The 57,671-nt window shown below is 72.0% G+C and carries 48 protein-coding genes and 1 pseudogene (1 of these 49 running past the window's edge); 9 read left to right on the forward strand and 40 right to left on the reverse strand.

Translation table 11 applies throughout. The features are described from left to right. The first annotated feature begins 200 nt into the window (after positions 1–200). Positions 201–1,736, forward strand: a complete 1,536-nt coding sequence (gene zwf / locus RIN46_RS13640) for a glucose-6-phosphate dehydrogenase (RefSeq protein WP_309081852.1) — start codon at positions 201–203, stop codon at positions 1,734–1,736. Further along, positions 1,733–2,674, forward strand: coding sequence for a glucose-6-phosphate dehydrogenase assembly protein OpcA (locus tag RIN46_RS13645; protein ID WP_309081853.1), 942 nt, complete (start codon positions 1,733–1,735; stop codon positions 2,672–2,674). The genes zwf and RIN46_RS13645 overlap by 4 nt, the downstream gene beginning before the upstream one ends. A gap of 92 nt (positions 2,675–2,766) precedes the next feature. Here the strand turns inward: RIN46_RS13645 and secG are convergent, their stop codons facing one another. The 12 genes from secG to RIN46_RS13705 all read right to left on the reverse strand — a co-directional run bounded on the left by secG (position 2,767) and on the right by RIN46_RS13705 (position 16,567). Then, positions 2,767–3,018 (reverse strand): preprotein translocase subunit SecG, encoded by a 252-nt coding sequence (gene secG / locus RIN46_RS13650; protein WP_309081854.1) that lies wholly within the window; start codon positions 3,016–3,018, stop codon positions 2,767–2,769. Between the two features lie 30 nt (positions 3,019–3,048). Then, on the reverse strand, positions 3,049–3,864 hold the full coding sequence (tpiA, locus tag RIN46_RS13655; RefSeq protein WP_309081855.1) for a triose-phosphate isomerase: 816 nt from the start codon (positions 3,862–3,864) through the stop codon (positions 3,049–3,051). Continuing rightward, positions 3,864–5,093, reverse strand: coding sequence for a phosphoglycerate kinase (locus tag RIN46_RS13660; protein WP_309081856.1), 1,230 nt, complete (start codon positions 5,091–5,093; stop codon positions 3,864–3,866). Before RIN46_RS13660 ends, tpiA begins: the two co-directional genes overlap by 1 nt. A 24-nt stretch (positions 5,094–5,117) precedes the next feature. Beyond that, on the reverse strand, positions 5,118–6,131 hold the full coding sequence (gene gap, locus RIN46_RS13665; protein ID WP_309081857.1) for a type I glyceraldehyde-3-phosphate dehydrogenase: 1,014 nt from the start codon (positions 6,129–6,131) through the stop codon (positions 5,118–5,120). Between the two features lie 456 nt (positions 6,132–6,587). Then, a complete protein-coding gene (gene whiA, locus RIN46_RS13670) occupies positions 6,588–7,568 on the reverse strand; it encodes a DNA-binding protein WhiA (RefSeq protein ID WP_309081858.1) in 981 nt (326 codons plus the stop codon). A 2-nt stretch (positions 7,569–7,570) separates the two neighbouring features. After that, positions 7,571–8,620, reverse strand: coding sequence for a uridine diphosphate-N-acetylglucosamine-binding protein YvcK (gene yvcK / locus RIN46_RS13675; protein WP_309081859.1), 1,050 nt, complete (start codon positions 8,618–8,620; stop codon positions 7,571–7,573). 3 nt (positions 8,621–8,623) lie between these two features. After that, positions 8,624–9,511: an RNase adapter RapZ gene (gene rapZ / locus RIN46_RS13680; protein WP_309081860.1), complete on the reverse strand. Its 888-nt coding sequence runs from the start codon at positions 9,509–9,511 to the stop codon at positions 8,624–8,626. A gap of 92 nt (positions 9,512–9,603) precedes the next feature. Continuing rightward, positions 9,604–11,631, reverse strand: a complete 2,028-nt coding sequence (gene uvrC / locus RIN46_RS13685) for an excinuclease ABC subunit UvrC (RefSeq protein ID WP_309081861.1) — start codon at positions 11,629–11,631, stop codon at positions 9,604–9,606. A 41-nt stretch (positions 11,632–11,672) separates the two neighbouring features. Then, entirely contained in the window at positions 11,673–12,341 is a 669-nt protein-coding gene (locus RIN46_RS13690; protein ID WP_309081862.1) for a lysophospholipid acyltransferase family protein, read from the reverse strand. Then, positions 12,341–13,117, reverse strand: a complete 777-nt coding sequence (locus RIN46_RS13695; RefSeq protein ID WP_309081982.1) for an HAD hydrolase-like protein — start codon at positions 13,115–13,117, stop codon at positions 12,341–12,343. The genes RIN46_RS13690 and RIN46_RS13695 overlap by 1 nt, the downstream gene beginning before the upstream one ends. 109 nt (positions 13,118–13,226) lie before the next feature. Continuing rightward, positions 13,227–16,121, reverse strand: coding sequence for an excinuclease ABC subunit UvrA (gene uvrA / locus RIN46_RS13700; RefSeq protein WP_309081863.1), 2,895 nt, complete (start codon positions 16,119–16,121; stop codon positions 13,227–13,229). Positions 16,122–16,198: 77 nt separating this feature from the next. Beyond that, complete coding sequence (locus RIN46_RS13705; protein WP_309081864.1) at positions 16,199–16,567, reverse strand: GntR family transcriptional regulator; 369 nt, start codon at positions 16,565–16,567, stop codon at positions 16,199–16,201. A gap of 25 nt (positions 16,568–16,592) precedes the next feature. On the opposite strand from RIN46_RS13705, the gene RIN46_RS13710 reads away from it, so the two are divergent. Beyond that, positions 16,593–17,789, forward strand: coding sequence for a PrsW family intramembrane metalloprotease (locus RIN46_RS13710; protein WP_309081865.1), 1,197 nt, complete (start codon positions 16,593–16,595; stop codon positions 17,787–17,789). A gap of 26 nt (positions 17,790–17,815) precedes the next feature. On the opposite strand, the gene RIN46_RS13715 is transcribed toward RIN46_RS13710, so the two are convergent. From RIN46_RS13715 to ftsY, 19 genes are all read right to left on the reverse strand, one after another. Continuing rightward, the gene (locus RIN46_RS13715) at positions 17,816–18,319 is read right to left on the reverse strand and encodes a DUF3145 domain-containing protein (protein WP_309081866.1); all 504 of its coding nucleotides are present in this window, start codon (positions 18,317–18,319) and stop codon (positions 17,816–17,818) included. A gap of 132 nt (positions 18,320–18,451) precedes the next feature. Then, positions 18,452–19,471 (reverse strand): tyrosine recombinase XerC, encoded by a 1,020-nt coding sequence (locus RIN46_RS13720; RefSeq protein ID WP_309081867.1) that lies wholly within the window; start codon positions 19,469–19,471, stop codon positions 18,452–18,454. Positions 19,472–19,578: 107 nt separating this feature from the next. Then, positions 19,579–20,826 carry a DNA-processing protein DprA gene (dprA, locus tag RIN46_RS13725; protein WP_309081868.1) on the reverse strand — a complete coding sequence of 416 codons (1,248 nt, stop codon included), beginning with the start codon at positions 20,824–20,826 and terminating at the stop codon, positions 19,579–19,581. Then, complete coding sequence (locus RIN46_RS13730; protein ID WP_309081869.1) at positions 20,823–22,427, reverse strand: YifB family Mg chelatase-like AAA ATPase; 1,605 nt, start codon at positions 22,425–22,427, stop codon at positions 20,823–20,825. Before RIN46_RS13730 ends, dprA begins: the two co-directional genes overlap by 4 nt. Beyond that, the gene (locus RIN46_RS13735; RefSeq protein WP_309081870.1) at positions 22,424–22,780 is read right to left on the reverse strand and encodes a YraN family protein; all 357 of its coding nucleotides are present in this window, start codon (positions 22,778–22,780) and stop codon (positions 22,424–22,426) included. Before RIN46_RS13735 ends, RIN46_RS13730 begins: the two co-directional genes overlap by 4 nt. A gap of 110 nt (positions 22,781–22,890) precedes the next feature. After that, positions 22,891–23,217, reverse strand: coding sequence for a DUF2469 domain-containing protein (locus RIN46_RS13740; protein ID WP_309081871.1), 327 nt, complete (start codon positions 23,215–23,217; stop codon positions 22,891–22,893). A gap of 72 nt (positions 23,218–23,289) precedes the next feature. Beyond that, positions 23,290–24,000, reverse strand: coding sequence for a ribonuclease HII (locus RIN46_RS13745; RefSeq protein ID WP_309081872.1), 711 nt, complete (start codon positions 23,998–24,000; stop codon positions 23,290–23,292). 1 nt (position 24,001) lies between these two features. Then, entirely contained in the window at positions 24,002–24,754 is a 753-nt protein-coding gene (gene lepB / locus RIN46_RS13750) for a signal peptidase I (RefSeq protein WP_309081873.1), read from the reverse strand. 55 nt (positions 24,755–24,809) lie between these two features. After that, a complete protein-coding gene (lepB, locus tag RIN46_RS13755; protein ID WP_309081874.1) occupies positions 24,810–25,484 on the reverse strand; it encodes a signal peptidase I in 675 nt (224 codons plus the stop codon). 13 nt (positions 25,485–25,497) lie between these two features. Continuing rightward, the gene (gene rplS, locus RIN46_RS13760) at positions 25,498–25,857 is read right to left on the reverse strand and encodes a 50S ribosomal protein L19 (protein WP_309081875.1); all 360 of its coding nucleotides are present in this window, start codon (positions 25,855–25,857) and stop codon (positions 25,498–25,500) included. A gap of 231 nt (positions 25,858–26,088) precedes the next feature. Beyond that, complete coding sequence (trmD, locus tag RIN46_RS13765) at positions 26,089–26,964, reverse strand: tRNA (guanosine(37)-N1)-methyltransferase TrmD (RefSeq protein WP_309081876.1); 876 nt, start codon at positions 26,962–26,964, stop codon at positions 26,089–26,091. A 1-nt stretch (position 26,965) separates the two neighbouring features. Beyond that, positions 26,966–27,499: a ribosome maturation factor RimM gene (rimM, locus tag RIN46_RS13770; protein ID WP_309081877.1), complete on the reverse strand. Its 534-nt coding sequence runs from the start codon at positions 27,497–27,499 to the stop codon at positions 26,966–26,968. A 180-nt stretch (positions 27,500–27,679) separates the two neighbouring features. Beyond that, positions 27,680–27,922, reverse strand: coding sequence for an RNA-binding protein (locus RIN46_RS13775; protein ID WP_309081983.1), 243 nt, complete (start codon positions 27,920–27,922; stop codon positions 27,680–27,682). Positions 27,923–27,924: 2 nt separating this feature from the next. After that, a complete protein-coding gene (rpsP, locus tag RIN46_RS13780) occupies positions 27,925–28,344 on the reverse strand; it encodes a 30S ribosomal protein S16 (protein WP_309081878.1) in 420 nt (139 codons plus the stop codon). A 184-nt stretch (positions 28,345–28,528) separates the two neighbouring features. Beyond that, complete coding sequence (gene ffh, locus RIN46_RS13785; RefSeq protein WP_309081879.1) at positions 28,529–30,082, reverse strand: signal recognition particle protein; 1,554 nt, start codon at positions 30,080–30,082, stop codon at positions 28,529–28,531. Positions 30,083–30,340: 258 nt separating this feature from the next. Then, positions 30,341–30,679, reverse strand: coding sequence for a P-II family nitrogen regulator (locus RIN46_RS13790; protein WP_309081880.1), 339 nt, complete (start codon positions 30,677–30,679; stop codon positions 30,341–30,343). A gap of 23 nt (positions 30,680–30,702) precedes the next feature. After that, the gene (locus RIN46_RS13795; protein WP_309081881.1) at positions 30,703–31,980 is read right to left on the reverse strand and encodes an ammonium transporter; all 1,278 of its coding nucleotides are present in this window, start codon (positions 31,978–31,980) and stop codon (positions 30,703–30,705) included. A gap of 213 nt (positions 31,981–32,193) precedes the next feature. Further along, positions 32,194–33,150 carry an SGNH/GDSL hydrolase family protein gene (locus tag RIN46_RS13800; protein WP_309081882.1) on the reverse strand — a complete coding sequence of 319 codons (957 nt, stop codon included), beginning with the start codon at positions 33,148–33,150 and terminating at the stop codon, positions 32,194–32,196. 9 nt (positions 33,151–33,159) lie between these two features. After that, positions 33,160–34,359, reverse strand: a complete 1,200-nt coding sequence (ftsY, locus tag RIN46_RS13805; protein ID WP_375141887.1) for a signal recognition particle-docking protein FtsY — start codon at positions 34,357–34,359, stop codon at positions 33,160–33,162. Positions 34,360–34,397: 38 nt separating this feature from the next. Between ftsY and RIN46_RS13810 the strand changes: the two are divergent. Beyond that, a pseudogene (locus tag RIN46_RS13810) lies at positions 34,398–35,636 on the forward strand (MFS transporter); the annotation flags it as partial. On the opposite strand, the gene smc reads toward RIN46_RS13810, so the two are convergent. After that, positions 35,593–39,321 carry a chromosome segregation protein SMC gene (smc, locus tag RIN46_RS13815; protein WP_309081883.1) on the reverse strand — a complete coding sequence of 1,243 codons (3,729 nt, stop codon included), beginning with the start codon at positions 39,319–39,321 and terminating at the stop codon, positions 35,593–35,595. The pseudogene RIN46_RS13810 and the gene smc overlap by 44 nt on opposite strands. Positions 39,322–39,572: 251 nt before the next feature. Between smc and RIN46_RS13820 the strand changes: the two genes are divergently transcribed. The 5 genes from RIN46_RS13820 to RIN46_RS13840 all read left to right on the forward strand — a co-directional run bounded on the left by RIN46_RS13820 (position 39,573) and on the right by RIN46_RS13840 (position 47,536). Further along, complete coding sequence (locus RIN46_RS13820; RefSeq protein WP_309081884.1) at positions 39,573–41,123, forward strand: peptidoglycan DD-metalloendopeptidase family protein; 1,551 nt, start codon at positions 39,573–39,575, stop codon at positions 41,121–41,123. A gap of 130 nt (positions 41,124–41,253) precedes the next feature. Beyond that, complete coding sequence (locus RIN46_RS13825) at positions 41,254–42,138, forward strand: ABC transporter permease (RefSeq protein WP_309081885.1); 885 nt, start codon at positions 41,254–41,256, stop codon at positions 42,136–42,138. A gap of 4 nt (positions 42,139–42,142) precedes the next feature. Then, a complete protein-coding gene (locus RIN46_RS13830; protein WP_309081886.1) occupies positions 42,143–43,036 on the forward strand; it encodes an ATP-binding cassette domain-containing protein in 894 nt (297 codons plus the stop codon). Next, positions 43,036–44,823, forward strand: coding sequence for a hypothetical protein (locus RIN46_RS13835; RefSeq protein WP_309081887.1), 1,788 nt, complete (start codon positions 43,036–43,038; stop codon positions 44,821–44,823). Before RIN46_RS13830 ends, RIN46_RS13835 begins: the two co-directional genes overlap by 1 nt. 85 nt (positions 44,824–44,908) lie before the next feature. Next, positions 44,909–47,536, forward strand: a complete 2,628-nt coding sequence (locus RIN46_RS13840; RefSeq protein ID WP_309081888.1) for a glycosyltransferase — start codon at positions 44,909–44,911, stop codon at positions 47,534–47,536. 44 nt (positions 47,537–47,580) lie between these two features. On the opposite strand, the gene RIN46_RS13845 is transcribed toward RIN46_RS13840, so the two are convergent. From RIN46_RS13845 to RIN46_RS13880, 8 genes are all read right to left on the reverse strand, one after another. Continuing rightward, positions 47,581–49,761, reverse strand: coding sequence for a hypothetical protein (locus tag RIN46_RS13845; RefSeq protein WP_309081889.1), 2,181 nt, complete (start codon positions 49,759–49,761; stop codon positions 47,581–47,583). Next, positions 49,758–51,380, reverse strand: coding sequence for a glycosyltransferase family 4 protein (locus tag RIN46_RS13850; RefSeq protein WP_309081890.1), 1,623 nt, complete (start codon positions 51,378–51,380; stop codon positions 49,758–49,760). Before RIN46_RS13850 ends, RIN46_RS13845 begins: the two co-directional genes overlap by 4 nt. After that, on the reverse strand, positions 51,377–52,375 hold the full coding sequence (locus tag RIN46_RS13855) for a Gfo/Idh/MocA family oxidoreductase (protein ID WP_309081891.1): 999 nt from the start codon (positions 52,373–52,375) through the stop codon (positions 51,377–51,379). Before RIN46_RS13855 ends, RIN46_RS13850 begins: the two co-directional genes overlap by 4 nt. Continuing rightward, on the reverse strand, positions 52,372–53,484 hold the full coding sequence (locus tag RIN46_RS13860; RefSeq protein WP_309081892.1) for a DegT/DnrJ/EryC1/StrS family aminotransferase: 1,113 nt from the start codon (positions 53,482–53,484) through the stop codon (positions 52,372–52,374). The genes RIN46_RS13855 and RIN46_RS13860 overlap by 4 nt, the downstream gene beginning before the upstream one ends. Then, positions 53,481–54,101: an acyltransferase gene (locus RIN46_RS13865; protein WP_309081893.1), complete on the reverse strand. Its 621-nt coding sequence runs from the start codon at positions 54,099–54,101 to the stop codon at positions 53,481–53,483. Before RIN46_RS13865 ends, RIN46_RS13860 begins: the two co-directional genes overlap by 4 nt. Before the next feature lie 5 nt (positions 54,102–54,106). After that, positions 54,107–55,408, reverse strand: coding sequence for a nucleotide sugar dehydrogenase (locus RIN46_RS13870; RefSeq protein ID WP_309081894.1), 1,302 nt, complete (start codon positions 55,406–55,408; stop codon positions 54,107–54,109). A 210-nt stretch (positions 55,409–55,618) separates the two neighbouring features. Further along, positions 55,619–57,175, reverse strand: a complete 1,557-nt coding sequence (locus RIN46_RS13875) for a glycosyltransferase family 4 protein (RefSeq protein WP_309081895.1) — start codon at positions 57,173–57,175, stop codon at positions 55,619–55,621. Between the two features lie 2 nt (positions 57,176–57,177). Continuing rightward, a protein-coding gene (locus RIN46_RS13880) for a glycosyltransferase (RefSeq protein ID WP_309081896.1) crosses the window boundary here: on the reverse strand, positions 57,178–57,671 show its 3' portion. Its footprint extends 1,741 nt past the window's final position; only the last 494 of its 2,235 coding nucleotides appear in the window; its start codon lies off the right edge, out of view; the stop codon is at positions 57,178–57,180.

Below are 57,671 nucleotides of genomic sequence, written 5' to 3' on the forward strand. Positions count from 1 at the left end.
AGCAGGGCCGGCCCGTCCTGCGGCTGCATCTGTCCGACCGGGCAGCGGCGCTGGAGCAGTTCCGCGACGCGGTCGCAGCACTGTCCTCGTGACCGGCCGGAGCCGGTCCGGTCACGCGCTGGCGCCCGCCGGCCGCACTCCGCTTCCGCCCACGGATTGCCGGGACTCGCTCCCCCGGGTCCCCTACAGGAAAGCCCTACATGCCACATTCCAGCCCCAACCCCCTGCGGGACCGCCGCGACCGGCGGCTCAGCCGGATCGCGAGCCCGTCCGCGCTGGTGTTCTTCGGCGTCACCGGCGATCTCGCCCGCAAGAAGCTCCTGCCCGCCGTCTACGACCTGGCCAACCGCGGCCTGCTGCCGCCGTCGTTCGCCGTGGTGGGCTTCGGCCGCCGCGACTGGAGCGACGAGCAGTTCGTCGCCGAGGTCCGCGGCTGGGTCGAGGCCAACGCGCGCACGGAATTCGACGAGACCGTCTGGCAGCAGCTCGCCGGCGGCTTCCGCTTCGTCACCGGCGGCTTCGATGACGACGACGCGTTCATCCAGCTGCGCGAGACCCTCGAGGAACTGGAGCGCTCCCGCGGCACCCGTGGGAACCACGCGTTCTACCTCTCCATCCCGCCGAACTCCTTCGAGCAGGTCTGCGAGCAGCTCTCGCGCCACGGCCTGGCCACCGCAGAGCAGGAGAAGGCCTGGCGCCGGGTGGTCATCGAGAAGCCGTTCGGCCACGATCTGCAGTCGGCCCGGGAGCTCAACGCGATCGTCGAGAACGTGTTCCCCGCCGACTCCGTCTTCCGCATCGACCACTACCTGGGCAAGGAGACGGTCCAGAACCTCCTGGCCCTCCGGTTCGCGAACCAGCTCTTCGAGCCGATCTGGAATGCGAACTACGTGGACCATGTGCAGATCACCATGGCCGAGGACATCGGCATCGGCGGTCGCGCGAGCTACTACGACGGCGTCGGCGCGGCCCGCGACGTCATCCAGAACCACCTGCTCCAGCTCCTCGCGCTGACCGCGATGGAGGAACCGATCAGCTTCGACGCTGCGCACCTCCGCACGGAGAAGGAGAAGGTGCTGGCGGCCGTTCGGCTCCCGGAGGACCTCTCGACCGCCTCGGCCCGGGGGCAGTACACCAGCGGCCTGCAGGGCGGCGAGGAGGTCGTGGGATTCCTCGACGAGGAGGGGTTCAATCCGGCGTCGAAGACGGAGACCTACGCGGCGCTGCGCCTGGACATCAACACGCGCCGCTGGGCCGGGGTCCCGTTCTACCTCCGGGCCGGCAAGCGCCTCGGTCGCCGCGTCACGGAGATCGCGGTGGTCTTCAAGCGGGCGCCCAACCTGCTCTTCCGCGACAACACCGAGGCCGACTTCGGGCAGAACGCCGTCGTCATCCGCGTCCAGCCGGACGAGGGCGCGACGATCCGCTTCGGCTCGAAGGTCCCGGGCACGCAGATGGAGGTCCGCGACGTCACGATGGACTTCGGCTACGGGCACTCCTTCACGGAGTCCAGCCCGGAGGCCTACGAGCGGCTCATCCTCGACGTGCTCCTGGGCGAGCCGCCCCTGTTCCCGCGGCACGAGGAGGTCGAGCTCTCCTGGAAGATCCTCGATCCCTTCGAGGAGTACTGGGCGTCGCTCGAGGAGCAGCCCGAACCCTACGCCCCGGGCAGCTGGGGCCCCGCCGGCGCCGACGAATTGCTGGCACGCGATGGAAGGAGCTGGCGGCGCCCATGATCGTCGACCTGCCGGAGACCACGACCTCGCTCGTGGCGAAGAAGATCCAGAAGCTCCGCGAGACGGGCGGCGTGGTCGCCCTCTCCCGGGTGCTGACGCTCGTCGTCATCACCCAGCACGGGCACGAGGAGGAGGCGATCGCCGCGGCGAATCTCGCCTCCCGCGAGCACCCGTGCCGCATCATCGTCGTCGTGCAGGGCTCCGCCGACGAGACCACGCGGCTCGACGCGCAGATCCGCGTGGGCGGCGACGCCGGTGCCTCCGAGGTGATCGTGCTGACGACGCACGGCGCTCTGGCCGAGCCGGACGAATCCCTCATCTCGGGTCTCCTGCTGCCGGACGCGCCGATCGTCGCCTGGTGGCCCCACACCATGCCGGAGCACGCGGGCGAGACGCCGATCGGCCGGATCGCGCACCGGCGCATCACCGACTCGCAGTCGGCGCCGGACCCCCGCGAGGCACTGTTCCGCCTCGCCCGGACCTACCGCGCCGGAGACACGGACCTGGCCTGGACCCGGCTGACGCTCTGGCGGGCCCAGCTCGCGTCGGTCCTGGACCAGGTGGACCCGTCGACCGTCACGGACGTGACGGTCAAGGGGGCCAAGGACTCCCCCAGCACCGACCTGCTCGCTGCCTGGCTGACGCTGGCGCTGGATGTGCCGGTCACCATCGGCTCGACGACGTCGGGCACGGGGGTTCGCAGCGTCCGGCTCTCGCGGGTCGACGGCGACGTGGTCCTCACGCGTCCGCACGGCCACGTGGCCGAGCTGTACCAGCAGGACCAGCAGGTGCAGCGGATCTCCATGCCGCGCCGGTCACTGTCGGACTGCCTGGCCGAGGAGCTGCGCCGGCTTGATCCGGACGAGGTCTTCGGAGAGGTCGTCCGTCAGGGGCTGCCCCGCACGAACCTGCAGAGCATCACCGCCAGCGAGCGTTGACCGCCGCAGATGCATGAAGGCCGGCCCCCGTCTCGGGGGCCGGCCTTCGTGCATCCGGACGAGGAGTGGTCCCGGAGCGCGGGACCGTGCCGTCAGGACTCGGCGCTGAAGCGCATGATGAGGCCGAGCGCGATGACGATCGCGCCCCACACCAGACCCATGCCGATCGTGAGCCGGTTGAGGTTGCGCTCGGCGACGCCCGACGCGTTCAGGTTGCTCGTCATGCCACCTCCGAACATGTCGGACATCCCGCCGCCGCGACCCTTGTGCAGGAGCACGAGCAGGATGAGCAGGAGGCTGGTGAGCCCGAGCAGGACCTGCAGGATGATCTTGAAGACGTCCACATCGGCCTTTCGGTAGTGGTCGCGTCGCGCCTAGTCGGTCACGAGGTGATGTTCGAACCGGACAATGTTAGCAAATTCACCGGCATCCAGGCTCGCACCGCCGACGAGCACGCCATCGACGTCGCGTTCGCGGAGGATGGAGGCGGCGTTGCTGGCCTTGACCGAGCCGCCGTAGAGCAACCGCACGCGGGAGGCGGTGTCCGCATCGTAGAGGTTCTCGATCTCGGCGCGGAGGGCGGCGCACATCTCCTGCGCGTCGCCCGGCCCTGCGACCTCGCCGGTGCCGATCGCCCAGACGGGCTCGTAGGCGACGACCAGGTCCGCGACCTTGTCGGCCTCCAACCCGTCGATGTCGGCGCGCAGCTGGGCCAGCGTGTGCTCGACGTGCGTGCCTGCCTGCCGGACCTCGAGGCCCTCGCCGACGCAGAGCACCGGGACCAGGCCGTGGCGGTAGGCGGCGTCGACCTTGCTGCGCAGCAGCTCGTCCGACTCCTGGTGCACGGTCCGGCGCTCCGAGTGGCCGACGAGCACGTAGGTGCAGCCCAGCCGGTCGAGGAACTGGCCGGAGACGTCGCCGGTGTAGGCCCCGGAGTCGTGCGGGGACAGGTCCTGCCCGCCGTAGACGACCTCCAGGTCGTCGCCGGCGATCAGCGTCTGCACGCCGCGGATATCGGTGAACGGCGGGAAGATCGCGACCTCGACCCGTTCGTAGTCATGCTTGTTGTCGTCCAGCGTCCACGCGAGTTTCTGGAGGAGCGTGATGCCCTGGACGTGGTCCATGTTCATCTTCCAGTTGCCCGCGATGAGCGGACGGCGGACATACTTTCCATTGGTGCTGACGGTCATCACTGGCCTTCCAGGGCCGTGAGGCCCGGCAGTTCTTTGCCCTCGAGGTACTCGAGGCTGGCGCCGCCACCGGTGGAGATGTGGCCGAAGTCGTCCTCGTCGAAGCCGAGGCTGCGCACGGCGGAGGCCGAGTCGCCGCCGCCCACCACGCTGAAGGCCTCGGAGTCGGCGAGGGCCTGGGCCACCGTGCGGGTTCCGCCGGCGAAGGCCTCGATCTCGAACACGCCCATCGGGCCGTTCCAGAACACGGTGTTGGCGCTGCGGATGTAGCTGGCGAAGCGCTCCGCCGAGTCCGGCCCGATGTCCAGGCCGAGGCCCGTGGAGCCGAAGCGTCCCGACTCGAGCCCGTCCGCCGGGAGGACCTCGTGCTCGGCGTCCGCGCCGAACTTGCTGGCCACCACGATGTCGGTGGGCAGCACGATCTCGCAGCCGAGCTCCTCGGCCTTCTTGAGGTACCCGCGGACGGCGTCCACCTGGTCCTCCTCGAGGAGGCTGGCCCCGACCGGGTGCCCGAGGGCCTTCAGGAACGTGAACACCATGCCGCCGCCGACCAGCAGGTGGTCGGCCCGGCCCAGCAGGTTCTCGATCACGGCGAGCTTGTCGGAGACCTTGGAGCCGCCGAGCACGACGACGTAGGGCCGCTTCGGCGCCTCGGTCAGGGTCTTCAGGACCTCGACCTCGGTGCGGACCAGCTCGCCCTGGTAGGCCGGGAGCAGCCCGGCGATGTCGTACACCGACGCATGCTTGCGGTGGACGGCGCCGAACGCGTCGTTCACGTAGGCACCGTTCTCGCCGGTCAGCGACGTCAGCTCGGCCGCGAAGGCCTGGCGCTCGGACTCGTCCTTGCTGGTCTCGCGTGCGTCGAAGCGGACGTTCTCGAGCACCAGCACCTCGCCGTCGGAGAGGGCCTCGGCCTGGGCCCGGGCGTCCTCGCCGACGGTGTCGGCGGCGGTCCGCACCGGGAAGCCCGCCAGCTCACGGAGGCGGTCGGCCGCCGGAGCGATCGAGTACTTCGGCTCGACGGCTCCCTTCGGTCGGCCCAGGTGGGCCATGACGATGACCCGAGCGCCGGCGTCGACCAGCTGCGTCAGGACGGGCAGGGAGGCGCGGATGCGGCCGTCGTCGGTCACGGTGGAACCGTCGAGCGGCACGTTCAGGTCGCTCCGGACCAGAACGTGCCGCCCGCGGACACCATCAGCGATGAGCTCGTTGAGAGTGTGAGAAGTCATAGTGTCAGGCTATCCGATCGCCGCTCAGCGACCGAGCTTGTCACCCACGAATTCGGTCAGGTCGACGAGGCGGTTCGAGTAGCCCCACTCGTTGTCGTACCAGGCGAGGACCTTGACGGTGTTGCCGATGACCTTGGTCAGCGGGGCGTCGAAGATCGCGGAGTGCGGGTCCGTGACGATGTCGGAGGAGACGATCGGCTCCTCGCTGTACTTCAGGTACCCCTGCAGCGAGCCCGACTCGGCGGCCTTGGCGAACGCCGCGTTGACCTCCTCGACGGACGTCTCGCGGGAGACCGTGACGGTCAGGTCGGTCAGCGAGCCGGTCGGGGTGGGGACGCGGACGGCGAAGCCGTCCAGCTTGCCTTTCAGCTCCGGCAGGACCAGGCCGATGGCCTTGGCGGCACCGGTGGACGTCGGCACCATGTTCAACGCGGCGGCACGGGCCCGGCGCGGGTCCTTGTGGGGGCCGTCCTGCAGGTTCTGGTCGGCCGTGTAGGCGTGGACCGTCGTCATCAGGCCCTCGACGATGCCGAACTCGTCGTTCAGCACCTTGGCCACCGGGCCGAGGCAGTTGGTGGTGCAGGAGGCGTTGGAGATGATGTTGTGCGCCTCGGCGTCGTACTTGTCCTGGTTGACGCCCATGACGATCGTGATGTCGTCGTCCGTGGCAGGAGCCGAGATGATGACCTTCTTGGCACCACCGGCGAGGTGCTTCTTGGCGCCCTCGGCCTTGGTGAAGAAGCCGGTGGACTCCACGACGATGTCGACGCCGAGCTCGCCCCACGGCAGATCCGAGGGCTCGCGCTCGGAGAGGACCTTGATGGTCTTGCCCGCGATCTTCAGGCTGTCGCCTTCGACGACGACCTCCCCGGGAAAGCGACCGAGGACCGAGTCCAGCTTCAGCAGGTTGGCGAGCGTCTCGATGTCGCCGAGGTCGTTGACGGCCACGATGTCGAAGTTGGCCTCCGCTGCGAAAGCGGCACGCAGGAAGTTGCGTCCGATGCGTCCAAAGCCATTGATGCCTACACGAGTAGTCACGTGATATCTCCTTGCCGGAATGTGCGGCCACCACGGACCCGCTCGGAAGCGGTAGGAGTGGCCTGCTGACAGATTGGACACTCCGTTGTGCCGCCAGCTGGGCTGGCTGGGCGGTCGACGTGCGACCGGTTCCCTTGGGTCACACTGTACGCCATGTCGGCGTCCTTGTGACCTACGCAACAGGTGCGGAGGGGCTCCGCAGCTGCCGGCGCATCGCTCTTGATGCCGCCGCCTGGCGTGGGACGTGAGGTGCTGGCGGTCCAGCGGTGAGCGGGGCTGGAGAGGCTCCCGCTATCCCCGAGCCTAGCGCATGGGCCGCCCGGACCGCAGTTGTACTACATCTCCGCGACGCGGCCGCCGCCGCGGCACGGGCGTCGCCGGTGTCGCGTCCCGGACGCGCACCGGCCCTGCGATCCGTCGAATCGCAGGGCCGTCGGGGGCCTCGGCCGTCCGGCTTCAGTTGTCCATGAACTCCGCGGCGACGCCCTCCTCGGTGCTGGCGATGCCCAGCTCGGAGGCGCGCTTGTCCGCCATGGCCAGCAGGCGCCGGATGCGCCCCGCGATGGCGTCCTTGGTCATCGGCGGCTCGGCGAGCCGGCCGAGCTCGTCGAGGCTGGCCTGCTTGTGGGCGACGCGCAGCATGCCCGCGTAGCGCAGGTGCTCGGGGACGTCGTCGCCGAGGATCTCCAGCGCCCGCTCCACGCGGGCGCCGGCGGCCACGGCGGCCTGTGCCGACCGGCGCAGGTTCGCGTCATCGAAGTTGGCCAGCCGGTTGGCGGTGGCGCGGACTTCCTTGCGCATGCGCCGCTCCTCCCACGCCAGCAGCGTCTCGTGCGCGCCCATCCGCGTGAGCAGCGCGGCGATGCTGTCCCCGTCGCGGATCACCACGCGGTCGACGCCGCGGACCTCGCGGGCCTTGGCGACGATCCCGAGGCGCCGCGCGGAGCCGACGAGCGCCAGGGCCGCCTCGGGGCCCGGGCAGGTGATCTCGAGGGCGGAGGAGCGACCGGGCTCGGTCAGCGAGCCGTGAGCGAGGAACGCGCCGCGCCAGACGGCCTCGGCGTCCGCCGTCGAGCCGTTGACGATGACCGAGGGCAGACCGCGCACCGGGCGGCCCCGTCCGTCGAGCAGTCCGGTCTGGCGGGCCAGGGCCTCGCCCTCGCGGACCACGCGCACCACGTAGCGGCTGCCGCGGCGCAGTCCGCCGCCGGAGACCACGATGATCTCGGCCTGGTGCCCGTAGACCTCGGCGATGTACTGGCGGATGCGGCGGGCGGAGGCCGCGAGATCGAGTTCGGCCTCGATGACGATCCGCCCGGAGATGATGTGCAGCCCACCGGCGAAGCGCAGGGTCGCGGAGACCTCCGCCTTGCGCTCGGACGACTTCTTGATGTCGAGCCGGGCGAGCTCATCTTTGACCGACGCGGTCAATGCCATGGCTAGGAAACCTCACTCGCTGATTCTGGGCTGCTGAACGTCGTGAACACGTCATGGTACGCGTTGGCGAGCCGCAGGGGGGAATGGACCGGGCGGCCCGGCGCCGCCCCCACCTTATCGAAGAAGACGACGGCGCCGAGCTCGCCGGCGGCCTCCCGGAAGGCATCCCGGTCCCCGACGGCGGAGGGGTCGGCGACGACGGCGTCGAAGCGCAGGTCGGGCGCGTGGCGGTGCAGCACCCGGAGGTGGTCCGGTGCCGAGAGGCCCGTGGTCTCGCGGGTGTGTGTGGTGAGATTCATGGTCAGCAGGCGCCGGGCCGGCGTCTTCTCCAGCGCCTGCCGCGTCTCCGGCAGGAGCAGGTGCGGCAGGACCGACGTGTACCAGGAGCCCGGGCCGAGGATCACCCAGTCCGCTAATTCGATGGCGTCGAGGGCCTCCGGGCAGCCGGGTGCGTCGGCAGGCTCCAGCTCGACCGACTGGATCATGCCGATGCGGCTGGCCTCGGCGAGATTTGCCTGCCCGGAGACGGTCCGCGCGACCAGCCGGCCGTCGTCGGACTGTGCCAGGACGGTGCCGCGGATGTGCAGCGGTGTCCCGCTCATGGGGAGCACGGTCCCGCGGGCGCCGAGGAGCGCACCGGCCCACCGCAGCCCGTCGACGGTGTTGCCGAGCAGTTCCCAGAGCGTGACGATGAGCAGGTTGCCCATGGCGTGGTTCTCGAGCGAGCTCGGGACGTCGCCGGGGGTCTTGAAGCGGTGCTGCATCACGTCGCGCCAGGTCCGGCCCCAGTCGGAGTCGTCGCACAAGGCCGCCAGCGCCATGCGCAGGTCCCCCGGGGGCAGCACGTCGTACTCGGCGCGGAGCCGGCCGGACGAGCCGCCGTCGTCGGCGACCGTCACGATCGCCGTCAGGTCGGTGGTGAGGCGGCGCAGCGCCGCGAGCGAGGCCGAGAGCCCGTGCCCCCCGCCGAGCGCCGCGACGCGCACGCGCGGGGTGTCGGAGGTGGTGGCGCGCGGCGGGACCAGCGGGATCTGCCCGGTGAACATCGTCATCTGCTACTCCCGGCCCAGGTCCCGGTGGTTGATGCGCACGGTGATGCTCGGGACCTGGCTCAGGCGGTGCGCCAGCTCCTCGACGACGGCGACCGACCGGTGCTTGCCCCCCGTGCAGCCCAGCGCGATGGTCGCGTAGTGCTTGTTCTCGCGGCGGTAGCCCTCGAGGACCGGCTTGAGCGCCTCGACGTAGTTCGCGACGAACTGCTCGGTGCCCTCCGCCTGGAAGACGTAGTCCCGGACGGGCGCCTCCTGGCCGGTGTGCGGACGCAGCTCCGGCACCCAGTGCGGGTTGGGGATGAACCGCACGTCCGCGACGAAGTTGGCGTCCGCCGGCAGGCCGTACTTGAAGCCGAAGCTCATCAGGTTCAGCCGGACCACGATCGGCCCGTCCTCGCTGAAGAGCTCCGTGATCTCCGTCGAGAGCGTATGGATGTTCCGGTCCGTGGTGTCCAGGACGATCTCGGCCTTGGTGCGCAGCGGCTCCAGCAGCTCGCGCTCGGCGCGGATCCCGTCGAGCAGGCTGCCCTCCCCCTGGAGCGGGTGGGGGCGGCGGCCCTGCTCGAAGCGGCGCACGAGCGCGTCGTCGTCCGCGTCGACGAACAGGAGCCGGTAGGCCACGCCGGCGGCGGTGAGCTCGCCGAGGGCATCGCTCAGGCGCGGGAAGAAGGAGTGGCTGCGCACGTCCAGGACCACGCCGAGCTTGTGCAGGGTGCCCCGCTCGCCGATGTCGGTGAGCATCCGCAGCATCTGCGGTGGGAGATTCTCCACGACGTACCAGCCGTGGTCCTCGAGGGCGTGCGCGACGGTCGTGCGGCCGGCGCCGGACATGCCGGTGATCACCAGCAGCTCGGTCTCCTCGGGTTTCACGGCTTCCAGCTCGGTAGTCATACCGTCAGTCTAGGGCCAGCCCGGGCCACGCCCGCGGACACTCGGCAGGGCGCCGTCTGTGGATCCGCTCCCAGTCCCCTGCCCGTCGGCCGTCAGTCCGCCGGGCTCCGCTCGCCCGGCTCCGGGAGGGCATCCGAGGACGGCACCGTCTCGGCCGCAGGAGCCGAGTCCGCCGACACCCCGGCCTCGGACGGAGTGTCCGCCACGGGCGCGGGAACGGTGGCGAGCGTGCGGGTCAGGGAATCCGCCAGGGAGGGCCCGATCCCGGGCACGGCCAGGAAGTCCTCGCGCGAGGCGGCCCGCATGCGCTTCAGGGACCCGAAGTGCTTGAGGACCGCGGCCCGCTTGGCCGGGCCGAGGCCCGGGACCTCGTCGAGGACGCTCGCCACCATGGACTGGGAGCGCTTCCTGCGGTGGAACGTGATCGCGAACCGGTGGGCCTCGTCGCGCACCCGCTGGAGCAGGTAGAGCGCCTGCGACGCCCGCGGGAGGATGACGGGGAACTCGTCGTCGGGGAGCCAGACCTCCTCCAGCCGCTTGGCGAGTCCGACGACGTACACGTCGTCGATGCCCAGGTCCCTCAGCGCGCGGCTCGCCGCGGCGACCTGCGGCGGACCTCCGTCGACCACCACGAGGGACGGCGGGTAGGCGAACTTCTTGACCTCTGCGTCGGCGGCGTCGTCCCCGATCTCCCCCGAGACCAGGGGCGTCGCATTGGTCTGCTCCTCGAGGTAGCGGCGGAAGCGCCGGGTGATGACGTCGTACATGGCGGACGTGTCGTCGCGCGCAGCCTCGCCGGTAATCGAGAACTTGCGGTAGTCCGACTTCTTCGGCAGCCCGTCCTCGACCACCACCATGGACGCGACCACGTTGGTGCCGCCCACGTGCGAGATGTCGTAGCACTCGATGCGCATCAGCGGGGTCGGGACGCCGAGGGTCTCCTGCAGCTCCTGCAGCGCGGCCGAGCGGGTGGTGATGTCGCCGGCGCGCCGGGACTTGTGCAGCCGCAGGGCCTGTTCCGCGTTCTCCCGCACCGTCTCCATGAGGGCGGCCTTCTCGCCACGCCGCGGCACGCGCAGGTTCACGGCCGCCCCGCGGAGCGATTTCAGCCACTCCCCGAGCTGGGTCGCGTCGTCCGGTTCGATGGGGACGAGGATCTCCCGCGGCAGGCGGTCCCCGCCGGCGTCCGACCCGTAGACCTGCTGCAGCAGATGGGTGACGAACTCCCCCGGCGTCGAGTCCTCGACCTTCTCGACGACCCAACCGCGCTGGCCGCGGATCCGGCCGTTGCGGACGTGGAAGACCTGGACGGCGGCCTCCAGCTCGTCCTCGGCGAGGGCGAAGATGTCCGCCTCGGTGTCCTCGGCGAGGACGACGGCGTTGCGCTCGAAGACCCGTTTGAGGGCCTCGACGTCGTCGCGCAGCCGGGCGGCCTTCTCGTATTCCATCGCGGCGGCGGCCTCGCCCATCTGCCGCTCGAGGGAGCGGATGAACTTGGTGCCCTCGCCGCCCATGAACTGGCAGAGCTCGGCGGCGAGCTCGCGGTGGTCCTCGGGGCTGATGCGGCCGACGCACGGCGCGGCGCACTTGTCGATGTAGCCCAGCAGACACGGCCGGCCGGTCTGCTCGGCCCGGCGGAAGACGCCGGCGCTGCACGTGCGCACCGGGAAGACCCGCAGGAGCGTGTCCAGCGTCTCGCGGATCGCGCGGGCCGGGTAGAACGGGCCGAAGTACTTCACGTCCTTGCGCCGGTCCCCGCGCATGACCTGGGCGCGCGGGTACTTCTCGCCCATCGTGACGGCGAGGTAGGGGTAGGACTTGTCGTCGCGGAAGACGATGTTGAACCGCGGCGTGAACTCCTTGATCCACGTGTACTCGAGCTGGAGCGCCTCGAGCTCGCTGCCGACGACGGTCCACTCGACGCTGGACGCGGTGTGGACCATGGCGTGGGTCTTGGGGCCGAGCTGTCCCGGATTCACGAAATAGGAGCTCAGGCGCGAGCGCAGGTTCTTGGCCTTGCCCACGTACACCACCCGACCGCTGGGGTCCCGGAACCGATAGACGCCGGGCCGGGTCGGGATGTCCTGGGTGCGCGGACGGTAGCTCCGCGGATCAGCCATGCAGTCGTCCTCCCCCTGGGATGTCGGTGGCGGCACCGCTCCTAGGTGCCGGTGGGTGCCTGATTGTACCGATCACTGCGCTCCTGACCGCTGAGCTCTGCGATGGCGTCGACGATCCGGTCGGTCGCCTGGCGGCGCGCGGGCAGCGGATGCTTGGCGCCGAGGTGCTCGAACCGCAGCGGCTCCCCGATCCGCATCGTGAAGTGCTGGGGGCGGACGCGGTTGGAGCCTGCCGGCTGCAGCTTCTCGGTGCCGATCAGTCCGACGGGCACGACCGGGGCCCCGGTGGTGAGGGCGAGCCACCCGACGCCGGTGCGCCCCCGGTAGAGCAATCCGTCACGGGACCGGGTGCCCTCGGGGTAGATGCCGATGGCGTCGCCGGCCTCGAGGATCTCGACCAGCTTGTCGAGAGCTGCCACGGAGGCGGCCTGCTCGCCGCGCTCGACCGGGATGGAGCCGACCGACTCGAAGAAGGCCTTCATGGCGCGGCCCTTGGCGCCGGGCGTCGTGAAGTACTCGGCCTTGGCGAAGAAGGCCACGGGGCGCGGCATGAGCGCCTGGATGATCACGCTGTCCAGGAAGGACAGGTGGTTGGAGGCCGCGATGAACGGCCCCTCGGCAGGGACGTTCTCCAGCCCGGTGACGGTAGGCCGACAGAGGGTCTTCACGCCTCCGCGGACGGTCGCCCGCACACCCTTGAAGACGTCCATCAGCGCGCCTCCTCGGAGCCGGTCCCGGCCACGGCCGGGGCGTCGCCGCTCTCCGCAGCGGAGGCGAGACCAACGGCGTCCGGCAGCAGGCGACCGAGTGCGGTCCGCAGCGCCTCGGCGTCGGACGCGATGGCGTCTGCGCCGGCTGCTGCCAGCTCGCCCTCGGGCGCGTAGCCCCACTCCACCCCGATGCACGGCAGGGCGTGGGCGTGCGCGCCCTCGACGTCGAAGTACCGGTCGCCGACCATGACGGCCCGGCGGCCGCGTTCCTCCGGGTCGATCTCGGCGAGGCCGAGGGCGGTGAGAGCCTCCCCCACGATGGCTGCCTTGCCAGCGTGTGGCTTGGCCTCGTCGGGGTCGGCGCCGTGGATGGTCTCGAAGAGTCCGACGATGCCCTGGATGCGCATCAGGCGGCGGGCCATGTCCACGGGCTTGGAGGTGGCGACGGCACGGGCGACGCCGCGCCGGCCGAGGTCCTCGAGCAAGTCGACGATCCCCGGGTACACGCGGCTGGCGGCCATGCCGTGGGCGAGATAGCCCGCCCGGTAGTGCTCGATGATGCTCTGGACGTCCTCGGGGCGGACGCCGGGGACCGCGGCGACGCTCGTCGCCAGCGGGGGGCCGATCATCGCGTCCAGGACCTGCTGCGTCGGGACGGGCACGCCGTGGGCGGCCAGCGCCTCGGCGAGGCCGGTGGTGATGGCGCCCGCGGGGTCGACGAGCGTGCCGTCGAGATCGAACACGACGGCGCTCCGGGCGGCGGGGGCGGGATTCATCACCGGGTTATTCTGCCATGCCGGGGCGGGGACCGGCGTCGTCCATTCCTGACACGGCATACGCGGGACGTGGTCCGCTGCGCGCCGGCCCCGGTCCCCGACCCGCCCGTCAGGAGCCGGCGCGGCCGTCGAGGATCTCGGCGAGGAAGCGACCGGTGTGGCTGGCCTGGACCCGGGCGACCTGCTCGGGCGTCCCCTCGGCGATGACCTGCCCGCCGCCGGAGCCGCCCTCGGGGCCCAGGTCGATGACCCAGTCCGCGCTCTTGATCACGTCGAGGTTGTGCTCGATCGTGATGACCGTGTTCCCCTTGTCGACGAGGCTCTGCAGCACCTTCAGGAGTTTGCGGATGTCCTCGAAGTGCAGTCCGGTGGTCGGCTCGTCGAGGACGTAGACCGCGCGCCCGTTGCTGCGCTTCTGCAGTTCCGCCGCCAGCTTGACGCGCTGCGCCTCGCCGCCGGAAAGCGTGGTCGCGGGCTGGCCGAGCCGGACGTAGCCGAGGCCGACGTCGACGAGGGTGTTCAGATAGCGGGCGATCGGCGGGAAGGCCTCGAAGAACCCCGCGGCCTCCTCGATCGGCATGTCGAGGACCTCTGCGATGTTCCTCCCCTTGTAGTGCACCTCGAGGGTCTCGCGGTTGTACCGGGCACCTTGGCAGACCTCGCAGGGGACGTAGACGTCCGGCAGGAAGTTCATCTCGATCTTCAGCGTGCCGTCGCCGGAGCAGGCCTCGCAGCGGCCGCCCTTGACGTTGAAGGAGAAGCGGCCCGGCCCGTAGCCGCGCACCTTGGCCTCGTTGGTCTCGGCGAACAGCTTGCGGATCCGGTCGAACACACCCGTGTAGGTGGCCGGGTTGGATCGGGGGGTACGGCCGATCGGGCTCTGGTCGACGTGGATGACCTTGTCGAGCTGGTCGAGGCCGTTGACCCTCCGGTGGCGTCCGGCCACCTGCTTGGATCCGTTGAGCTTGTTGGCCAGGACCTTGTAGAGGATGTCGTTCACGAGGGTCGACTTGCCGGACCCGGACACCCCGGTCACGGCGGTGAGGACGCCGAGCGGGAAGTCGACCGTGAGGTCCCGGAGGTTGTTCTCGCGCGCGCCGACGACGGTGATCTGGCGCTTCCGGTCGACCGGGCGCCGCTGGTCCGGCACGGCGAGTGCCTTCCGCCCGGAGAGGTAGTCGCCGGTCAAGGACTCGGTGTTCTCCAGGAGTCCCGCCAGGGGCCCGGAGTGGACGACCTGGCCGCCGTGCTCGCCCGCACCCGGGCCGATGTCGACGATCCAGTCGGCCTCGGCGATGGTGTCCTCGTCGTGCTCGACGACGATGAGGGTGTTCCCGAGGTCGCGGAGCCGGGCGAGCGTCTCGATGAGCCGCCGGTTGTCACGCTGGTGGAGGCCGATCGAGGGCTCGTCGAGGACGTAGAGCACGCCGACGAGGCCGGAGCCGATCTGCGTTGCGAGACGGATGCGCTGGGCCTCGCCCCCGGAGAGCGTCGCGGCGGGACGCTCCAGGTTCAGATAGTCCAGACCGACGTCGAGCAGGAACTGCAGCCGTGCGGCGATCTCGCGCAGGACCTGCTCGGCGATCTGCCGGTCGCGCTCGCTGAGGGTGAGCGTCTCCAGGAAGGCGGCCGCCTCCCGCATCGGCATCCGGCAGACGTCGGCGATCGAGTGCCCGTTGACGCGGACGGACAGGGAGGCCGGGTTGAGGCGGGCGCCGTCGCACTCGGGGCACGGCGTCTGGCGCATGTACTGCTCGTAGCGGTCGCGGGCGTGGTCGGACTCGGTCTCCTGGTGCTTGCGGTGGATGTACTGCACCACGCCCTCGAAGCCCGTGCTGTACTTGCGCTCGCGGCCGAACCGGTTGCGGTACTGGACGACGACCTTGTGGTCCTTGCCATGGAGCAGGGCGTTCTTGATCTTGGCCGGCAGCCGGTGCCACGGCTCGTCGAGGGAGAACTCGAGCTCGGCCGACAGGCCCTCGATGAGACGCTGCCAGTACTCGCTCGTCGCCTGCCCGAGAGACCAAGGGGCGATCGCGCCCTCGCGGAGGGTCTTGGCGTCGTCGGGCACGACCAGCTGCTCGTCGACCTCCAGGCGGCTGCCGATGCCCGAGCAGGCCGCGCACGCCCCGAAGGGGTTGTTGAACGAGAACGAGCGCGGCTCGATCTCGTCGATGGCCAGCGGGTGCTCGTTCGGGCAGGCGAGGTTCTCGGAGAAGTTCCGGCGCCGCTCCTCGGCGTCCTCGGCCAGGTCGACGAAGTCCGCGACGACGCGCCCGTCCGCGAGGTTCAGGGCGGTCTCCACGGAGTCCGTGAGCCGCTGGCGGATCCCGTCCTTGATGACGAGGCGGTCCACCACGACCTCGATCGTGTGCTTGACCTGCTTGGCCAGCTTGGGCGGGTCGTTGAGCTGGACGGCCTCGCCGTCGACGATCGCGCGGGCGTAGCCCTTGGCGGAGAGCTCCTGGAAGAGGTCGACGAACTCGCCCTTGCGGCCGCGGACCACCGGGGCCAGGATCTGGAAGCGCGTGCGCTCCTCGAGCTCGAGCAGCTGATCGACGATCTGCTGCGGCGTCTGCTTGATCACCGGCTCGTTGCAGACGGGGCAGAACATGACACCGACGCGCGCCCAGAGCAACCGCATGTAGTCGTAGATCTCGGTGATGGTGCCGACCGTGGACCTCGGGTTGCGGCTCGTCGACTTCTGGTCAATCGAGACGGCGGGCGAGAGGCCCTCGATGAAGTCGACGTCCGGCTTGTCCACCTGGCCGAGGAACATGCGCGCGTAGGAGGAGAGGGACTCGACGTAGCGCCGCTGGCCCTCGGCGAAGATCGTGTCGAACGCGAGGGAGGACTTGCCTGACCCGGAGAGACCGGTGAAGACGATGAGCGAGTCGCGGGGCAGGTCCACGCTCACATTGCGCAGGTTGTGCTCCCGGGCTCCCTCGACGACGAGGCGGGACTGGTCGTTGACCTTGGTCAGAGTGTTTGCGTCGCTAGCCACAGGCACATCCTAATCGAAGGTTCCTTCGAACCCGGCCGGGTCCGCTGTGCGTTCGCCCTCGGCGTGGGCCGCCCCGGTCACCTGCGGCGGGCGAGGGCGGCCCGGAGGTACTCCACCGCCGTGCCGTCGTCGAACCCGGACTGCACGACGGCGTCCGCGTACCGGTCCGCCGCCGCGGCGAGCCGGGCCCGCTGGTCCCCCACGCCGGCCTGGACGACCGTCCCGGCGCGTCCGCGCGTGGCGACGACCCCGGCCGCCTCGAGCTCCTTGTAGGCCCGGGCGACGGTGTTCACCGCGACGCCGAGATCCGCGGCGAGCGTCCGCACGGGCGGCAGGCGCGTGCCGACGGGCAGGCGGCCGTCGTCGACGGCGGCCGCGATCCGCCGTCGGATCTCCTCGAACGGGTGCTCGGGGCCGGTCAGGTTCAAGAATCCCAGGTCAGTCACGACCCTAGCCAACTAGGCTGGGCGCATGAGCGCAAGCGTCCCGCCCATCCCCCGCCCGGCCGACGTGTTCGGCACCCCGGCCGCCGTCTCGACGCCCGGTGGGATCGCCTTGGCCGGCGTGGCCGCGACGGGCGCCTCGGCCCGGAGGCACGAGGCTCGCGTGGCGGTCTTCCTGGCCGCGACGCTGGCGGTGCTGTTCCTCACGGTGCGCTGGGTCGCCGACGTGGTGACGCCCGGGAGCCTCTTCGTCGTGTCGCTGCTGGCCCTGGTGCCGCTGTCCATCTGCTGGTTCGGACTGCGCTGGGTGGATCGCTGGGACCCGGAGCCATGGCCCCCGCTGGCGGCCGCGCTGACGTGGGGCGCCGGCGCCTCGATCGCGGGGACGCTGCTGATCGGCGACCCGTTCGCGCGGATCGTGATGCCGCTGACGAGCATGAGCGATCCGGACCTCTTCGGGGCGGTCGTCCAGGCGCCGATCGTGGAGGAGCTCTGCAAGGGGCTGGGCATCGTGCTGATCTTCCTGCTCGCTCGCTGGCAGTTCGACGGCCCGGTGGACGGTGTGGTGTACGGGGGGCTCGTCGGGGCCGGCTTCGCCTTCACGGAGAACCTGCTCTATCTTGCATCCGCGCTGGCCGAGGCCCCGGGGGTCCTCGTCGAGACCTTCCTGCTGCGCGGGGTGTTCAGCCCCTTCGCCCACGTCTCGTTCTCGATCTTCATGGGGGCCGCACTCGGGTTGGCGAACGTGCGCGGTCGTCGGCGGTGGCCGCTCTATCTCGCGGGTGGATACGCGTTGGCCGTGGCCGGGCACCTGCTCTGGAACGGCGGATTGGCGATCGGCTTCGACTCGTTCCTCTCGTTCTATCTCACCCTCCAGGTCCCCCTGTTCCTGATCCTCATCGGCCTGGTGCTGTGGCTGCGGCGTCTGGAGCGGAGTCGGATCGGCGAGCGCCTGAGTCAGTTCGCGGGGGCGGGCTGGCTCGACCCCGCCGAGGTGGCCGCCTTCGCGACGCCGGAGGGTCGCCGACAGGCGAAGCGGTGGGGGCGCGGTAGCGGACGGGCGGCCGAGGTGGACCGGTTGACGCGGACGGCCGTGCGGCTGGCGGAGGTACGGCAGCGCATCGAGTGCGGGAACCACGACGTCCGGCTGATCGAGCGGCAGGAGCAGCTGCTGCGGCGCTTGGTCGGGGACCGGGAGGCCGTGCTGGCGACACCCCGCCCGTAGCCGGCCGTGCCCGCTCCTCCCCGGGGTCAGCCGACTTGGTGCAGCCAGCGGACGGGCGCCCCCTCGGAGGCGTGGCGGAAGGGCTCGAGCTCCTCGTCCCAGGCCTCCCCGAGGGCGAGGGAGAGCTCGTGATAGACGGCCGCGGGATCGCCCAACCCCTGCTCATAGGCGAACCGGATGCGATCCTCGCCGACGACGATGTTGCCCGCGGCGTCCGTGGTGGCGTGGAAGATGCCCAGCTCGGGCGTGTGCGACCAGCGGCTGCCGTCGGTACCGGCGCTCGGCTCCTCGGTGACCTCGAAGCGCAGGTGGGCCCAGCCCCGCAGCGCGGACGCCAGCCGTGCACCGGTCCCCTGCGGGCCGGTCCACTCGACCTCGGCCCGGTACATTCCGGGCGCGGCAGGCTGAGGTATCCACGCGAGGTCCGTCCGCTGGTCGACGACGGAACCGATGGCCCACTCGATATGAGGGCACAGCGCAGTGGGGGCTGAGTGTACGTAGAGCACGCCCCGTGTCATGGGTGCAGACATGCCATCCTCCAGTTGCCGTTGGTACGTCTTCCCCTACGACCGACGGCTGGATGCTGGAGCGCTGAAGGATGTGTCCGGCACTGCTGAACATTCTGCCTCAACTTGAAGCTTGGCGCCACCACCGCCCCGCGCTCAGGCTCGCGGATGGGCGCGCTGGTAGTTGGCGCGCAGCCGGTCGACCGAGACGTGCGTGTAGAGCTGCGTGGTGGCCAGCGACGAATGGCCCAGCAGCTCCTGGACGGCGCGCAGATCGGCCCCGCCGTCGAGCAGGTGCGTGGCCGCGGTGTGCCGGAGGGCGTGCGGGCCGGTCGCGGACGTGTCGCCGAGCCCGCGTAGCCGGTCGGCGACGACCTGCCGCGCCTGCCGCGGATCGAGGCGTCCGCCCCGGCGGCCGAGGAGCAGGGCGCTTCCGTGCGCAGTCCGTCCGTGAGCGGCCGCGTCGGCAGCGAGGGCCGGCCGCCCGCCGGAGGTCCACCGGTGGACCGCATCCGCGGCCGGCGCTCCGAACGGCACCGTGCGCTCCTTGTCGCCCTTGCCGACGACGCGTAGCGTCCGCCGGCCGAGGTCGACGTCGTCGATGTCGAGCCCGGTGAGCTCGCTGACGCGGATCCCCGTGGCGTAGAGCAGCTCGAGCACGGCGGCGTCACGCAGCGCGAGCGCGTCGGTCACGGGGTCGCCGCCGGCCGGAGCGCCGGTGCGCTGCTCGGCTCGGCCGCCCGTGTCCTCCGCGCGTGCCTCCGCTTCCAGTGCCCCCGGGGCCGCCAGGAGCCGCTCGATCTGGCCCTGCCGGAGCACGGCCGGCAGCCGACGGCCCTTCCGCGGCGCGAGGAGCCGGGTCGACGGATCGGCCTCGATCAGGCCGTCGCGCTTCGCCCAGCCGAAGAACGTCCGTACTGCCGCAGCGCGCCGGGCCAGGGAGGCCGGCGCCGCGCCGGCGGCGTGCAGCTCGGCCATCCAACCGCGCAGGATGGCCAGGTCGACGTCGGCGAGGCACCTGGCGCCCTGCGCGGTCGCGTACGTCAGGAGCGAGGACGCATCGGAGCGGTAGGCGCGGACCGTGTGGTCGCTGCGCCCCTGCTCCAGCCGGGCGTACCGCTCGAAGCGGGCAAGCGGCTCGTCCCACCAGGCACCCCCCTGCTCTCCACGTTCCATACAGGCCACTCTGCCAAAGCCCGCCGCAGCGCTCGGGCCGCCACGCCGCCCGCTGCTTTCCGCGGGCCGCCGGCGTGCTCACCGTGGCGCCGCAGGGCCGGCCCGCCCTACCCGGAGCGACGCCACCCGCCCGCTTCCTCCACGGCGAGGCCGCGCGCCCTGAGACGCGAGAGACCCCCGAGGACGGCGCCGACGCCCAGTCCGGCGACCGAGCAGAGCTTGTCCGGCGTGGTGCGGCCCCGGGCCGGAAGCGCGTCGTAGAGCAGCAGGTCCTGGACGTCCAGCCCGTCGTGCGGTCGCCGCCCCGGATCGGAGGCGGTCGGGTCGGTACCGTCGGCCTCGGCCCCGCGGGTGCCTGCGGGGACACCCGAGCCGGTCAGCTCGAGCACGTCCTCGGGGCGGGTGACGGCGACGGCGCAGCCCTCGCTCAGCAGCCGGTGGCAGCCCGCCGAGTTGGCGGAGAAGATGGATCCCGGGACGGCGCCGACGTCGCGGCCGATCTCGGCGGCCCGCCGCGCCGTGGTGAGGGCGCCCGAGCGCCAGCGGGCCTCCACGACGACGGTCACGCGGCAGAGTGCCGCGATCAGCCGGTTGCGCAGGAGGAACCTCCATCTCGTGGGCGAGGCGCCGGGGGGCACCTCGGCCAGCACGACCCCCTGCGAGGCGACGGCGCGGAGGAGGTCCTCATTGCCGGCGGGGTAGAAGCGATCCACGCCGCCGGCCATGACAGCGATGGTGGCCGGCCCGACGCTCCCCTGCTGGGTCGCGAGGGCGGCGCGGTGCGCGGCCGCATCGATGCCGTACGCGCCGCCGGAGACGATCACCAGCCCGCGCCCGACGAGGGGCGCGACGAGCTCGTGCGCCGCCCGCACGCCGTACTCGGTGGCGTCACGGCTGCCGACGAAGGAGACGAGCCGGTCCGCGGCTGCCCCGAGGCCCGCCGCAGCGGATTCCTGACCGCGCCACCAGAGGCAGAGCGGCGCGCCCGGGCCCAGCGCCTCGAGCTGCCGTGGCCACTCGGCATCCTCCGGGGTGAGAAGTCCGCCGCCGAGCCGTTCGATGGTGGCGAGATCCCTTTCGGGCACCGCGTCGGCCAGCCGCGGGCGCCACCGTTCCAGGCCGGCGGCGACGTGGAGTTCGCGCCGGGTCGCGGCGGCCGCACCGAGCAGGTCGGCGACGTCCTGCTGCACGGAGGCCGGGACGGCTGGGTGCTCCCGCGCCACGAGACGCAGTGCTGCGACGGGTCCGAGCACCTGCACCAGCGCTGCTCCGGTGAGGTCGCCGGGTTCGATGAGCCGGGAGAGGGCTGCCCGGGCCCGTCGAGGGTCGTCGATCGTGCTCAGATGCTGGGTCATGCGGAGGCCTCTCGGTGTTGGCGGAGCTGGAGTGCGATGTCGAAGTCCGCCTTCGCGGGCCGCTCTGCTCCCCGGAGGTCGGCGATGGTCCAGCCGATCCGCAGGACGCGGTCGATCCCCCGGGCTGAGAGCCAGCCATGCTCTGCGGCCCGGTTGATCTGAGCCGTCTCCCTCGGCTGCGGCGCCAGCTCGGTCCGCAGCAGCCGCCCCGGGATCTCCCCGTTGTGGGAGAGGCCGTAGCGTTCGAGGCGCTGCGCCTGCCGGCAGCGTGCAGCCGCCACGCGTGCGGCGATGTCCGCACTGGACTCCGGCGTCGGCCCTGACGTGAGCTGAGTGGGCGGGACCCGGGGGACGTTGATCTGCAGGTCGATCCGGTCCAGGAGCGGTCCCGAGAGCCGGGACAGATAGCGGCGGCGGGCCAGCGCAGTGCACTCGCAGTCGTGGCCCGGCGAACCGGTCCGGCCGCACGGGCAGAGATTCGCGGCGAGGACCAGCTGGAACCGGGCGGGGTAGGTCGCCGCGCCTCCGGAGCGATGCAGGGTCAGCTCACCGGCCTCGAGGGGTTGCCGAAGGGCGTCGAGAACCTTCGCCGGGAACTCCGGGGCCTCGTCGAGGAACAGGACTCCGCGGTGGGCGCGGCTGGCCGCACCCGGATGCGGGACGCCGCTGCCGCCTCCAATGAGGGCGGCCATGGTCGTGTTGTGGTGGGGTGCCTCGAGCGGCGGCCGGCGCATCAGCGCGCTGATCGCTCCCCGACCGTGGAGGGAGTGGATGGCCGTCACCTCGAGCGCCTGCGCATCATCGAGGTCCGGCAGGATCCCCGGCAGGCGTTCGGCCAGCATGGTCTTGCCTGCGCCGGGCTCGCCGCTGAGCAGCACGTGGTGGCCGCCGGCGGCGGCGACCTCCAGCGCGTAGCGCGCCAGGCCCTGGCCCCGGACATCGGCGAAGTCGGGCCGGGAGCTGTCCCGCGCTGCGGCCCGCCGAGCTGCGTCCTTCCCGGTCGAGCCGTCGCTGCCCGTCGACGGATCGTGGCGCGCCGAGCCGCTCGCGACCGCACCGTGCCCTGCCCCGTGACGGACCAGCAGGCTCGTGTCGACCCCGAGGTGCGCGAGCAGCTCGCCGGCGTGCTCGAAGGCGCGCACGTCGACCCCGGGCACGAGCCGGGCCTCGTGGAGGTTCGCGCCCGGCACGACCACGCGCCGGATACCGTGCGCGGCCGCCGCCAGCACGGCCGGCAGGACGCCGGCGACGGGCCGGATCGTCCCGTCCAGCCCCAGCTCGCCGATGAACGCCGCGTCCGGCACGACGGGGATGGCACCGTCTGCGCTGAGAGCGGCGACCAGGATCGCGAGGTCGAGCCCGGAGCCGCGTTTGGGCAGCGCGGCGGGCAGGAGGTTCACGGTGATCCGGCGCGGGCTCAGCGGCAGGCCGGTGTTCCGGGCCGCCGACCGGATGCGGTCGCGGCTCTCGGCCAGAGCCGCGTCGGGCAGTCCGAGCAGGACGAAAGCCGGTAGGCCACCGCCGATGTCTGCCTCGACCTCGACGACATCGCCCTGCAGTCCCGTCAGCGTGATCCCGAGGGCCCGGCCGAGAGCGCTCATGCGCCCACGCCCCGGTAGTGGTCCAGCCGGTACCCGTCGGCGTCGAAGACGATGGCGACGACGTCCACCCGCAGGTCGGCCCCGCGGCGCCCGTGCCTGCGCTGCCATTCCCAGGCGAGGCGGTGGAGCCGGACGAGCTTGGCTCCCGCCACCGCCTCGGCACCGTGTCCATAGCGGTGCGAGGTGCGGGCCTTGACCTCCACGGCCACGTCCGTGCCGCCGTCGTGGGCGAGGATGTCGAGCTCTCCCCGCCGGCTGCGCCAGTTGCGGTCGACGACTTCGAGCCCGACCTGGCGCAGGTAGTCGGCGGCGAGAGCCTCTCCGCGGGCCCCGATGTCCTGATGGTGTGTCATGAGTACCTCCGACCCCAGCGTGGCCGGAAACGGAAGGACCCCGATCCGGTGGATCGGGGTCCTGGGGACTGCGGCGTGCGCGCGGAGCGCTGTGGAGGACGAGTGGAGCGTCAGGCCCCGTCCATCCCCGTCGCCTTGGGCACGGTCAGCTCGTCGTGGGCGAGCTCCTCGACGTTCACGTCCTTGAACGTGATCACGCGGACCTGCTTCACGAACCGGGCGGTGCGGTAGACGTCCCAGACCCACGCGTCCTGCAGCGTCACGTCGAAGTACACCTCGCCGTCGGCCGAGCGCGGCGAGACGTCGACCTGGTTGGCCAGGTAGAAGCGCCGCTCGGTCTCGACGACGTAGCTGAAGAGGTTCACCACGTCGCGGTACTCGCGGTAGAGCTGCAACTCCATGTCGGTCTCGTAGTTCTCGAGGTCTTCTGCGCTCATTTTCCCTCCTGGTTGAACGGCTATTGTCCCCCACCGCGTGGCCGCGGCGCGCATGCCCGGTGCGTCGGGCGGTCAGACCAGGCGCCAGCTGCGGCGGTGGCGTGGGCTCGGCCCGTGCTCGCGCAGGGCGGCGCGATGCGCTTCCGTGCCGTAGCCCTTGTTCTCGGCCCAGCAGAAGTGCGGCTCGTCCCGGTGGTACTGCACCATGAGCCGGTCGCGCTCGACCTTGGCCAGCACCGAGGCCGCCGCGACGCTGAGGCACGCGAGGTCGGCCTTGATCCGGGTGCTGACGCGCGGGAACGCTCGGCCGGGATCGGCACCCTCCGGAGCCACGGTCAGGGCGGCCTCGAAGAGGCTGGTCTGCGGTTTCGGGCTGAGCCAGTCGTAGTTGCCGTCCACGAGGACGACGTCGGGCCGGTGGACGGCGCTGGCGGCCTCGAGGGCCCGGCGCCCGGCGAGTCCGACGGCGGCCGAGAGGCCGACGTCGTCGATCTCGCCCGGGCTGGCGTGGCCGACGCCCCAGCCGAGCGACCACTCACGAATCGGCTCCACGAGCGCCTCGCGGGCGGCGGCCGTGAGCAGCTTGCTGTCGCGCGGGCCCTCGAGCAGCACGGCGACGGCGGGGTCCACCACGACGACGCCCACGGTGACCGGGCCGGCCAGGGCACCCCGGCCGACCTCGTCGCAACCGGCCACGAGCCTCTCGCCCGCGCCCAGCAGGCCGGTCTCGACGCGCAGGTCGGGCGCCGTGGCGGTCCTCGGCGGGCTGACGGTCCGCGGCACCCTAGCGGCCCCCGCCCTCGTGCCCGACGCCGGTGGCCGGACGGGACGGCTCGCCGACCCGCGCGAAGACGTCCTCGTCCGTGCTGAGCGGCTGGATCCGGTCCAGCGGCCACGCGATCGCGACGGCCGTGCCCTCGACGTCCTCGATGTCGATGAACCCGGCGCCGCGGTCGTGGTGGTAGCGCGAGTCGGCGGAGGCGTCGCGGTGGTCTCCCATCACCCAGATCTTCCCCTCGGGGACGGTCACGGCGAACGGCAGATCGGACGGAGCCGCACCCTCGCTGACGTAGGACTCGTCGATCGCGGTGCCGTTGACCTCGACCCGCCCCTCGGTCCCACAGCAGCTCACGGTGTCCCCGGGCAGTCCGATGACCCGCTTGACGAGGTGCTGGCTGGCCAGGTCCGGTGCCAGCCCGACGAAGACGAGCGCGTCCTGGAGCGGGTTCTGCTGGACCACCGGGGCCGGGCCGAGCCATCCGAGCTCGTCCTGGAAGACGACGACGTCGCCGCGGGCGAGCTCGAAGGGGCCGGGCACCATGAGGTTCACGAAGATGCGGTCGTTGATCTCCAGCGTCGGCTCCATGGAACCGGAGGGGATGTAGAAAGCGCGGAAGAAGAACGTCTTGATGATGAAGGAGATCACCAGGGCAGCGCCGACGATCAGGAGGACCTCGCGGAGCCAGGCCCAACGTCCGGGACGGTTCCGGCCGGGGTCCCGTCCGGGCGATGCCGCCGCGGCTGCGTTCTCGTTCACGACTGTCCTTCCGAATCCGTTCCGCCGGCGCTGGCGCCGGCTCTGGCAACTCTAGTCACTGCTGCGTGCCCTGCGCGTCGGATCCGAGCCGCCCGCCGCGCTCCGGCGGCCAGACGATCCGATCCACCCGGCCGACCACGCGCTCCACCGGGATCACGCCCCCGCCCGGGGCTCCGAGCAAAGCCCGGGAGTCGGTCGAGTCCGACCGGTGGTCGCCCATGACCCAGATCCGGCCGTCGGGCACCGTGACGTCGAACGCCGTCGTGCTCGGTGCGTCCCCCGGATGCAGGTAGGGCTCGCGGACTGGCTCGCCGTTGCGCACCAGGCGGCCGTCGGCGTCGCAGCAGACCACGTGATCGCCGGGCGCGCCGACGACGCGCTTGACGAAGTAGTCGTTGCCGCCGGCGAGTCGCAGCCCCTCGACGAGGTCGCGGACGACGTCGGGCGAGCGGTACGGCGCCAGCGTGCCGGTCCCGTCGAAGACGACGACGTCTCCGGCCTCGGGGGCGCCGCCGGCGTAGGCCAGCCGGTTGACCAGAAGCCCGTCGCCGGGACGCAGGGCAGGGGTCATCGACGCGGAGTCGATGTAGAAGAAGTCCACGACGGTCGCCCGCAGGAGCAGGGCGATGACCGCGGCGGCGGCGAGGACGGGGACGACGAAGCGCCAGTCCCGCGAACGGGACCGGCGCTTCGCGTGGCCCCGCGCGGGGGCCGTGGAGGAGTCGAGCAAGACCGGTTCGGGCCTACTTGCCGGCGCTGAAGTCGCGCTTCTCCTTGATGCGGGCAGCCTTGCCGTGGCGGTCGCGCATGTAGTACAGCTTCGCGCGGCGGACGTCGCCGCGGCTGACGAGCTCGATCTTCTCGATGACCGGCGTGTGCACCGGGAAGGTGCGCTCCACGCCGACGCCGAAGGAGACCTTGCGGACCGTGAAGGTCTCGCCCACGCCGCTGCCCTGGCGGCCCAGGACGAAGCCCTGGAAGACCTGGACACGGGTGTTCTTGCCTTCGACGATGTTGACGTGCACCTTGACGTTGTCGCCCGGGCGGAAGTCCGGGACGTCGCTGCGCAGGGATGCCGCGTTGACGGAATCGAGGATGTTCATATCGCTTCTCCTTCGATGGACGCCGCAGGTCATCCACCGTGGACGCGGTCCGCAGCCGCTGACGCGGGAATGCGGGGACCGGAGGTGTTCGCGCCGGACGCGGGTTGGGCGTCCGGGTCCTGACTGTTGGTCGGCTCCCCCTGCGGCAGGAGGCCGGCCCAGTAGGCACGGAGCACCATTATTCCACAACCGGGCGCGGGATGCGGCCAGCCGTGACGAGGGCGGAGCCCGCTACTCGGCGTGAGGCTGCACACCCTCCGCGCCGACGTGGAAGCCGAGTTCGTCCAGCAAGGCGCGGTCCGCCCGGTCCAGGGACTCCGGGTCGAGTTCGAGGACGAGGTCGGGACGCCGGTCGGCGGTCCGGCGGAGCTGCTGGTCGCGACGCCAGCGCGCGATGCGGGCGTGGTTGCCGGAGAGCAGGACCTCGGGCACCTCGCGGTCCTGCCACTGCGCCGGTTTCGTGTAGACGGGATACTCGAGGAGCCCGTCCGAGTGGGACTCCTCGACGAGTGACTCGGGGTTGCCGACGACGCCGGGCAGGAGTCGGCCGATGGCCTCCACCATCGCCAGGACGGCCACCTCTCCCCCGTTGAGGACGTAGTCGCCCAGGCTCACGGGGCGGACATCGAAGCGGTCCTCGGCCCACTCGATGACGCGCTCGTCGATGCCCTCGTAGCGTCCGCACGCGAACACCAGGTGGCGGCGCTCGGCGAGGTCGTAGGCCATCGCCTGGTTGAAGACGGCGCCGGCGGGCGAGGGGACGATCAGCACCGGACGCTCGGGCGGCTCGGCGTCGGACGCCGGCGTCTCCGCGCCCTCGTCGCCCTCCGCTGCCGCGGCGGCCGGATCGACGTCGACCGGCCGGGTCGCCAACGGGCCAGACTCATCGATCCGCTCGAGCACCTCGGACCACGGCTGCGCCTTCATGACCATGCCGGCACCGCCCCCGTAGGGGGTGTCGTCGACGGTGCGGTGCCGGTCGTAGGTGTGGTCGCGGAGGTCGTGCACGGCGAGGTCGATGAGCCCGTCCCGGCGGGCCTTGCCGATGAGGGACAGGTCCAGTGCGGCCAGGTACTCGGGGAAGATGCTGACGACGTCGATCCGCACCCTAGCGCTCCTGCCCGCCGCTCGCGCGGTTCACGTCCAGCAGCCCGGGCGGCGGCGTGGCGACGACCTCCCCGGCGTCGACGTCGACCTCGGGGACGATCTCCTCCACGAACGGCAGGAGCACCTCCTCGCCGTCGTCCAACTCGACCTCGAGGAGGTCCTGGACGGTGCCGGAGCGCAGACCGGTGACCCGTCCCACGCGCTGCCCGTCGACGACGAGGGCGAGGCCGACCAGTTCGTGAGCGAACCACTCGTCGCTCTCCTCGGAGTCGGACTCCTCGTCGGCCTCGATGAAGAGGCGTGCACCGCGGAGCTCCTCGGCGCGATTGCGGTCGGCGACCTCCTCGAACGTCAGCAGCAGGATCTCCTTGTTCCAGCGGGCCCGGGTGAGCGTGAGCGGTCCGTGCTGCTCGGGCTCGACGGCGAACACGCTGCCGGGGACGAACCGGTCCTCCGGCGCATCGGTCGTGATCTGCACCGTGACCTCGCCGCGGATACCGTGCGGCTTGCCGATGCGTGCCACCTGTAGGCGCATGACTACTCCTCGTGCTGGGTCTGCTGGTGCTGGGTCTGCTGGTGCTTGGGTGCTGGTCCGTGGGGCGAGACCCGCCGGTCCATCCTAGTCGGGAACGGGCGCCCCGGACGCGAGAGGACCCGCACCCCCTGACGATGTCAGTGGGTGCGGGTCCTCTCGGAAGGCGGTGCGGCTGACGGCCTAGCGGCGTCGGTCGGTGTCGACCACGTCGACGCGGACGGCTTCGCCGCCCGCGAGGCCGGCGACGACCGTGCGCAGGGCCTTGGCGGTGCGGCCCTGTCGACCGATCACCCGCCCGAGGTCGTCCGGGGCGACCCGGACCTCGAGCACATCGCCACGTCGGTTCTCGCGGACGGCGACCTCGACCTCATCGGGCGAGTCGACGATCCCGCGGACCAAGTGGTCGAGGGCCTCAGCCAGCATCACTACTCGGCCTCGGTGGTCTCAGCCTCGGCGGCCTCCTCGGCCGGAGCCTCGGACTTGTCGGCCTTCGGGGTGATGGCCTCGGGCAGGATGACCGAGTCCTTCTCCGGGGCGACGTAGGCCTCGGAAGCGACCTTGGTCTTCAGGGTCCCCTCCTGGCCCTCGATGCCCTTGAACTTCTGCCAGTCGCCGGTGATCTTGAGGATCGCGGCGACCTGCTCGGTCGGCTGGGCGCCGACGGACAGCCAGTACTGGGCCCGCTCGGACTGGACCTCGATGAACGAGGGCTCCTCCGTCGGGTGGTACTTGCCGATCTCCTCGATGGCACGGCCATCGCGCTTGTTGCGCGAGTCCATGACGACGATGCGGTAGTACGGGGCGCGCGTCTTGCCGAAGCGCTTCAGACGAATCTTAACGGCCACTGGTGTGGTCACTCCTGTTTCTAAAGGGGCGAACCGCACACCTCTGCACCGTGGGGCGGGCCAGCGTGTGGGTTCTCAAGGACGAGATACACGCGCAGTGAGAGGGACCGCGCGGATCAAGTACCCGACCATTATGCCAGAGAACCCCCGGCGGGCGCGAACGGCCGCGGCCGCGCGCCCGCGACTACTTCACGAACTTCTCGAAGCCCTTGGGCAGGTCGAGGCTGGACGGGTCGAAGTCCTGGGCACCGGCCTGGCCGAAGGCAGCGCCGGTCGGGCTGGCCGACTTGCGCTTCGCAGCCTCCTGCTCGGCCTGGGCCGCCTTGGCGGGGTTGCCGAACTTCTGCTTCTTCTTCGACTTGCCGCCGCTCTTCTTGCCGCGCCCGGGCCCGCCGCCGGGCATCCCGGGCATACCGCCACCGGCGGCCATCCGCTTCATCATCTTCTGCGCCTCACCGAAGCGCTCGATGAGCTGGTTGACCTCGGAGACCTGCACGCCGGAGCCTCGGGCGATCCGGGCGCGGCGGGACCCGTTGAGGATCTTGGGGGCGTTGCGCTCATGCGGCGTCATCGACCGGACGATCGCCTCGATGCGGTCGATCTGGCGCTCGTCGAACTGCTCGAGCTGCTGGCGCGAGATGGCCGATCCGGGCATCATCGCGAGCATCTTCTTCATCGAGCCCATCTTGCGGACCTGCTGCATCTGGGCGAGGAAGTCGTCCAGCGTGAAGTCCTCGCGGTCAGCGAACTTCTTGGCCATCCGCTGGGCCTCGTCCTGGTCCCAGCTCTTCTGCGCCTGCTCGATGAGGGTGAGCACGTCGCCCATGTCGAGGATCCGGCTCGCCATGCGGTCCGGGTGGAAGACCTCGAAGTCGCCGGGGCCCTCGCCGGTGGAGGCGAACATGATCGGCTTGCCCGTGACGTGCCGCACCGAGAGCGCCGCGCCGCCGCGGGCGTCGCCGTCGAGCTTGGAGAGCACCACGCCCGTGAAGTCGACGCCCTCGTTGAAGGCCTGCGCCGTCTCGACGGCCGACTGGCCGATCATCGAGTCGATGACGAACAGCACCTCGTCGGGTTCGACCGCGGCGCGGATGTCCGCGGCCTGCTGCATCATCTCGGCGTCGACGCCGAGGCGGCCCGCGGTGTCGACGATGACGACGTCGTGGAGCTTCGCCCGGGCCTCGGCGACGCCGTCGCGTGCCACGGCCACGGGGTCGCCGGTGACGGACTCGAACTCGCTGGAGACGCCCGGGTGCGGCGCGTACACGGGGACGCCGACGCGTTCGCCGTTGACCTGGAGCTGCTTCACGGCGTTGGGGCGCTGGAGGTCGCAGGCGACCAGCAGCGGGGTGTGCCCCTCCGACTTCAGGTGGCGGGCCAGCTTGCCCGCGAGTGTGGTCTTGCCGGCGCCCTGGAGACCCGCCAGCATGATGACGGTCGGCGGGTTCTTGGCCAGACGCAGCCGCCGGGTCTCGCCGCCGAGGATGTCCACGAGCTGGTCGTTGACGATCTTGACGACCTGCTGGCCCGGGTTGAGGGACTTGCTGACCTCCTCCCCGAGCGCGCGCTCCTTGACGTGCGCCACGAACTCGCGGACCACGGGCAGCGCCACATCGGCGTCGAGCAGGGCGCGGCGGATCTCGCGGACGGTGCCGTCGATCTGCGCTTCGGTGAGACGGCCCTTGCCACCGAGGTTCTTGAAGGTAGCTGTCAGGCGGTCGGAAAGTGAGTTGAACACGTGCCGGTGACTTCTTTCGATCGGGCAGCTGCGCGGGGGTGCTCCCCCGCCGGATTCGACTACCTAGACTATCAATTCCCCGCCGGTCGAATCCCCACTGCCCGGCCCGGCCCTCGCACCGCTCCCGACGGGGGTCGGCGATGCGGGAGCCGGGAAGGGCGCCGACGACGAGGGGCGGCGGTGCCTCCTCCGCACCGCCGCCCCTCGTCGTCGTCCCGCTGTTCCGCCGCGCGACCAGAGGGCCGCGTCGCCGCGTGATCAGAGGGCGGCGTCGCCGCGTTCGCCGGTGCGGACGCGAACGGCCTCCTCCACGGGGACCACCCAGACCTTGCCGTCCCCGGCGCGCCCGGTGTTGGCGGTGGCGACGAGGACGTCGACGATGTCGTCGGCCCACTCGTCGGAGACGAGGACCTCGACGCGGGCCTTCGGCAGCAGGTCCACCGTGTACTCCGCACCGCGGTAGACCTCGGTGTGCCCGCGCTGGCGGCCGTAGCCGCTGGCCTGACTGACGGTGAGTCCCTGGACGCCGTAGCTCTCGAGGGCCTCGCGGATGCCGTCCAGCTTGTCGGGACGGATGATGGCGGTCACGAGTTTCATGGTCTGACGCCTTTCTCGGTGGATTACTTGCTGAGTTCGAGGTGGCCGGACGTGGCCGGGTGCGGGACGAAGCTCCCGGCGCTGGTGCCCAGGCCGCCGTACTCGTAGCCGGTCTCGGCGTGCTCGGCGAGGTCGATGCCGGTCTGCTCGTCGGACTCGCTGATGCGGAACCCGATGGTGCGGTGGATCGCGAGGCCGATGGCCAGCGTGGCGGCGCCGGTGTAAGCCATCGAGACGACGGCGGCGACGGTCTGCGCGCCGAGCTGCTCGAAGCCTCCGCCGTAGAGCAGGCCCGTGTCGCGGGCGATGAACCCGAGGGCGAGCGTGCCGATCAGGCCGGAGACGAGGTGCACGCCGACGACGTCGAGCGAGTCGTCGTATCCGAAGCGGTACTTGAGGCCGACGGCCAGGGCGGAGGCGGCACCGGCGACGACTCCGAGGCCGACGGCGCCCAGCGGGGAGACGTCGGCGCAGGCTGGGGTGATCGCCACGAGGCCGGCCACCACGCCGGAGGCCGCGCCCAGGGAGGTGGGCTTGCCGTCGCGGATGCGCTCGGTGACGCACCAGGCGACCAGGGCGGCGCCCGGTGCCACCATCGTGTTGATCCAGATCAGTCCGGCCTCCGCCGGGTCGGAGGCCGCGCCGCCGTTGAAGCCGAACCAGCCGAACCAGAGCAGGGCGGCGCCGAGCATGACGAACGGGATGCTGTGGGGGCGCTGGCCGGGGTCCCGGCCGAAGCCCTTGCGCTGACCGAGGATGAGGGCCAGCACCAGACCGGCGACGCCGGCGTTGATGTGGACCACGGTGCCGCCGGCGTAGTCGATGGCCTCCCCGGCCCAGCTGCCGATGGCGCCCTCGGCGGAGAGCAGACCGCCGCCCCACACCCAGAACGCGACGGGCGCGTAGACGAGCGTCACCCAGACCGGGACGAAGAGGCACCAGGCGCCGAAGCGCGCCCGGTCGGCGATGGCCCCGGAGATCAACGCGACCGTGATGATCGCGAACGTGCCGGCGAATCCGGCGCCGATCAGGTCCTCGGTGCCGATCAGGCCGGCGAGGCCGAACTGCTCGAACGGGTTGCCGAAGAGCCCGCCGACGCTGCTGCCGCCTCCGGCCATCGAGTTGCCCCACAGCACCCACACCACGGCAGTGATGCCGAGCGCCACGAAGCTCATCATCATCATGTTCAGCACGCTCTTCGCGCGGGTCATGCCGCCGTAGAAGAAGGCGAGCGCGGGCGTCATGAGCAGCACCAGGGCCGCGCAGACCATCATCCAGACGTGAACCGGTTGCAGTTCCATGTCCGTCCTCCTGTGTTCGAAAGGGAATCCGGCGATCTCTCGCCTTCCCCTCCAGAGAACCGGAGCCGTGTTACCCCTCCCGCGCCGGGGCGTTTCGGCCCGGTAACGACGACGGCCGCCGCGTGAAGATCACGTGGCGGCCGTGTAACGGGCGCGTTTCGCGGGTACCGGGGCACCGTTTTCCGGCCGGCAGGCCGCCGGAGTCGGCGCCGTTCAGCCGCCGAATCCGCGCCGGTGCAGCAGGCGCAGCGTCCGGTCGGCCTTGCGCCGGATCCGGTAGGTCCGCCAGTGGCGGCCGCCGGGCAGCAGCGGCACGAGCGCAGCTGCGAACAGCCGCGCGAACTCGTCCTGTCCCGCGTGATTCAGGTGCAGGTCGTCGTAGAAGAGCTCGGGCCGGTCGGCGATCAGCGCGCTGGCATCGATGAATGCCGTCCCGGGGAACATCCGGACGTTCCGCCGCACCTCGGCGACCAGCGCGCGGCGCAGGGACATCACGCGGTCGTAGGTCGCGCGGTCGGCGAAGCGCTTCCGGAGGTACTCGGACTCCTCGTACGGCTCGTCCCGCAGCGGAGACGTCGCCAGCACCAGGTTGATGTGGAAGGCCCGCCGGATGGTGCGCACGACGTCGAGCAGCCGGTGCAGCGCCTCGAAATCGGGGACGGTCACCGGTGCCTCGTACTCGGCGTCGACGACGGGCACGAGCGGCGAGTGCCGCTCGGTCCGGGTCCAGTAGCCGCCCTCGCGGTCGAGCACGTCGGTGTCGGACTGCGGGACGAAGAGCACCACGGTGTCATTGGGTCGCAGGAGCGGGACGATCTTGTTCAGCAGCACGTTGACGAGCTGCAGGGTCGTCGCACCCGAGTAGCCGCCGTTGAAGCAGCGGTGCACGGGACCGCCGTCGCGCAGGCGCCGCTCCACCTGGGAGACGAAGCGGCGGTCCTCGTCAGCGTACATGGACTCCACCAGCGACCCGCCCAGGAAGTAGACCGCCGGTCCGCGCAGGCCGGTGTTACCGGTCTGCAGGAAGCCCTGGCGGTCGGTGCGGGCGCGGAACGGGCCGCGTGCCAGTGTCCCGTCCGTCCGCCGGCGGTACCGGTCGGCCGGCTCGTGCCAGACGTCGCGGTTGGGCGTCTGCTCCTTGAGCCGGATGAACCGCTTGCGCGGGGGCACGGTCGGCGCTCAGTCCAGCAGCGCGTCGACGAAGTCGCCGGGCTCGAACGGGGCCAGATCGTCCGGTCCCTCGCCGAGGCCGACGAGCTTGACGGGCACGCCGAGCTGACGCTGGATCGCCACGACGATCCCGCCCTTGGCGGTGCCGTCGAGCTTGGTCAGGACGATGCCCGAGATGTCGACGACCTCTGCGAACACCTTCGCCTGGTTCAGGCCGTTCTGGCCGGTGGTGGCATCGAGGACCAGCAGGACCTCGTCGACCGTGGCCTGCTTCTCGATGACGCGCTTGATCTTGCCGAGCTCGTCCATCAGGCCGACCTTGTTCTGCAGACGCCCGGCAGTGTCGACCATGACGACGTCGACCTCCTGCTCGATGCCGGCCTTGACCGCCTCGAACGCGACCGAGGCGGGGTCGGCGCCGTCCACGTCGCTGCGCACCGTCGGAACGCCCACGCGGGCGCCCCAGGTGGCCAGCTGCTCGGCGGCGGCCGCGCGGAACGTGTCCGCCGCCCCGAGGAGGACGTCCTTGTCCTCCGCGACGAGGACCCGCGCCATCTTGCCGATCGTCGTCGTCTTCCCGACGCCGTTGACGCCGACGACCATGACGACGGCGGGGCGGCCCTCGCGCCGGTCGGAGGCGATCGAGCGGTCCATCTCCGGGGCGAGGAGCTTCACGAGCTCCTCCCGGAGCATGGCGCGCACCGCGTCGGGCTCGCGCAGGCCCTCGACGGTCACCCGCTCGCGCAGCGTGTCGACGAGCTCCATGGTGGCGTCCGTGCCGAGGTCCGCGAGGAGCAACGTCTCCTCGATCTCGTCCCAGACGTCGTCGTCGATGCGATCCTGGCTCAGCAGGCGCAGCAGGCCCTTGCCGAGGGCGTTGTTGGACTTGACCAGCCGCGCGCGCAGTCGGGCCAGGCGGCCCAGGGCGGGCTCGGGCACCTCGAGCGGGACAGCCTCGGCCTCCGTCTCCTCGACGGGGAGCGCGGCCTCGACGGCAGGAGGGGCGGCGGGGACGGGCTCGCCGGTCCCCGGCGGCGCCTCGGCCGTCGGCGCTCCGGCCGAGCCGGTGGGCGGATCGTTCTCGTCGCGGGTGGTCGGGTACGTTCCGGGCTTCGTCTTGCGGCCGCGCAGCAGGAAGGCGACCCCGATTCCGAGGCCGAGGACCAGGACGACGGCGACGACGATGGTCAGGATCAATTCGATAGGCACCCGTCCAGCTTACCGACCGCGCCTAGAATGGGCGGGCCATGACCTCCCCCGCGCCGTCGCCCTCCCCCGTCAGACCCACCATCCCCGTCGAGATCCGCGTCCTCATCGGCGCGGCGTTCGTCATCGCCATCGGGTTCGGGATCATCGCCCCACTGCTGCCGCAGTACGCGTCGAGCTTCGGCGTGTCGGTGACGGCCGCCAGCGTCATCGTCTCCGTGTTCGCATTCACGCGCCTGCTGTTCGCCCCGCTCTCCGGGCGCTTCACGGACCGGCTGGGCGAACCGGTGGTCTACGTCGGCGGCGTGCTGATCGTCGCCGTCTCCACGATCCTCGTGGGGCTCGCCGGCAGCTACGAGCAGCTGCTCGTCTATCGTGCCCTGGGCGGCATCGGCTCCACGATGTTCACCGTCTCGGCGATGTCGCTCATCGCCCGGCTCGCCCCGCCGGAGATCCGCGGACGCATCTCCGGCCTGTACGCCACCGCGTTCCTGCTCGGCTCGATCGCGGGGCCGGTGGTCGGCGGCCTGCTGGCCGGATTCGGCTACCGGCTGCCGTTCTTCCTCTACGGCGGGGCGCTCGTGGTCGCCGCCGCGATCGTCCACTTCTCCCTGGCCCGCGTGCGCCGCCGAGCGGCACTCTCCAGCGCCGGCGCGGAGGACGAGGGCCCGGCGCCGGCCCCCGTCCCCGCACTGACCGTCCGGGAGGCGCTGGACTCGCCCGTCTACCGGGCGGCGCTCGTCTCCGGGTTCGCGAACGGCTGGACGAACTTCGGCGTCCGGGTCGCGATCCTCCCGCTCTTCGTGGCCCACGTGTTCACCCAGCACAGCGCCGAGCTCGCGGGCCTCTCGCTCGCGGTCTTCGCGGCGGGCAACGCGGCCGTGCTGACGTTCTCCGGCCGCGTCACCGACCGCTACGGACGGCGCGGCCCGGTGATCGTCGGGCTCGCCGTCGGATCCGTGGCCATGGGCGCGATGGGCTTCACCGAGAGCGTGGCCGCACTCCTGGCTCTGTCCGTGGTGGCCGGCATGGGCATCGGCTTCATGAACCCCGCGCAGCAGGCCGCCGTCGCCGACGTCGTCGGGCAGGGCCGCAGCGGCGGGAAGGTGCTCGCGGGATTCCAGATGGCCACGGATCTGGGGGCGATCATCGGGCCGGTGCTCGCCGGGTGGCTGGCCGACCTCTGGGGCTACCAGTGGTCCTTCGGCGTCGCCGGGGCGGTCGGGCTGGTCGGCGTCACCGCGTGGCTGCTGGTTCCGGCGCGCCCAGCGAGTCCGGAGCCTCCGCGGACGGCTCCCGCCGCGGACTCCCGGCCCGGTGCTCGCCGTCGTCCCGGCCTCGATCAGCGCGGGTCCCGTCGGTCCGCGCCAGGCGCTGACTGATCACCTGCGTGACGCCGTCCCCGCGCATGCTCACGCCGTAGAGCGCGTCGGCGACCTCCATCGTGCGCTTCTGGTGGGTGATGACGATCAGCTGGCTCGACTCGCGCAGCTCCTCGAAGATCGTGATCAACCGGCCGAGGTTCGTGTCGTCCAGCGCCGCCTCGACCTCGTCCATGACGTAGAACGGCGAGGGCCGGGCCTTGAAGATGGCCACCAGCAGGGCGACCGCCGTGAGGGACCGCTCGCCCCCGGAGAGCAACGAGAGCCGCTTGACCTTCTTCCCGGCCGGACGGGCCTCGACCTCGATCCCGGTGTTGAGCATGTCGTCCGGGTCGGTGAGCACCAGCCGGCCCTCGCCCCCGGGGAAGAGTCTCCCGAAGACCCGCTGGAACTGCGCCTCCGTATCCGCGTAGGCGGCGGCGAAGACCTCCTGCACGTGCTCGTCGACCTCACGGATGATGTCCAGCAGATCCTGCCGCGACTTGTTCAGGTCCTCGAGCTGGCCGGTGAGGAACCGGTGGCGCTCCTCGAGGGCCGCGAACTCCTCGAGGGCCAGCGGGTTGACCTTGCCGAGCGAGGCGAGATCGCGCTCGGCGCGTTTGAGCCGTTTCTGCTGCTCCGCCCGGTCGAAGGGCACGCCGGTCGGAACGGGGGTGCCGTCGTCGTCGACCTCCTGGCGGAGCTCCGCCCACTTGTCCTCGGCGTCCGCGACGGGGACGGGCACGTGCGGACCGTAGGTCTCGATCAGATGCTCCGGGGTGAGCCCGAGCTCCTCGACGGCGCGATCCTGCAGCTGCTCGATCCGCAGCCGCTGCTCGGCCCGGGCCATCTCGTCCCGGTGCGCCCGATCGGTCAGCTGCGCGGCCTCGGTGGCCAGCTGGTCCACGATCCTGCGGGCGTCGGCGAGCTCGGCCTCGAGGCGGCGCCGTGTGGACTCCGCCTCCTCGAGCCTGACCTGCGCGGTCTCGAGGGAGCGGCCCACGAGCCGCTCGCCGTAGGCGGCGGCCTGCGCCACGGCCCGGGCGGTGGCGGCCTGCCGGGCGCGCACCGCGGCGCGCCGGGCCGCCTCCTCGCGGGCGCGGCGCTCGGTCTCGGCCGCCCGGCGGAGCGATTGGATCCGACCATTGAGGTTGGACGCGCGCTCCTCGCCGCTGCGCAGGGCGAGGCGGGATTCGACCTCCCGCTGACGGGCGGCCGCGGCGGCCGCGTTCAGGCGGTCCCGCTCGGCGCTCGAGGGCTCGGCCTCGTCGGCCGGCTCCTCCTGGGCCGCGTCGAGCCGGACCGCCAGGTCCTCGAGCGCCTCGAGCTCGCGTTCGATGCTCTCCTGGGCCGCGGCCGCCTGGGCCTCGAGGCGCTCGTTCTCGGCGTGGGCCTGCCGCAGGGTCGCGGACAGTCCGGCGAGCTCGCGGCTAATCCGGGCGTTCTTCGAGTCGGCGCTCCGCTGGGCCTCGCGGGCCTCCTCGGCAGCGTCCTGCGCGGCGCGGAGCTCCTCGCGCAGCGCCTCCATCCCCTCGGTCAGCTCGGCATCAGCGGCGCGGGCGGACTCCAGGTCGGCGTCCACGGCCTCGAGCTCGGCGTGCTGCTCGAGGAGCGAGGGCGTCTTGGCGGTGCCGCCCTCCACGGTCGCGGCCGTGACGATGTCCCCGTCCATCGTCACCGCGCGGACCTCCGCGGAGGACGCGACGGCGTCGAACGCGGCGGCGAGGTCCGGGACGACGACGGTGTCCGCCAGCAGGCGTCCGACGGCGAGCGCCACGGCGGGCGCGGGGGTCACGAGGTCCACCGCGGCTCGTGCCCCGGGGGCCTGGGCGACGACGCGCGCGACGGCTGCGGCCGCGCGGTCGGTGTCCCGGGCCGAGCGGTGCTCCGGTCCGTCGGCGCAGAGAAGGTGGAGGCGCCCCGTCTGATCGCCCTTGACCCGCTCCACGAGTGACCGGGCGGTCGCCGGCTCGGCCACGAGCGCCTCGGCGTAGCCGCCGAGGGCCGCCGCGACGGCGGTCTCCGCACCGGCCTCGACGCCCATGTGCTGCGCGAGTCGTCCCTGCAGCCCGGCGGGCGCCGTCTCGAGCACGTCGGCGCTGGCGTCGCGGCGCACGAGTGCGGCCTGCAGTGCGTGGCGGCGGGCCGAGAGCCCGGCGATGGTGCCGTGGCTGTCGCGCAGCTCGAGCTGGAGCTCGTCGCGCCGGGCGGAGAGCTCGGCGACGCGCGCCGTCGCGGCGTCCAGGGTCTCGACGTGGGATTCGTCGCCGGTCTCCTGGTGGGCGGCCTGCTGCTCGAGGATCGTGAACTCCTCCTGGGCCCGTTCGCGGCGCTCGGCGGCCTCGCGGGCGGCGGCTCGGAGCCGGTCGCGCTCGCCCTCGGCGGCCTCGACGCGGCTGCGGGCGGCGGCCACCTGGCCGGCGAGCCGGGCCAGGCCCTCGCGCCGGTCGGCGGCGGCCCGCAGCAGCGTGGTCATGCGCTGCTCCTCGGCGGCCGCGGCCTCCTCGGCGGCCGCGCGTTCGGTGACGGCGTCCTCCAGGGCCTCGGCGTACTCCTCGTTCTGCTCCTGGAGTTCCTCGAGCTCCTCGGCCAGGAGGTCGGCCTGCTCGGCGAGGCGGTCGGGATCGCGCCCGCCGTCGTCCTCGGCGCCGTCGGACTGGCCCAGCAGGCGGGCGCGCTCCCCGGCGAGCCGGGCCAGGGAGCGGAAGCGCTCCTGGGCCGAGCCGAGCCGGTAGACGAGGTCGCGGGCGGCGTTCGTGGCCGGCGTGGCGTGCGCGGCCTGGGCCTCCAGTGCGGCCAGCTGGCGCCTCGCGGCGTCGAGCCGTGAGTCGACGTCCGCCTGACGAGCCTTGATCTCCGCCTCCTCGGCGAGGTCCTGGGACAGCGCCTCCCGAAGGGTGACCAGGTCGTCGGCGAGGAGGCGCGACTTCGCGTCGCGGAGGTCGAACTGGACGGACTGGGCGCGCCGGGCGACGGCGGCCTGCTTGCCGAGCGGGGTGAGCTGGCGGCGGATCTCGCCGGTGAGGTCCTGCAGGCGGGCGAGGTTGGCCTGCATCGCGTCGAGCTTGCGGAGGCTCTTCTCCTTGCGGCGGCGGTGCTTGAGGATGCCGGCGGCCTCCTCGATGAAGCCGCGTCGGTCCTCGGGGGTGGCGTGCAGGACGCGATCCAGCTGCCCCTGTCCGATGATGACGTGCATCTCCCGGCCCAGGCCGGAGTCGGAGAGGAGCTCCTGGATGTCCAGGAGCCGGCAGGGCTCGCCGTTGATGGCGTACTCGCTGCCGCCGGCCCGGAAGAGCGTCCGCGAGATCGTGACCTCGGAGTACTCGATCGGCAGGGCGCCGTCGGCGTTGTCGATGGTCAGGGAGACCTGGGCCCGGCCCAGTGGCGGACGGCCGGACGTCCCGGCGAAGATGACGTCCTCCATCTTCCCCCCGCGCAGGGTCTTGGCCCCCTGCTCCCCCATGACCCAGGCCAGGGCGTCCACCACGTTGGACTTCCCGGAGCCGTTGGGACCGACGACGGCGGTCACGCCCGGCTCGAAGTCGAAGGTGGTCGCGGACGCGAAGGATTTGAAACCGCGGATGGTGAGCGATTTCAGGTGCATGGCGCGGAGGCCCTTCGGAGTCGGCGGATGGGTTCGATGGCTGGGGTCGGCGGCAGGGTGCCCGGATGGGGACGCGGTACCCAATTTACCGCTCCCCCTGTCATTTGCCGGGAACTCTGGCGGTCGCGTCCGCCTACCTATAGCCTCTTGATCAATGTTTGGTTTCTGAAGTGTTCGGTTTCCGATCGCGGCGCCGCGGGCGTCCGCATCACGGGGGAATGATGGCATCTGCTGCAGGGGCGTCCGATCCGATGCGCAGGGGCAGGCACGGTGCACGGCACCTGTCCCGTCCGGCCGAGCCCGTTCGCGTCGCGGGTGGACCGGCCGGGACGCCGGATCCCCCACCCGAGCTCGTGGTCGCCCGGCACTCGATCTCGGCCCGAGGTGACCGTACCGCCCTCCCGCCCGAGCCCGCCATCGGCCCCCGGGGCGCCGGGGCCCTGCTCCCCCGCGCCGCCCGCCGTCGGCAGCTCCAGCGGCGGCGGCTCCAGCGGGCCGGCCTCCAGCATCGGAGCCTGCAGGGCCTGGCGATGGTCGCCGTTGCCGCGATGGCCGTCCTGGGCGCCGGCGGCAGCACGCTCACGGCCGCCACTGCGAAGGAACGGCACATCGGCTCGGTCCCGGTGGAGGACGTGGTGGCCACGACGACCGCCGCCGGACTGGACGGCTACGGACGGGTGGCGCCCGTCGTCGTACCCCTGACCCTGGGCGGCGACCCGGGCACCGTGGCGGCCTCGACCCGCGGCGGCCCCGAGGTCTCCGTGGATGGCAGCGCGGCCGACGGGGAGTCGGTGGTCCGCGCTCTGGACACCGTCCAGCTGGTGGGCGCGGCCGCCGGTCTGCCCGGTGGTCTCAGGCTGGCCCACCCGGTCGCGAACTTCCGGCTGACGAGCCCGTTCGGCTGGCGCAACAATCCCACCGGGCCCGGCCGGCACATCCACATCGGCCAGGACTACGCGGTGCCCTGCGGCGCGCCCGTTCGCGCCTCGGAGGCCGGCACCGTGGTCCAGTCGGCCTGGGCGGGGCATTCGGGGTACCGGGTGCGCATCGCCCATGGCAGCGGGGTGGACACGGCCTACAGCCACAACTCCGTGCTGATCGCCAAGGTCGGCGAGAAGATCGCACAGGGCCAGCTGATCGCCCTCGCCGGGACCACCGGCAACTCGACGGGCTGCCATGTGCACTTCGAGGTCTACCGCGACGGCAAGTGGACGAATCCGGCGGCCTACGTGCCGCGCGTGCCGGGCCAGCCGATCCCGCTGACCCCCGAGGAACTGGAGCGGATCCGGACCGCGGACAATCCGCCGCGCGGGGCCGACCCCTCCGCGCCCCCGCTCGTTCCGGCCGGGTCGGAGAAGCCGGGCCGGGACCGTACCCCGCCCTCCAGGGAACCGAGCCCGTCGTCGCCGGCGCCGACACCGACGGAACCGGGCAAGCCCTCCACCGCCCCGTCGCCCACCGCACCGGCGGATCCACCGCCGAGCCCGACACCGAGCACTCCTGCGTCGCCGAGCCCGAAGCCGACGACTCCTGCCCCGTCGAGCCCCGCGCCCACATCGCCCGCTCCGGGCAGCCCGGACCCCTCGGAGCCGGCGCCGTCGAAACCGGCGCCCTCGTCACCGGCGCCGAAGAGCCCGGCGACCACGAGCCCGGCGCCGTCCAGGTCTGCATCGACAAGCTCCGCCCCCGCCGCGTCGGCTCCTGCGACGAAGAGCAGCCCGGCGTCCTCGCCCGCGCCGGCGACGCAGAGCACGTCCACCGTCGTCGATGCCGTGGAGTCCGTGGCCGGGCTCGAACCGTAGACAGGTCCGGGCTCAGGACCTTCTCAGGTTGTGACGGACTCCTCCGCCCCCGCGCGAGTCCTCCGACTCGGTGCGCCACGCGAGGCTCTAAAGTAGGACGAGCACACAAGCGAAAGGCGTCAGCGAGCACATGACGGAACAGGTCACGCCGATCGGCGGCACCCAGCGAGTCCAGGTCTCACCCGAGGGACTCGTCAAGGTCGGCGCCCGGCCCGGATTCTTCGAGTACGCACGGCAGATCTGGCAGTTCCGGTCGTTCATCCACTTCGACTCGCGTTCGCGCATCGCCACGGGCAACAGCGACGACGCCCTGGGTCGGATCTGGCTGGTCCTAAACCCGATCCTGAACGGCGCCACGTACTTCTTCGTCTTCGGCGTCCTGCTGAACACCGCCAAGGGCATCGAGAACTTCATCGCCTATCTGATCATCGGCGTTTTCATGTTCCGGTTCACGACCGGGTCCATCACCCAGGGCGCCCGCGCCCTGAACAACAACCAGTCGATGATGCGCGCCTTCAACTTCCCGCGCGCCACGCTGCCGCTGGCCGTGAACGTCCGCGAGCTGATGTCCCAGGTCATCGTCATCACCACCATGCTGGTGCTCATCCTCGCCATCCCGCCGCTGGAGCGGATCACCTGGCTGTGGTTCCTCCTCGTCCCGGTGGTCCTCGTCCAGTTCCTCTTCAACCTGGGCCTCAGCCTGCTGCTCTGCCGGATCGTCACGCGGCTCCCGGACGTCGTCAACCTCATCTCGTTCGGAACGCGGATCTGGCTCTACCTCTCGTGCGTCTTCTTCTCGCTGGAGCGCTTCGAGAACCACCCGGGCATCTACCAGGCGATGCAGCTGAACCCCCTCTTCTGCGTCCTGGACATCACGCGCGACATCCTGCTCTACGGGAACGTCCCGAGCCTCGAGCGCTGGGCCGTGCTCGGTGCCTGGACTCTCGTGCTGCTGATCGTCGGCTCGATCGCCTTCTGGAAGGCCGAAGAGTCCTACAACCAGGAAAGGGCCTAGAGGCATGACCGAGCAGAATCTCGAGCAGGGCATCACCCAGGACGCTCCGCAGAACGACGAGCCGGGCCTGGACCGCGATGTCGCCGTCGTCGTCGACCGCGTGTCCATGACCTACAAGGTCCGGGCCAAGGACGACGAGGGCAAGCGCACGCTCCGCCGCCGAGCCCTGGACTTCATCGGCACCGCCACGGTGGACGTCCACGCCCTCAAGGAGCTCACGTTCGTAGCGCACCGGGGCGAGAGCGTCGGCGTCATCGGCACCAACGGCTCGGGCAAGTCCACGCTGATGAAGATCCTCACCGGGCAGATCAACCCGACGAGCGGCACCGTCCACGCCACGAGTACGCCCGTGATGCTCGGCGTCAACGCGGCCCTGCAGCCGCAGATCTCCGGCAACGACAACATCACGCTGGGCTGCCTGGCCATGGGCATGACCCGCCGGCAGCTGGAGGCCAAGCGCGAGAGCATCATCGCCCTGGCCGGCCTGCAGGACTCCATCCACCTGCCCCTGAAGTCCTACTCGTCGGGTATGTCCGCGCGCCTGCAGTTCGCGATCGCCACCTCGATCGATCCGGACATCCTCATCATCGACGAGGCGCTCAACACGGGCGACGCGCAGTTCCGGGAGAAGACCCGGCAGCACCTGGACTCCCTCCGCGGCCAGGCCGGCTGCGTCTTCCTGGTCAGCCACTCCTTGGGCACGATCCGCGAGATGTGCAGCCGCGTGCTCTGGATCGAGCGGGGCGAGCTGATCATGGACGGCGACCCGGCCGAGGTCACCGAGCAGTACAACTCCTACGCCGGCCAGATGGGCCGCGGCCGGATCAAGCGTCCCCGCCAGCAGCGCGAGGCCCTGAAGAAGCAGCTGGTCAAGACCGACGTCGTCTGGAGCCCGTAGTGCCGCGGCCCAACGCCGCGCGGCTGCCGGCCGGGGTGCGGAAGATCGCCCGCGCCGGCCGGGCCCGCGCCCAGCGAGTCAGGGACCGGGCCACCGACCGCGCCACACTGCTCGCGCTGCGCGCCGCGACGCCCCCCTGGCGGGAGGGTATCCCGGAGAGTGCCTGGCCCGCCCTCGGTCCCCGCGACCGGCGCGCCGTCGCCGACGTCGACGACCCCGTGTCCTACTTCCTCCCCCTGGCCGAGCCGTGGCGCCTGCGCGCCGTCCTGCGGCCCGATGCCAGGAACAGCGTCGTCCTCATCCTGGCCTCCGGCGGCAGCCCCCCGGCCCTGCCCGCCGCGGAGCGCGCCCGATTCCTCGTGGTCGTCTCGGTCGACGGCACGCCCGTCCCCACCCCGACGGAGCTGCCCCGCGGTTCGCGCATCCTGAGGGTCCGCCTCCCCAACGCCGGGCAGTACCTGGCCCTCCTGAACTCGTGCGCGGCCGTGTGGGCGCCGGAGGACGCCGACGAGGGGCTGCTGGCGCCCTGGATCCTGGCCTCCCGTCTCGCGGGTGTCCCGGTCCGCCGCTTCGCGCCGGGCACGCGTCTCTCGGCCCAGCCCCGGTACCGCGACGAGCCCGGCTACGGGGGCGGCCCCTGGGGCGCGGAGCGCCGCCGCACCCGCCTCGGCGCGCTCAGCGAGCTGTCCGCCGCGCGCGAGCCGGGCGGAGCCCTGCGGGAGGCGCGGACCACCACGGACGACGACGTCGTCGCCGCACCTGGGGCCTCCCCGGGGGCGGGACCGCGCGCGCAGGTGCGCGAGTCGCGCCGCATCCTCCTGGCCGGCCACGACCTCAAATTCACGCCTGAAATCGTCGCCGCGCTCGAGACCGCCGGCCACGAGGTCCTCGTGGACCAGTGGGAGGGGCACAACCGCCACCGCACCGACCGCTCCCGCGAGCTGGCCGCGGACGTCGACGTCGTCTGGTGCGAGTGGGCCCTGGGCAACTCGGTCTGGTTCACCCGGAACGTGCCGGCCTCCACCCGCGTGGTCACGCGCTTCCACCTCCAGGAGATCACCACCGACTTCCCGCGGCACATCGGGTTCGACGGCGACCGGCACATGGTCTTCGTCGGCGAGCACATCCGCCGCGAGGCGAACCGGCACTTCGGCTGGGCCCGCATGAAGACCAGCACCATCACCAACGCCGTGCGCGTCCCGGAGCAGGCCACGCTCGGCGACCCGCACCGGATCGGGATGGTCGGCGTGACCCCGGCACGCAAGGGCCTGGCGACGGCACTGGACCTGCTCGAGGAGCTGCGCGCCGTCGACCCCGCCTACGCACTGCACCTGAAGGGCTACCGCCCCACCGACTACGCCTGGTTCCGGGAGCGCTCCACCGAGCAGGAGTACTTCCAGGAGCAGTACCGCCGGATCGAGCAGTCGCGCCTGCTGCGCGGCGCCGTCCACTGGGACGGCTACAGCGCCGATCTGGACCCCTGGTACGCACGGATGGGCGTGGCGCTGTCCACCAGCGACTTCGAGTCCTTCCACTTCACACTCCCGGACGGGGCGGTCCGCGGCGCCGCGCCGCGCTCCCTCGCCTGGCCGGGCAGCGACCTGCTCTACCCGCCGCAGTGGCTCGCGGCGGACGCGACCGGGCTGGCCGAGTCGATCCTCCCGCTGCGCGATCCGCAGGTCCACGCCGCCGCCGTAGCGGAGGCGGACGCGTACTGCCGCGCCCGGTATGCGACGGAGGTCGTGGTGGAGGAATTCGTCGGAGCGCTGCTCGGCGGGCGCGGCTGAACCCGCCGCGCACGACGACGAACGCGCTCGCGCAGACCGCGACCCGGCCTCCGGCGGCCGCGACACACTGGATGAGGAGCAACGGATGACGAACGGGCAGCGCCCGCACCTGGCGATGCTGGTCGGCAACCTCGTGGTCGGGGACTCCCGGGTCCTCAAGGCCGCCGAGAGCGCCGTGAGGTCCGGCTACCGGGTCACCATCGTCGGGGAACGGAACCGAACCGTGACGCCCTTCGGGGCACACGAGGACATCCCGATCTACCGTCTCTCGATCCCCTTCGAGCGGACCATCCGCCGTCAGGCCGAGGAGGCCTTCGGTTCCGCGTCCAACGCGTGGCGATCGCGCCTGCTCGCCGGCATGCTCGAGGACGAGGACGTCGATGCCGACGCCGTCGAGCGGCGGCACCGCGGCCCGGCACAGGGCTCCCCGGCGGACCGGGTCCGGGCCCTCGTGGGCGCCCGGCCCCGGCGCGGGGCGGGTCCGGCGGGCGCGGCCAGCGACCGCGTCGACGTCGGGACGGACGGCGCCGAGGCGGGCGCCCGCCGGTGGCGCGCGACGTTCGAGCGGATCCGCACCGGCCCCACGGCTGACGGCCTGCGCGAGGGCGCCGCCGTCGTCGGCTCCCGGTACCGCCGGCTCTGGCCGCAGATCGAGGACTACGAGGAGGCGTTCCTCCGCGCGCTCGTCGCGCTGGAGCCCGACCTGATCCATGTGCACGACCGGCACCCGCTGCCCGCGGCGGACACCTACGCCGCCTGGCGTGCTGCCCAGGGCCGTCCCGTGCGCTGGGTCTACGACGCACACGAGTGGCTCCCCGGAGTGCACTTCGCCGGCGGCCCGGCGGTCCGCACGGCCTGGCTCGCCGCGGAGCGGGACCTGATCCGCCGCGCCGACGCGGTCATCTCCGTCTCCGACGAACTGGCGGACCGCATGCAGCAGCGCCACCGCCTGCCGGAGCGCCCCGCCGTCGTCGTCAACGCACCCTCCGCGGGACGGCACCCGATGGACCCCTCCGACCGCCGCACCCTGCGCCAGGAGTGCGGGCTCGACGCCGCCACGCCGCTGCTGGTGTACGTCGGCAAGCTCTCCGAATCGCGCGGCATCTTCGACGCCGTCGCCGCTCTGCCGCATCTGCCCGGGGTGCATCTGGCGTTCGTCGCCAACCGGGATCCCAGGCTCCGCGAGCGCTTGCGGGAGTCGGCGGCGGCGCTCGGCGTCGCCGACCGCGTGCACCTCCACGACTACGTGCCCGCGCGCAATGTCACCTGGTACGTCGCCTCGGCGACGGTGGGCCTGAGCCCGCTGCACCCGACGACGGCGCACGAGGCGGCGCTGCCGACCAAGATCCGCGAGTACATCCAGTCCGGCCTGCCCCTGGTGGTCTCCGACCTCGCCGCGCAGGCCGCCTTCGTCCGCGAGCACGGCCTCGGCACCGCGCACCGGCCGGGCGATCCGCAGGACCTGGCCCGGGCCGTCGCCGCGGTGCTCGACGACGTCGACCGGTTCCGCGAGCGGTTGACCGACGAGTTCATGCTGGCGCACACGTGGGAGGGCAGCGAACCCGTCCTCGAAGCGGTGTGGAACGGGCTCCATCCGGCGGCTCCGTCCGGCCCGACCGGCGGCACGGGCGGCACGGGAGCGGCCGGGTCCCACGGACAGGACTGGCTGGTCGTCGGACCCGTCACGCCCGCCCTCCGGGCGATCCTGGGCACGGCGGCCGAGCTGGCGGAGACCGACGGCGCGCGTCCGGAGGTCCGCTCCATCGACCGTCCGGCCGCGCCCGAGCGCCCTGACCTGTTCGGGCGACTCCCGGGCCTGCCGGAGGCCACGGCGGCCGTCTCCGAGATCGCACGGGGCACCAAGGCCGTCGTGCTCGGCGACGGACTGCCGGCGCTCAACGGGCATGCGGGCTCCCCGGAGGCCGAGCGCCTCATCCTGGAGGCGCTGGGATCCCGCTCGGTGGTGGTCCTCGACCCGGACGCGCTCTTCTCCAGGCGCCGGCTGCGCGAGGCGAAGCCGGACCATCCCCTGCTCGACCTGAGCGGTCCGGGGGCCACGCGCTACGACAAGCAGACCGCCCGCATCCGGGAGAGCCTCCGGCATGGCCAGTGGCCGGTGCTGACCTGGGGCGAACTCGCGGCCCGCCAGTTCCCCGAGGCCGCCTGGCTGCCCTACCCCGCCCCGCGGTCGTGGACGGACGGGCGAGCGCAGGAGCACCGGCCCGGCGCGGCGGGCACCGGCGGCCCGGCGCGGGTCCTCCTCGCCGGCGTCCGGCGATCGGCCGCCGAGAACAGGCAGCTGGCGGACGCAGCCGCCGCCTGGCGCGCCGACGGGCTCGAGGTCGTCGAGCTACCGCAGTTCGCTCCCGGGGCGCCGGTCCCGGAGGCCCTGCTGGACTCGATCGGCCGCCCCGCCGTCGTGGTGGACGCGCTGGCCTCGGGAGAGCCGAGCCCCGTGGCCGTCATGGCGTGGGCGCACGGTCTCCCGGTGGTCGGCGGCGCGCCGCACCCCCTGCGGGAGGACCTCGCCCGCACGGCCCCGCTGATCGTGACCGGGCTGGCGGACCTGCAGGAGTCCGTCGTCCGCGCGGCCGCTGAGCTCGCCGAGGAGACGACGGCGGCTGAACACCGGGCGGCGGCCCTCGCCTATGTGGAGCGCGTGCACCGGCAGGAATTCCTGGCCCGGTTCGGTCGAGCAGTCGGCACTGCCTGAGCGGTGACCGCGCGCACGTCGAGGCCCACGAAGGGCCGCGACGCTCAGGGGCGGGCGGCCGTCTGCCGCTCGGCGTGCGCTGCGTCGAGGAGGGCCGTCAGCCGGTCGAGGCGCGACGTCCAGCTCTCCGTCACACGGGCGCGGCGGATGGCCTCCGTGTAGTCGTGCCGGCTCATCGCCTCGAGGGCCTCCGCCACGGACTCCGCCGTCCGCTCGCAGACCGCCCCGATGCCGTTGGACTCGACGAAGTCCGCGATCGCCATATCCCGGTAGGTCAGCAGCGGGAAGCCCTTCTCCAGCATGCTGACGGTCTTGTAGGGGAAGGCGAAGCGCGCATACTCGCTGTCCAGCAGGACGGTGCCGATGGTCGCGCCGTCCCGCGGTGCGTAGACGTCCAGCTCGTCCGTCGTGATGGAGACCCTCGGGTCCTCCTCCAGGCCGTGCGCGGTGAGGAACCGGACGAGGTTCTCGACCTCGGCCGGACGCACCAGGAAGTCGAAACGGAACTGATCGGCCGGCAGAGAGGTGATCGCCCTGAGATAGCTGTCCATGGCGTAGAAGGACCCGATCCCGCCGGCGTACAGCAGCGTGGTGGTCCCGGCCGCGCCGGCGTGCGGAGTGACCGCGTTGGCCGGCGCCACGGCCGGGGGCATGGACGCCCAGCGGTACTCAGTCTCGTCGTGCCCGGCGAGGAGCCCCTTGAACCCCTCGGCCGAGGCTTCGCACGGCGCCAGCAGCAGGTCCGTCCCGTGTCCGGCGATCGACAGTTCGCGCAGTCCGCGTTCGACGAACTCCTGCTTGCGCTCGGGGTCGTCGAGGAAGTCGGCGTCCCTCTCCAGCCAGTGCAGGTCGCGCACGAACCAGGCGCTGCGCCCTCCCGCTTCGCGGAACGCCGCGAAGAGGCGCTCGAGCCCGTCCAGGGTGGTGTCGAAGGGAATCGGCGACGTCGAGTTCTCGGCGTACAGCAGGCCCGCCGGCCGTCCTTCGCGGAGCACCCGGTGGATGAGTTCGGTCCTGCGCTCGAACACGCGGGGCGTGGAGTACACGCGGACGGCCGGGCCGCGCTCGTCGAGGGCCTCCGCCATGTTCCGGACACGCTGCGGGCGCGCTCCGTTGGTGCGGTCCTCCAGCGGGGAGGTGGAGAAGAAGACGTCCAGCGGCCCGTCGGCGACGAGGGCGCGGAGCTCCTCGTAGAGCCGGGGCACGGGCCGCTCCATGGCCCGGCGGAGCGGGACCAGGGGGTCGACGTCGGCTGCGGAGACGATGGCCCTCCCGGGCCGCCCCGCGGCCGAACCGCCCGCCGACTCCAGGACCTCGTCCAGCAGCTCGCCGAGACGGGCGCCCCGGCCCGTGCGGGCGAAGCCCGCCCGGTCGGCCCAGAAGCCGAGGCCAATGGTGTCCTCGACGACGAACCGGTCGCGGGTCTGCGGCGCGCAGAGGGCATCGGCGATGCTGCTGTGGTCGCGGGAGACACCGATGAGCACCGCATGGGTGTACCCGGCCAGGCGCGTGCTGGCGATGTCGTCGAAGCGGCGATTCCGCTGCGCGTCGCGCAGCCGGTAGAGCGAGGCCGCCGAGACGGTCTCGGCGGTGCCGCCGTGGCGGTGCGCGACGGCGTCGAGCATGCGCCGGTAGGCGTCGAGCCGCGCCTCTGGCATGCCCTCCGGGTGGAGCACCGCGATCCGGGGCCCCTCCCCCGTCTCCGCGGCCGCGCGGGGGTCCAGGAGCGGCCGGAGGCTGCCGACCGGGCGGTCCACGTGGAGCAGGTGAGCGCTGTTGGATCCCTTGGCCAGGGCCTTGTCGAACTCGTACTCGTCCTCCAGGAGGATCCGTCCGGCGGCGCTCGTCAGGGCGGCGAAGTCCTCGGCGAGTACGGGCCGCGCCGAGGAGAAGTCCAGATCCCCGCGCCACAGCAGCGGGGTGAAGGCCCGCTCGCAGTGCCGGGCCATCGCCCCGCCGGCGGAGAGTCCGGAGGTGACGACGTCGTCGTACTCGCCGCCGTCGACGAGAAGCCGGTAGAAGCCGTTGAGCGCGTTCCCGGTGCTGCGGTAGCTCCAGGTCCGCACCCAGTCGGGGACCGCCTTGGCCGGATGGTAGGCACGCCGGCGCAGCCACTGCGCGCTGCGCGCGTCGAACACGTCGACGGTGTGGCCGGCGTCGTCAAGCACGTCCACCCACATCGCCTCGGCGGGGCTCATCCCGGACGTGAGCAGCAGGATCTTCACGACTGGCTCCCTTCGCTGGCAGGTGTCCCCGGCGCGTCGCCGCGCTCCCGACCGGTGACGCCGAGCAGGCGCAGCTCCTTGCCGATCGTCGCCTCCGGCCCGCTCTGCCGGGCGACGCGCTCGGCCGCCGCTGCGGACATGCGCAGGAAGCGCTCGGGGTCCTCGAACAGACGGATCAGACCGGCGATCATGGCATCGGCGTCCTCGCCCGGGGCGAGGACTGCGCACGAATCGTCGACGAACTCCGGGATGGCGCTGACGGTGTTGGTCACGGGGACCAGGCCGCTGGCCATGGCCTCGTCCCGCGAGACGCCCTGTGAATCCAGCCGGCTGGGCACCAGGAAGACGCCGTACTCGCGGTGGAGCAGGGCGATCTCGTCCTGGGACGCGTAACGGCGCTCGACGGTGACGTTGTCGTCGTCCTCGAAGGCCGACTCGAAAGCGCCGAAGTGCCGGCCGTCGCCGATGATGCGGGCCTCGATGCTGTCCCAGTAGTCGGTCTCGCGGAGCCTCGTCAGGACCTCGACGGCGATGTCGCTGCCGTAGTTGAGGTTGCTGGCCGAGCGGATCCAGAGCAGCTTGAAGCGCTGCGCCGCCGGCTTGGGCACGTAGCGGAAGAGTTTGGTCTCGATGACGTTGTGGACCACCTCGGAGCGGGAGGCCGGGTAGACGAGCTCCATGTCCTCCTGGGAGGCGCGGCGCCACCAGTCGGAGACGAACACGAACTTCACCGGCCCCCACGGGTGGGCCAGCACCTCGCGCCAGAGCCCCTGCCGGTCGACGGTGTCCGCGATGGCGGCGTCGACCTGGTCCGGCGTCCGGTAGTTGTAGAGGGTGCGGATCCAGCGGCGCGACTCGAAGCCGTGCATGAAGCAGTAGAACGTCTGGCCCGTGAGGTCGTGCTTGATCTGATCCCAGATGTAGCGGCCCATGAAGTGGGCGCTGACGCTGCGGTAGGACCGGCGGCGCAGCAGCTCCCGCGCCTCGGCGCCGTCGCCGGTGATGACCGCGACGCCGTCGTAGGTGTACGCCGACGGCTCGGTCTCCGGTCCGACCACGACGACGTGCACCTGGGCGCCCGCCTCGAGGTAGTACTTGATGCGGCGGTGGACGAACCCGTTGCCGTACTCGTTGCCGACGCTCGGGTAGACGTTCACGATGACGAGGTGCGTCCCCCCGTCCGCGTCGTCCTCGGTGCCGGCCAGTTCCACGTACTCGTCGACGAGCTCGCGGACCGCCGCGTCCTGCTCGGGGTCGGCGCCGGCCGGCCCCTCGGCCGCCTGCGCGAGCGTCTGCTCGGCGAACAGCCGACGGCGCAGGTGGGCGGCCTCCAGCTGGAGATAGGTGGAGACCTCGCCGGCGCTGTAGGTGCTGCCCCGATGGACGAGGGGAACGTGCGCGTCGGAGAACGCGGTGTCGCCCGGTCTCGTCCTCCGGCCCGCGGAGGCCCCGCGCAGGGCCCGGTCCAGGCGACGCTTCATCTCGGTGTCCGGCATCAGCTCGAACGCTTCGCGGCCGACGTTCTTGACCGGTCCGGGGAGCCGGCGCGCGGCTCGCCCCACGGCCCCGGCCAGCTGCCGGCCGTTGCGGCGGATCGGTCCTGGCAGCCGGGGGGTCATAGCTGGATGCTCTGGTGGGTCCGGGCGGATTCGAGCATGGCCTCGGCGACGCGGAGGGTGTCGAGGCCCTCGCGCATGGAGACGTGGCCGGTGCCGGTCCCGCGGATCGCGTCGCGGAAGGCCTCGTGCTCGGTCTTGAGCGGTTCTGCCTTGGCGAAGGCGTAGCGGGTGACGTTGCCCTCGGTGACGCCGCGGAACGCGGAGAGGGCGTCCCACTCGTGGGGAACGCTGCCGTTCTCGTGGAAGGTCAGGTCCGCGGTGACGGTGTCGGCGACGAAGGCGCCGCGTTCCCCGGTGACGATGGTCAGGCGCTCCTTCATCGGGGAGAGCCAGTTCACGATGTGGTTGGTGATCACCCCGGAGGCCAGGCGGCCGGTCGCGACGATCATGTCCTCGTGCGGTCGGCCGGAGGCGGTGTGGGTCTTGGCGTTCACGTCGGCGAACGGGGACTGGGCGATCCAGGCGGTGAGGTCGATGTCGTGGGTGCCGAGGTCCTTCACGACGCCGACATCGGCGATCCGGGACGGGAACGGGCCCTGCCGGCGGGTCGCGACCTGGTAGATGTCCCCGAGCTCGCCGGCGGCGATCCGGGCGCGCATCTGCTGCAGGGCCGGGTTGAACCGCTCGATGTGCCCGACGGCGCCGACCAGCCCGGCGGACTCGAACGCCTCGACGAGGCGGGCCCCGGCGGTCGCGTTCTCCGCGATGGGCTTCTCGACCATGACGTGCACTCCGGCGGCGGCGAGCTTCATGCCGACCTCCTCGTGCAGGCCGGTCGGGACCGCGCACATGACCGCGTCGACCCCGTGGTCGATGAGCTCCTCGACCGTCTCGTACAGGGGCAGCCCGGCGGCGGCACCGTGCTTGTCGCCGTACGGGTCCGCGACCGCGACGAGCTCGGTGCCCTCGATGCCGCGCATGACGCGGGCGTGGTGCCGGCCCATCATGCCCAGGCCGATCAGACCGGTCCGGATCACGGGCGTGCTGGCGCTCACGGGCGGGCCTCCTCGGTGACGGTGTTGACGGCGTCGACGATCCGCTCCAGATCCGACGGGGTCAGCGAGGGGTGCACGGGCAGCGAGAACACGGACGCGGCGGCGGTGCGCGTGTTCGGCAGGTCCGCCGCCGGGCCGGTGCCGGCGAAGGAGGGCAGCTCGTTGGTGGGGACCGGGTAGTACACCCCGGTGCCGACCCCGAACTCGTCCTTCAGCCGGGTCAGGATCGAGGCCCGGGCCGGGGCGAGCGCCTCCGGCAGGGCGACGGTGTACTGGTGGTACACGTGCTCGGCCCCGTCGAGGACGACCGGGGTCCGCACGTGCTGCAGGTGCGCGTCCAGGTAGGCGGCGTTCTCCTGCCGCTGCGCCGTCCATCCGCCGACCCGGGTCAGCTGGACCCGGCCGATCGCGGCGTGGATGTCGGTCATCCGGTTGTTGAACCCGATCAGCTCGTTCTGGTACTGGGTCTCCATGCCCTGGTTGCGCAGCAGGCGCATCCGCCGGCGCATCTCCTCGGAGTCCACGGAGACCATGCCGCCCTCGCCGCTGGTCATGTTCTTCGTCGGGTACAGGCTGAACATCCCGAACGTGCCGAACGTGCCGACGGACCGGCCGCCGAGCTTGGCCCCGTGGGCCTGCGCGGCGTCCTCGAACACCAGCAGCGAGTGCTTCTCGGCGATCCGGGCGAGCTCGTCCATGCGGGCCGGGTGACCGTACAGGTGCACCGGCATGATGGCCTTGGTGCGCTCCGTGACCAGTGACTCCACGTGCGCCGGGTCCAGGGTGTACGTGTCCAGGTCGATGTCCGCGAACACCGGCGTCGCGCCCGTCAGCGCCACCGAGTTACCGGTCGCGGCGAACGTGAACGCCGGGACGATGACCTCGTCCCCCGGCCCCACACCGGCGGCGAGGAGGCCCAGGTGCAGACCCGAGGTGCCCGAGTTCACGGCCACGCAGTCCCGGCCGTCGACGAGCTCGCGGGCGAACTCCTCCTCGAACGCGGCGACCTCCGGGCCCTGGGCGACCATGCCGCTGCGCAGCACCCGGTCCACCGCCGCCCGCTCCTCGTCCCCGATGACCGGCTTCGCCGGCGGGATGAAATCAGTCATGGAGTCTCCTCTTCCTTCACGAGTACGTCGCCGTCCTGGCGATAGGTCTCACCGGTCTCCGGGCACACCCAGCGGTCCCCGTCGCGCTGCTCGAGCTTGCGCCCCGTGGTCCCGACCCAGCCGATCCGGCGGGCCGGGACCCCGGCGACGAGCCCGTGGGCGGGCACATCACGGGTCACCACGGAGCCGGCCGCGACGAGCGCCCAGTCGCCGATCTCGACGGGTGCCACACAGACCGACCGGGCTCCGACGGACGCGCCCCGGCCGATGGTGACGCCGACGGCCTCCCAGTCGGCCGCGGACTTCTGGGTCCCGTCCGCGTTGATCGCCCGCGGGTAGGTGTCGTTGGTGAGCACGACGGCGGGACCGATGAAGACCCCGTCGCCGAGCCGCGCCGGCTCGTAGACCAGCGCGTAGTTCTGGACCTTGCAGTTGTCCCCCATCACCACGCCGGTGCCCACGTAGGCGCCGCGGCCGATGATGCAGTTCTCGCCCAGGACGGCGTTCTCGCGCACCTGCGCGAGGTGCCAGATCTTGGAGCCGTCGCCGATGCTCGCCGCCGTCGAGACGTCGGCCCCCTCGGCGGTGAGGAAGCCCGTGCCGTTCTGCTCGCCCACGGCGCTCAGGCGGTCTCGGCGGGCAGGCCGATGACCCGGCGGGCCACGCCGTCCCAGGTGACGGGGTCGGTCATGTTGCGGCCGTCCACGAGGGACCGGATGCCCGGCAGCTCCGCCGGGGCCAGGTCCTTGTAGTCGGCGTGGTCGGTCTGGATCACGGCCGCGTCGACCGGCTCGCCCAGATGGTACGGGGCGAAGCCGAGGGAGGAGAGCTCCTCGTCGGTGTAGAGCGGGTCGTGGACCAGCACCTCGGCCCCGTGCGCCTTCAGCGCGTCCACCGTGGCGAAGACCCCGGAGAACGCGGTCTCCTTCACCCCGCCGCGGTAGGCCGCCCCGAGCACCACGACGCGCTGGCCGCCCAGGTCCCCGTGCACCCCGGCGAGCATCCCGACCGCGAAGGCCGGCATGTCCGCGTTCGCCGCGCGCGCGGTGGCCACGATCGAGGCCTCCGGATCGTTCCACAGGTACAGGCGCGGGTAGACCGGGATGCAGTGCCCGCCCACAGCGATGCCGGGACGGTGGATGTGGCTGTAGGGCTGGGAGTTCGAGGCCTCGATCACCTTGTAGATGTCGATCCCGTTCTCCCCGGCGAACCGGGCGAACTGGTTCGCCAGGCCGATGTTCACATCCCGGTACGTGGTCTCGGCCAACTTCGCCAGCTCCGAGGCCTCCGCACTGCCCAGATCCCACACCCCGTTCGGGCGCGGCAGGTCATCGCGCTCGTCGAAGTCCAGCACCGACTCGTAGAACTCCACCGCACGCCGCGCGCCGGCCTCGTCCAGACCGCCGACCAGCTTGGGGTACTTCCGCAGGTCCGCGAAGACGCGGCCCGTCAGCACGCGCTCCGGGGAGAAGACGACATGGAAGTCCTCGCCCTCGACGAGCCCGGAGCCCTCCTCCAGCATCGGCTTCCACCGCGTCCGGGAGGTGCCCACCGGCAGCGTCGTCTCATAGGAGACCAGCGTGCCCGGCGTCAGATGCTTGGCCAGTTCGGTCGTCGCGGCGTCCATCCACCCGAAGTCGGGCTTCGCGTCCGCGTCGACGAACAGCGGCACCACCAGCACGACGGCGTCGGCCCCGGGGATCGCGTCCGCGTAGTCGGTCATCGCCCGCAGCGCACCGGAGCCGACGGTCTCCGAGAGCTTCTCCTGCAACTGGTCCTCGCCCGGGAACGGCTCGCGCCCCGCGTTCACCAGATCCACCACCCGCTGGTTCACATCGACCCCGACCACCTCGTGGCCCTTCGTCGCGAACTGAACCGCCAACGGAAGCCCGATCTTGCCGAGCGCGATCACTGCGATCTTCACCAGTACGTTCCATCCTTCGTGTCTCAATGGGAGGTCCGGGAGCGGTCCGCCAGGGACGATTCGCTCAGGACGCGAGCGCGCCGGGCGCGTCGATCCCGACCAGACTAGCACCGGAGATGGCGCTCAACCGGGCGCTCGGGCCGGGGTGGCGCAAGTCATCCGGACGTGGAGGAGCACGGACCGCCTCGGGCCCGGGAAGGGGGCACTGGCTCAGGTCGAGCGGCGGAGGCCCATGAGGGCGAGCTCCCGCTCGACCGTCCGGTCGGGCAGGCTGCGGCCGCGCACGTTCGCCACCGCCCGCCGGGACCGCCGGAGGTACTCGGCCGGATCGTCCAGGAGAGCGGCGATCCCGTCGGCCATCGCCTGCACGTCCTCGGCCGGGGCCAGCACGGACTCGGTGCCGTCCACGAACTCGGGGATCGCCGCGACGGCATTGGTCACGGGGACGCAGGCGCACGCCATGGCCTCGTCCCGGGAGACCCCCTGGGTGTCCAGCCGGGACGGGACCAGGGCGATCCCGTGGGTTCGGTAGAGCTCCGCGACCTCGCCCTGGGAGGCGAAGCGCTCCTCGATCCGGACGTTCGGGTCCCCGGCGAAGCGATCCGTGAACTCGCGCATGTGCGCCCCCTCCCCGATCGCCGTGATCCGGAGCCGGTCCCAGTGCGGGCTCGACCGCAGCGTCTCGAGGGTGCGGGCCGCCAGATCGGCGGCGTAGTTGGGCCGGCTCGCGGAGCGCACCCAGACCAGCCGGAACCGGTCATCGGCCGAGCGCGACTCGGCGCCGGTGCCGGGGTGGAAGACCGCGTCGTCGATCACGTTGGTGATGACCGTGGACCGGTCCGCGGGGAACACCACGTGCATGTCCTCCTGGCAGGCCCGGCGCCACCAGTCGGAGACGAAGACGTAGCCGGCCGGGCCGTCCGCCGCGTCGAGGACGTGGCGCCAGAAGCGCTGGCGCCGGACGGTGGCGGCCACGTGGGCCGGGAGCTTGGGGTCGTCGAGGCCGACGTTGCAGAGCGTCCGCACCCAGTGCCGGGCCTCGAAGCCGTGCACGTAGACGTACCAGTCCAGCTCTGCGCGGTGCTCCCCCACGGCCGCCCAGAGGTAGTCGTTGAGGAAGTGGGTGCTCGCACTGGTGTAGGTGCCGCGCAGTCCGGCCCCGGCCTCGACGGCGGAGAGCAGGCCGCGCAGCACGGGACCGCTGCCGGAGAGGACGCGCACGCCGTCGTACTCGTAGATCCGCGGCGCCGCGTTGGGGCCGGCCACGACGACGTCGACCGCGACCCCCGCCTGCTGGTAGAGCTTCACGCGCCGGTGGACGAAGCCATTGCCGTATTCCGCGCCGGGCCGCGGGTAGTTGTGCACGATGACGAGGTGGCGCGGCGCGGTCCCGTTCCCCGTCTCCGCGGCCTGGGCGGACGGCGCGGCGGCCTGCTGGCCCGTCAGGTACTCCTCCGCCAGGGCCCGCTGCTCGTCCGTCGGCTCCTCGACGGCCGGCCCCTGCCAGGGGTCGGTGCCGAGGCGGGCACGGAGGTGGGCGTTGTCGAGCGCCAGGGCCGTGACCGCCTCCGCCGTCGTGAGCGTGGTCGGCAGGTGCCGCCGCCAGTCGGGCTCGGCAGTCCCCCGGCCGGCCGCGGCGCCCCCTCCGGGCGCCGCCCCGTGGCGGTCCAGCGGCTCGTGCGGAGCAGGGTTCGCCCGGGGGCCCGCCGCGTCCCGGAGTGCCCGGATCCGGGTCAGCGCGCGGCGGGCGCCCGCGGGGAGCCGCACGGTCAGTCCCGCCCGAGGAGCAGGCCGAGCCAGAGCCGGTTGACCTCGCGCTCGTCGAAGCGTCCGGCGATGCTGCGGGCGTGCTCCACGAGCTCGGCGCGTCGCCGCGGGTCGGCGTCGGTCCGGAGGATGAAGTCCGCCGCGGCGGCGGTGTCGGGGACCACGAAGTCACCGCCGAAGATCCCGTGCACGCCGGGGCGCTCCCAGAGGACGGGCAGCCCGCCGCTGGCCATGCCCTCGGCCGGGGCCAGGTGGAAGCTCTCGGTGGTACTGGGCGAGAGGACCCAGCCGATCTTGGAGAGCCAGTTGCCCATGTCGGCACCGAAGGGCTCGAAGGCGACGGCGTCGGCGATGTCGCTGCGGCCGAGGCGTGCGAACCAGTCCAGGTACGCCTCGCGCTGCTCGGTCTTGCGCCACTCGTGCGGGTACTCCCACGGCAGCCGGCCGCGGATGTGCAGGGTGTAGCGATCGTCCTGCTCGCGCAGGAGGCGGAGCG

The organism is Zhihengliuella sp., from assembly GCF_031178195.1.
Taxonomy (GTDB): domain Bacteria; phylum Actinomycetota; class Actinomycetes; order Actinomycetales; family Micrococcaceae; genus Zhihengliuella.

Coding starts and splice junctions, on each gene's coding strand:
- RIN46_RS13645 (WP_309081853.1), top strand. CDS start 1,733: ATGATCGTCGACCTGCCGGAGACCACGACCTCGCTCGTGGCGAAGAAG.
- RIN46_RS13830 (WP_309081886.1), top strand. CDS start 42,143: ATGACCGAGCAGAATCTCGAGCAGGGCATCACCCAGGACGCTCCGCAG.
- yvcK (WP_309081859.1), bottom strand. CDS start 8,620: ATGACGATGTTCACCGGGCAGATCCCGCTGGTCCCGCCGCGCGCCACC.
- RIN46_RS13795 (WP_309081881.1), bottom strand. CDS start 31,980: ATGGAACTGCAACCGGTTCACGTCTGGATGATGGTCTGCGCGGCCCTG.
- rapZ (WP_309081860.1), bottom strand. CDS start 9,511: ATGACTACCGAGCTGGAAGCCGTGAAACCCGAGGAGACCGAGCTGCTG.
- RIN46_RS13860 (WP_309081892.1), bottom strand. CDS start 53,484: ATGACTGATTTCATCCCGCCGGCGAAGCCGGTCATCGGGGACGAGGAG.
- RIN46_RS13790 (WP_309081880.1), bottom strand. CDS start 30,679: ATGAAACTCGTGACCGCCATCATCCGTCCCGACAAGCTGGACGGCATC.
- RIN46_RS13715 (WP_309081866.1), bottom strand. CDS start 18,319: ATGTCTGCACCCATGACACGGGGCGTGCTCTACGTACACTCAGCCCCC.
- rimM (WP_309081877.1), bottom strand. CDS start 27,499: ATGCGCCTACAGGTGGCACGCATCGGCAAGCCGCACGGTATCCGCGGC.
- RIN46_RS13840 (WP_309081888.1), top strand. CDS start 44,909: ATGACGAACGGGCAGCGCCCGCACCTGGCGATGCTGGTCGGCAACCTC.
- dprA (WP_309081868.1), bottom strand. CDS start 20,826: ATGACCCAGCATCTGAGCACGATCGACGACCCTCGACGGGCCCGGGCA.
- rplS (WP_309081875.1), bottom strand. CDS start 25,857: ATGAACATCCTCGATTCCGTCAACGCGGCATCCCTGCGCAGCGACGTC.
- uvrC (WP_309081861.1), bottom strand. CDS start 11,631: ATGGCTGATCCGCGGAGCTACCGTCCGCGCACCCAGGACATCCCGACC.
- RIN46_RS13820 (WP_309081884.1), top strand. CDS start 39,573: ATGCGCAGGGGCAGGCACGGTGCACGGCACCTGTCCCGTCCGGCCGAG.
- smc (WP_309081883.1), bottom strand. CDS start 39,321: ATGCACCTGAAATCGCTCACCATCCGCGGTTTCAAATCCTTCGCGTCC.
- zwf (WP_309081852.1), top strand. CDS start 201: ATGCCACATTCCAGCCCCAACCCCCTGCGGGACCGCCGCGACCGGCGG.
- RIN46_RS13850 (WP_309081890.1), bottom strand. CDS start 51,380: ATGACCCCCCGGCTGCCAGGACCGATCCGCCGCAACGGCCGGCAGCTG.
- RIN46_RS13735 (WP_309081870.1), bottom strand. CDS start 22,780: ATGACACACCATCAGGACATCGGGGCCCGCGGAGAGGCTCTCGCCGCC.
- RIN46_RS13710 (WP_309081865.1), top strand. CDS start 16,593: ATGAGCGCAAGCGTCCCGCCCATCCCCCGCCCGGCCGACGTGTTCGGC.
- RIN46_RS13740 (WP_309081871.1), bottom strand. CDS start 23,217: ATGAGCGCAGAAGACCTCGAGAACTACGAGACCGACATGGAGTTGCAG.
- RIN46_RS13720 (WP_309081867.1), bottom strand. CDS start 19,471: ATGGAACGTGGAGAGCAGGGGGGTGCCTGGTGGGACGAGCCGCTTGCC.
- RIN46_RS13690 (WP_309081862.1), bottom strand. CDS start 12,341: ATGGACGTCTTCAAGGGTGTGCGGGCGACCGTCCGCGGAGGCGTGAAG.
- RIN46_RS13825 (WP_309081885.1), top strand. CDS start 41,254: ATGACGGAACAGGTCACGCCGATCGGCGGCACCCAGCGAGTCCAGGTC.
- RIN46_RS13660 (WP_309081856.1), bottom strand. CDS start 5,093: ATGACTTCTCACACTCTCAACGAGCTCATCGCTGATGGTGTCCGCGGG.
- RIN46_RS13695 (WP_309081982.1), bottom strand. CDS start 13,117: ATGAATCCCGCCCCCGCCGCCCGGAGCGCCGTCGTGTTCGATCTCGAC.
- RIN46_RS13730 (WP_309081869.1), bottom strand. CDS start 22,427: ATGAGCGCTCTCGGCCGGGCCCTCGGGATCACGCTGACGGGACTGCAG.
- tpiA (WP_309081855.1), bottom strand. CDS start 3,864: ATGACCGTCAGCACCAATGGAAAGTATGTCCGCCGTCCGCTCATCGCG.
- RIN46_RS13775 (WP_309081983.1), bottom strand. CDS start 27,922: ATGCTGGCTGAGGCCCTCGACCACTTGGTCCGCGGGATCGTCGACTCG.
- whiA (WP_309081858.1), bottom strand. CDS start 7,568: ATGGCATTGACCGCGTCGGTCAAAGATGAGCTCGCCCGGCTCGACATC.